The organism is Bacillus sp. JJ783 (genome assembly GCF_036963225.1).
In the GTDB taxonomy this organism is placed as follows: Bacteria; Bacillota; Bacilli; order Bacillales; family Bacillaceae_G; genus Bacillus_A; species Bacillus_A cereus_U.
The window spans coordinates 20,070-65,836 of record NZ_JBALMG010000067.1 but is presented as its reverse complement, the minus strand read 5'-3'; the positions used below and the strand labels follow the sequence as shown (position 1 = coordinate 65,836).

The following is a 45,767-nucleotide window of genomic DNA, read 5'->3' as shown; positions in this document are numbered from 1 at the left end:
CTACAGTATACAAAAAACGATAAAGTACAAACTAATTTTCCGCCTCATCGTTTACTTCCTTTCCATTGATATCCTTTTCCCCATACCGTAAGGAGAAACTGAGGATCAGAAGGACTAGGTTCGATCTTCTGACGAAGACGACTAATATTCACATCTATTACTTTTGTGTTACCTACACAACTTATACCCCATATTTTATTTAAGAGTTCATCACGTGAAATTGGTTTTATGGAATTTTTCATTAAATATTGTAAAATAATATGCTCTGTTGGAGTTAAATCAATTACTATCTCATCCCTATATAATTGTTCTTGCAGAAGATCTAACTGAAATGGTCCCGAATGAATCGATTTCATATCCCTTTTATTTTCTTTTACCCTTCTTAGCAATGCTTGTACACGTGCTACTAATTCAATTATACTAAATGGTTTTTTAATATAATCATCTGCTCCAATTGTCAAACCGTGTACCTGATCTTTCTCTTGAACACGTGCCGTTAATATAATAATACCAATCTCTTCATTGTTTTTTCGTATTCTTTTGCATACTTGAAAACCATCTATCCCTGGTAACATAACATCAAGTATTACAATATCAACATTATGATTTTCTAAAAGCTCAAGAGCTTTTTCACCTGTATCGGTTTCTAAAACATTGAAACCAGCACGCTTCATATTTAATGTAATAAAGCTACGAATTGTTATCTCATCTTCTAATACTAAAATTGTTGTCATACTCACCGCTCCTTCTCTCTTGTTGATAATCGGCTATGTGTTTGATATAAGATTTAAGCTTCTGGTAGTTTAATTTTTTTGAAATTGCATATACATGAGCTCTTGTTTTCCATATGTATCAACTCCTAGGAGGCACCATATATGTTGATTAACTTAAGAATCTAGTAAAAAACTTCATCCTCCCTATTTAGCTTTTTAGAAAGAATAACGTAGGGATAGTCAAGATTTTAAGTTGATGGACATGGAGCGGTATCCCTAGTTTATCAGTTTTATATTAAGTAAGTGATAGGACTTTTTCGTCTGTAATCTCATTTTCACGCCAATCGCACCACCAAACAATTTATTACGTGAAAACGAAATGTGTTCCATCGTTTTTTCTATAATTTTAGCGTTTTTATATACACTTCAAAACGCTTTGACTAGATAATCCAAGTACTCTTCTGGTCCACCTGAATGAAATTGAATTTTCTGACTTCTACTCTCTGCATCTTCCAGCTGATACATAAGTAACCGATACCAATCGCAACCCTTTCACAACTACTTTAGTGGATTTCTCTAGTTCTTTTTCAAACCAATTAGATGCCACAGTCTCACTTCCTTTGCATCAACTATGAAGTATTACTCGCTCCTTTTTAATTTTTTTTAGATGCTTTTCTAGTTCTGAAGGCTCTAATCCATAGAGTTGTCTTCTTCCATCCTTGTAAAATCCGCAATCGATCAGCTGACTAATGATACGCTGTTTTTTCTTTCCACATGATAAGTATGTTGTTCTAGCTTTTTTGGGTCTTTTGCATACTTTCAAGAAATAAATTCTTGTGTTGCCATTTCTACAAACTGAATATCAGACTCTACAAGGTAACGAATATATGCCGTTTTCGCTTTCATATATTCATCTTCATTTTTCCATCTATGATGGCTGCCGTCACAAAGTACAAAAAAGGAAACGTTTCTCAACTGACTTACCAATTTATTCGTTTGACCCTTCGGATTAAATATTTCTTTCGCTTTTTTATGTGCCTGTAACACTTTGTCTTTCGAACATCCGCATACAAGTAAATAATGTGGTATGATTAAACTCATTTTGCTATCTCACCTCTCTATTGCTCTCATACACAATCCAGAAAGGATAAGAACAAAGAGCACGCGTCGATTCTCTACACGCTAACATGATTTGAAAAGCATGATAAGAAGGATGATCCTTTTCCAAATGGCTAGTGCTATATTCTAAAAAGCCGTCATTCTTCTCACCTTGTACAACAAACGCCTTAAAATCGGATAAATGAGCCTGTTCTTTATGCTTATCCTTAATATAAAGGATTGCTCCACTTAAAAATGAATGTGTAGTTCTCACCCACGTTAATCCAGCGCCTTCATGAATCACTTGTTTTGTCATTTCCATTGCGAGTTCCTGTGCTTGCTTTTTCGTTTGAATATCAGCAATTCCATTCGAAACAATCATTTCTTTCACCCTTTCGTAGTTATGTAGTTTTCATATAGCTAAATACAATACAACTAACCAAAATGGCATTACCATTAGGAATCCATTTCTAATCCCTTTTGCAATAGCCAATGGATCATCATTACAGTATGGCATTTCCTTTTCTTCAACCCGCTGCAACATCTTTTTTGGGGGTGAAAGGCTCATATTGAATCTCCTTTCCTTTCAATCTGTTTTCATTTTCCATAACAAACTACCACCAAAACAGCCTATACAATAAATCATAATAAATTTTATGCAAATTTCTATAATTGCATCCATCACTTCCCAGTATCCTCTCCCAAAGCCTGTAATACACAAGCTATGATCAGCAAAGAAAGAATTAATAATAAACTCCCTATATCTCGGCATTTCCAAAACACCGACATCCTCTCCTCGCAATTAACATTTATTTCAGAAAAAAACCACGGTAAGAAAAGTCAGACAAGAAAAGAGCCAGATTTTACCCTGTTAAGAGTAAATCGGCTCTTTAATATTCAAAGGACGTAAGGAATGTAAACTTGTTGAATGTAATCCATCAAACTTTTATTCTCCTAAGAAATTGATATCTTCCCAACCCAAAGGCGAATATCGTACGCTAGGGAATTTTTCATTTAAGAAACTTGGTTTTTCCAAAACGCTGGCGGTACGCCTTTATCGATTATTCGCAAACTACAAAAGGAGCTTAATTCCTTAATTTCACCAATTACTTAATAATTAAAGATACAATTCCTAAAATTATACACAGTATCCCACCTAAAAATTGCCCTAGTCCAGACGCCTCCCCTAAAATTAAGAGATTGAAAATGTTTTTTCTTGTTTGCGTTTTTCCTACAAATGCATCATCTTTTTTCATTTTATATATACCCCATAATACTAAGACTACTCCAAAAAGTATAAATAATAGTTTTAACATCATAATATATTTACCTCTATTCATTAGTTGTATTTTGCTATATTGCTTGATTCTTTCTCTTCAATCGATAACTTAAAAACCCAGATATTCTAGAGGCTAATAAAACAGATGAATTATATTTTTGTTTTTCTAACGAAATAATCGTTCTTGAAGATACAAATACTTTATCAGCTAATTCTTGTTGTGTTATTCCATATTTTAAACGTAACTCTTTTATTATATTTTTCATAGAGATCTTCTAATTAAAGAAAACTATTATAATATTTTTTAGCTAATGTATTCGTAATTAGACAGCATATCATAATGAGAAATAGCCCAGTATTAATCGGAATTATAATCCATTTCGAAAGAAACATCATAAGAATAATCATAACCATAAGAATACTTATGGTTATATGTGCAGCTTTTCCATCTATTAAATCAATCCTTTCATCATATTCCTTTGATAGCTCTCTTTCTAACTGTTTACCATTAGTTTTATGTTTAGTTTGAGAAACTAAAGCAAAAATTAATAATAATACTCCCGTAAGTATCTTTAAATTCCCCAAATAAAACCCTTCAGTAAGCTCAGCTGCAGTATGATCATAAATTATTTCAAAAAAACCCATTGCAATAATTGCAAATGAACATAAATAAAGCTCTTTCAATCTATTTTTCAAACAAATCACTCCTAACACAGCCATATATTCAAAGTTTATTTAAAAGTATATTTTAATAAATATCTTCTTTTTTACAGATTTTCCGAACGAGAAAGCCCACTACGGTGCGATAGCACCCCCTTTAGGGGTGAGATGAGAGTGAGGTCAAATGCGATGTACAGATAAAATACCGAAGGTACGTTCTATACATCAAGCATTTGAAATGGTACAATTTTCATAATAGACAAGTAAAAGTCTCTAAAACAATCTTGTTCTCTGAAAACAGAATACATATGAGGTTGGAGTAGCAAATTCTTCTACTCCGTAAAATGTATTGAGTCGTCAAGCACAAGACGCTAAAACACATTTGAGAACTCACAATCTGATTCGTTTGGTAATAGAACGAGTGCCGTATCTGCTATATGCACTGGATACGGAGTGGTGATGGCACACCGCAATCTTGCACGTCAGCGATACTAGAAATAGACTTCGCCATTGGTAGCAAGAATCCCACTGACGTTAGTCAGCTTGCGGCTTTAGCCGTGGGAGTGTCAAATCCTTCATTAGTTAGTTAGTGAATAGTACATACTACCCTCGAAAGATATTAATATAATCTCAACCCAATATCAATTCTTTTTTTATAATTTTTATAAAAAAAGAATTGATATTGGGTTTTTAATGACATTTTCCGACAAAATATTTACTTTTAGTAGTTTTCATTTTATAATGATTATAATTTAATAAACATACTACATAACGTGTAATAATTACTTAGTTGAACATATAGTTATCAAAAGAGGGATTTTTAAATAATCCTACAGATGATGAACGAATGCTCATTACGGATTAACATCCGGAGATATAAGGAAATTAAAATTCCAGAAAAGATTTGTGATTAGTATGCTCAAATTTAGAAGATTACCAATTGGTTGGTGAAGTGTAGGGAATACACCAGATTTATGGATTTGATCAGATGTACAAGACTTGACGAGAGGTTTATATATAAAGTAGGTTATGACTCTTTTATTTATTGTCCAATTGGATTTATCATTTTAGCCAAGAAGACTCCTTCCTCAAGGAACGCGAAGTGAGTAGGTGGGAGATGAATTGGCTTCGGACAAGGGATGGCAGGAAGCCATCTTAATTGTTCGACATACATAAACTGTTACTTCACTACCTATCGAATATACGTTTGTTGTATAATAGACACATATCGAAATAGGGGTGAAACGAATGATGATCAATAAAGCATATAAATTTCGTATCTATCCAAATAAAGCACAAGCGACCTTAATCAATAAAACGATTGGCTGTTCTCGTTTTGTATTCAATCATTTCCTATCTCTATGGGATAATGCATACAAAGAAACAGGAAAAGGTTTGACATATGGTACATGCTCTGCCAAACTTCCTGCCATGAAGAAAGAGTTTGTTTGGCTAAAAGAAGTGGATAGTATTGCGATTCAGTCGTCTGTTCGCAACCTTGCGGATGCTTATACACGCCTTTTCAAAAAACAAAACAATGCCCCGCGTTTCAAATCTAAGAAGAACAACATACAATCTTATACCACAAAACAAACAAATGAAAACATTGCCGTTGTAGGAAACAAAATAAAATTGCCAAAACTAGGTCTTGTTCGATTTGCCAAAAGTCGTGAAGTAAAAGGACGTATTTTAAATGCTACAGTTAGACGGAATCCTTCTGGCAGATACTTTGTGTCATTGTTAGTTGAAACAGAAGTGCAAGAACTCCCGAAAACAAATTCTTACATTGGAATGGATGTGGGACTAAAAGATTTCGCCATTTTGTCAGATGGAACAACCTATAAAAATCCGAAGTTTTTTCGATCATTAGAAGAGAAGTTGGCAAAAGCACAGCGTGTTCTTTCTAGAAGAATGAAAGGATCTTCTCGTTGGAATAAACAACGAGTAAAAGTAGCTAGAATTCATGAATACATGACGAATGCTAGAAAAGATTACTTGGACAAAATCTCGACTGAAATCATCAAGAACCACGATGTTATCGGTATAGAGGATTTGCAAGTATCGAATATGTTAAAGAATCATAAGTTAGCAAAAGCAATTAGTGAGGTATCATGGTCTCAGTTTCGAACTATGTTGGAATATAAGGCAAAATGGTACGGCAAACAAATCATTGTCGTATCGAAAACATTTGCTTCAAGCCAATTATGTTCTTGTTGTGGATATCAAAACGAAGACGTTAAAAATCTAAACCTACGTAAATGGGACTGTCCTTCTTGTTGTACACACCATGATAGGGATATTAACGCAAGTATCAATCTAAAGAATGAAGCGATAAGGCTTCTAACCGCAAGGACTGTGGAGATAGCCTAATAAATTAGAGCTCGATAGAACTCTTTACTTAGGAATCCCCCTCTTCTAAACGAAGTGAAAGTGGGGGTAGTTCAATGCAGAGTATTTTAGACTGGCTATGCTAAATACACAAGATATATATAGGAGGTTCCCCTTTTTGAATCCGAATAATCGTTTAACAACAAATCAAGGTTCTCCTATAGGAGATAACCAAAATTCTCGTACAGCTTGATCTTGTAATCGTTTTTATTGCTGTTGTTTTGTTAATCGATGAACAATTACACGAGCTGGCACTTTATCAATCATTTCTACATAAGCATCAGCTATTTTACATGTTTGTCCTGGTTGAAGGGAGTTCATTAACGTCTCCATATCTATCTGTATATATTCTGTACCTTTCTTAATTCTTCCGTCTTGAAAATAATCAAGGTTAGGATTTTTTTGATAAATACGTGTATTCGACTTGATATGAGGGATATAGTAGGCCTCTTTATCTTGTATAATAGGTTTAATGAAAAGAGCCCTAAAGAGATAGGGGCTCTTTAGGGCACGCCTAATCGGGTAAATTGATTAGGAGGAATATGAATATTTTAACATATAGATGACTCATCTGAAGGTAACAAAAAGATAACAAATGAGAATGTATGGCTATGTTTCCATCTTGATTGAATACGAAAAAGAGATTGTACAAAAAGAAGTAGAAACGGTTGTTGGATTAGGCTTTGCAATGGATGGATTATACGTTAGTTCTGAGGATGAGAAAGCCAATTAGCAAAGGCTCAGAACGTTGGAACAAACAACGTATTCGTGTAGCGAACCAACGTAAGAATTTTCTTCATCATAAGTCTACAGAGTTAGCTCGGTTGTCTTAGGACTAATTCGTTAGCTATCAAAAGTAACGACTAACCGAGAAGCCCCCACTTCAAGTAAGCTCGTAAGAGCTACTAAGTGGCGGGTAGTTCACGCAGTTATTTGGCACAAATGGGAATGAAGATATTTTAGTTGCCTTTTTAAATGCCATATTAAAAGATTCTTTAGAATCACCTATTGTTTCCCTGCAATTAGAAGATCCACACTTGCATCGAGAATATGAAGAAGATAAATTATCGATTTTAGATATTTCGGCTACATTAAATACAGGAACAAAGGTAAATGTAGAAATACAATTGAATAACAATCACGATATGATCAAACGAAGCTTGTATTATTGGGGAAGGTTATACACCTCTCAATTGCAAAAAGGAATGCCTTATAGCTCACTTCATAAAACAATTACCATAAACTTGTTAAACTTTGTGATGTTTCCAGAATATGAAGCGTTTCATACAACAGGAATCCTTTGGAATCAGCAACAACAAAAGTTATTAAGTGACGATATAGAAGTTCATATTGTAGAGATTCCAAAGTTACTACAGCAATGGCGCGAAGAGAAAGTCAATCCGTGGGAAGATTCGTTTGTTCGTTGGTTATTATTATTACCAGCGAATGAAGATGAACATCTCACACAAACATTGGAGGACATTGCCATGAACCAAGATCCGATTTTACAAAAAGCAATGAATAAGTGGGAACGTATGAGTCAAGATTCTTCTTTCCGTCAAGCATATGAAGCAAGAGAAAAGGCCTTAATGGATGAGGCTGCAAGGTTTGCTCATGCTCGTAATGAGGGGAAAAAAGAAGGAATTCAAGAAGGGGTTCAGCAAGGGAAAATACAGATGATTAAAGGTATGCATGAACTTGGTGTACCACTTGAAACGATTGCTAAAGCCAGTAAATTAGGCATAGATGAGGTTGAACGTATTTTAGAGCAAAAATAATCAACATCAAAAAAAGAACCTATTAATTGGGTTCTTTTTTTGAGCTATTTGTCAACTAAGGGTAGCATCAAATAATTTTTTATAAGTAGTAATATAAACTTATATTATGACACTTAACTTTATTTTCTTATTATTGATGAGATCGCTCATTTAAAATTGCATTATATAAAAACTGTGCATACTGTTCCCGTGTAACTTTCATATCCGGAGCAAATTTCCCTTCACCAATACCTGCTGCAATATGGTTTGATTGTACGGCACTAATTGCATCTTTTGCCCATCCTCTCGAAAAGGGGGAATAAGGGGTTCAGCCGAGATATATACGTTATTTTAACCAAGAAAATTAAAATATGAATTTAAAAGGGCCCTTACGTTGAGTATATGTATTCAACGTAAGGGCGAAGTATTTTTGGTTTGAAATAAAGCTTGATTAAAAACAACTTAGGGATCTGTGTAGCCGATTTCCTTAACGTACAGAAAATTGGCTTGTTGGTTCGTTACTCGTTAAAAATGTTTGTAAAGCTTCTAGAGGTTATATCAACTTGCATTTTATTTGCTAGAATACCATTTAGCTAACCACTCATTCCATTTATCCTTTTGAATAGTAATGGCAAATATAGTGTTTTTATCAGGCTTGTCAGTCAGACATACGGATGTATCATTAACAGATAAATATTGTCCGTGGTTATTTTTTAAAGAGAAGCTTTCAAATCCACAATCAACAAGTGTCCATACTTGTCCATAAGCACGAAATCCTGTAACGCCCACCTCACCATTTGCAGATGTAAGATAGGTTGCATTTGCTTCTATGTACACCTTATTAGATCCTTTTTCAATTGGAATAATTGTAAATATGCTCCTATCTTCTGGGATCCAATTAGATGAAGCGGAAATATTCGTACTATCCTCCCATGTTTGCAAGACGTTATCCCTGTTTCTAATTTTCACAGAAATAGAAGAACATTCTTCATTTTTATGCTGTGTAACGACGCCGATCTTATGTCTCTTTATCTCGGCAAGCTCATCAGCGGTATAACTAAAAGTTTCAGATTCTTTTACTGGATTCGAAGTTATTGTTGCCAGTTTTTGCTTCTCTCCCGGTAGTGCATGAAAAAGTTTCTTTAGGTCAAAAGAAGCACTACCTGGTTTTATATTTGGAAACTCCTGTCTAATAAATTTAAAAGCTAAAGGACCATTCATTTGACCACTATTGTCACTTTTTAAGTAATATGTTTGCCAATTCGTAAGCGCAATACCAGTATTCCCTTCATCTAACTGTTTTTGTGTAATATAATACACATCACGTTCATATAGATCTGAGGCATCTGGATTTAAGTCCACTATGATACCAGCTTGCTTAATCAGAAGTTGTTGACCATGTTTTATCGTTTTATATTCAACTTTCCCATCTTTATAGAAAATTTTAATTCTCTTAGAAAAGTTTTGGTTTTTATAATAATCATACACACTAATACCAAATTCTCCTTTGTGAAAAGTAGGAGCTTTGTAAGCACGGTTTTCATTGTTAGCTAGATAATCATTTTTAGCACTTTGTTCTGATAAAAAAATAACAAAAGGCTCTTTTAGAAACGTATCATAGGTATCCCCAAATGTTGTAAGAATCGTTTCTCTTGTATCAACGTCTGCTTTCGCTTTATGTTTTGTAAATGGGTTCAAGCTGAATACAATCCCCATCGCTATTCCTACAGGGGGGATTTTTTTTATACATCTCTTTATCTTTTCCTTCATGGATGTGCTCCTTACTTTCTAATTTATACTGTTTCCAACATATTTAAATTAACATCGGTAAGTTTATCTTAATTTAAATAACTCTCAAAAGTCTTTCGTAAATGTTACAAAACCCTTTCATTGCTTCTCATACAAACACTTCAGGACTCTTGTAAGTAGTTTCTTAAACTTGGACATACCGATAGGAATAAAATGATTGAGACATAAGTAAACCACCGATATATCTTATGAAAATAAAAATTGAGACCCAAAAAACAAGAAAGGTTGGCATTTTGCCAGCCTTTCTTGTTTACTACTTCATTCATTTTACAAATAAAAATTTTGTTTTGGTGATACTTAAAAATCTTCGCTTAATGAGCATGGGACCAAGCTGAAAAATTATAGAACAACTTACAAAATTTAGATTTTTACAAATATCAATGAAAGACTTTTGTAACATTAATGAAAGAAATTTGAAAGGTTTTTAAACTAAGATGAATTTATAAATATTGATTTTATATTTTAAATCAATATACGACAGTATTTATATGTTTGTTTTTTACAGTGTTACATGTAAGCAATCTAGGCTAAATCTTACTAAGAGAGGACAACAAAAATGAAGAAAAAATTTAAAACAATTGGAATTGGAAAGAAAGTAATTCCTACTGCAGCGGCATTAGGTATTCTTTTTTCTGTCGCTCCTATTGCAGAAAACAAAGCTAGCGCAGGGATAGGTACGGTAATAGATATAAGTATTACTGTATTAGGTGCTGTAGCAAACACTTATGAAGCACTTGGAATAAGCCCAGGGGATCGAGACCCTGGCACTCACATTGATGTATATGCAGAAAACGAAACTTACCAGGCTCCTAGTTTTACATCTGGGGAATTTAATATTTCCATGTATCATACACAAGGTGATTCGAATTTTCTTAAACCAGTTAAAGTACGCTATCCAAATGGAAAAATCGAAATTCATCAACTAAGATCTGGGCAGCAGCTTAAAATTACTGAAGCAGGTGCAATTATAGATTTAAACCCTAATGGAGCAAATGTCTCAGAACACGATCTTCTTTACATTACACAAGCACAATTAGACGAAGGAAAGACCGGAGTTGTGATGAATCAAGGCGAACATGCATTTGTAGAAAAAGCATCTGGTAAAAACCCGAGATTTCTTGGTCCACTTTACAAAAAATATTCCGGCGACTCCTTTGGCGATTGGACGGTGATTGCTAGAAATTCAGATTACCTATTTGATCAGATAGCAAATAAATTATCAGATAAGCAAAAACAATTGATAACATTGACTTCAAAGCCCGTATCTAAAGATGTCCTTGACAACTATGTTAATAATGATCCTAAAGCTCGTGCAGATTATTATGATCGATTATCTGATGTATTGGCGGAGCGTACTAACGTCATAGAGACAGGTCTGCTACTGACATACATTAGACTAAATGATGGTAAACCTTATCAAATTATCCCTTATAAAAAAGGAACGAATAAAGTAATCGTAAAAACAGGTTCAAAATACCTTTCAGGAAAAGAAGGAAACGAACTTCAATATTCCGATTCGCTTGGCGATGATGAAGTGTTTGAACTTGTTCAGGTAGAAAATAATGTAAGTGGGTCAGTTCAGTTCCGTTTGAATAACAAGAATGGAGTAAGTTTAGTTGGTGATAGGAATACTTCAAAGTTCGGTACTGGTGAGGGTTTCGGCTCTGAAATTCGTTTCGATGATAAAAGCAACAATGCAATTCACAATTGGTTAATAGAGTGGTATCCGGGTAAAGAAAATGAGAGACAGAAGTATGACAGAGTACAGTTTGTAGCTGATGAAAAAGATTCTACTAAATTGATTGCAAAAGATTCTTCTGGAAATGTAATAAAGAACAGTTGGGTAAACCAAGGTTCTGCTTATCATTTTGCAGATGCTGAAGGAGCCCTTTTGACAGGCTGGCATGACATTAAGGGGAATACTTATTATTTTGAGCCGACTTATGGAAAATTGGTCACAGGAAATGGCAGTGACTCACAGATTGATGGGAAGTACTATCACTTCAATGATGATGGTTCCGTGAAAAAATCAGCATGGAAGGAAGATCGAGAAGGCCTACACTATTCCGATGCTTCTGGAGCGTTTATTGAAGAAGGCTTAAAAGAAATAGATGGTAAAATTTACTACTTCAAAAATTGCAATGTAAATAAAAAGGAAATACGTATAGAAGATCAAGAGGTCATCCTTCACTTTTCCGATAAAGGTGTGCTTGAGAGAGTTTCTAATCTAAATGGAGAAGTTATAAACAGCGTTGTTAATGTTAAGTTTGACAACAAAATATTAACATTTAATCATGACGGTTCGATTTTTAAAACAGGGATCAACAAAAGAGAGAAAATAGTGGAATATTATAGTTTAGAAGATGGATCTTTCTATACCGGTTGGAAAAGAATAGACGGTAAGAAATACTATTTCACAAATGGTCGCAATTATACGTTCAATGATTATGACAACATTGACGGAAAAAGATATTATTTCCATGAAGACGGCTCAGTTAACAAAGCAGGGTTTGAAAAAATCGATGGTAAGTTATACCATTTTGACAATAACGGCGTAGCACAAACGGGCTGGCAAACTATCGATAATAAATATTATTACTTCGATGAGAATGGGGCAGCTAAAACAGGCTGGTTCCAAGTTGGTGGTGGATATAGACCTTTTCCTCTTGCATACGGATACCTTTGGTATTGTGCTAGAGAAGATGGTTCACTTTATGCAGACGCTTGGTTTAACATCGACGGTAAAGATTATCACTTTGACAAGTGGGGACATAAAATGCCGTACTAAAATAATAACATGATGATAACAAGGGAATGCTTGTATGCTGATCTATACTGCATTCCCTTGTTGTATGTATGCTATATTTAGCTCGACACGACAAAAAAATATTGTACGTTAAGGGCGAATCTTACATACAAAAAAGACGATTCAAGTATAAATGAATAATAAGATTATAAGAAACGAAAATAAATTTTCAGAGATTATAGGAGCGTGTTAATAATGATCGTAACAACAACTAATACTATTCAGGGTAAAGAAATTATCGAGTATGTAGACATCGTAAACGGTGAAGCAATTATGGGTGCTAATATCGTACGTGATATCTTCGCTTCTGTTCGTGATGTTGTCGGTGGCCGTGCTGGTGCTTATGAAAGTAAATTAAAAGAAGCTCGTGACATTGCGATGGAAGAAATGAAACAACTTGCGACGCAAAAAGGAGCAAATGCAATCGTTGGTATCGATGTAGACTACGAAGTGGTACGCGACGGAATGTTAATGGTTGCGGTAAGCGGTACAGCTGTACGTGTGTAAATAGATAGAAAAGTAGCACCTCCAATTGTTAGACATAACTAACAATTAGAGGTGCAGTTTTTTATGGCCAAATATTTTTGAAAACAAAATTAGATGCATAGATAGCACTCGTTATTAATAATTTTCCTAATAACCATTTCGTTTTAGTGTACGATAAATAGTAGTTCGATCAACATTTAAAAAATCAGCAATTTCCTGTTTCGTTTTTCCTTGATCAAGTAACTCGAGTATCAAATCAGTTTTAGACTTATTGATTTTAGGAGTTCTCCCCAGTTTTCCGCCATTTTCTACATACCTAATACGTCCAGCCTGTGTTCGCTCCAGTATATAGTTTCGTTCAATATCAGCAAATAAAGATAAGATTGTAACCATGACTTTAGTCGTCATATCATCTTTCTTCCGCGTATCAATGTTATCATGAAAAACTAATCACACCAATATCGTCTTTGATTAGTTTTTCATGAGTCCGAATCATATCAGAAAGATTTCTACCTAAGCGATCTAATTTATAAACAATAAGTGTGTCTCCTGGATGTAGTTGCTGCATCAGAATTTGGAATTGCTCTCTCTCCATATTTTTCCCGCTTTGTTTTTCTTCAAAAATACATTCTTCCAATAATTCAATTTGGTTCGTTTCACAATATGTAAGGATTTCTTTTTTCTGGAATGTGTAATCTTGTTGTAAAGTAGACACCCGAATATATGCGTAATTCATTTTTCGAGCTCCTAACGTTGCATATATGTTGATTTTTGCAACACCTTCCTTGGGGCTATTTTATGTTGTAGCGTACAGAGAATAAGTTGAAATGTGTCCAAACGTACAATTTTCTTTTTTGGATATGGTGAGGATATCACGGAAAAGTGGGGCGCGTCTCGCACTACGATTTATCACCCAAAGTGACAGCTACACTACTATAAGTGTTTGGCACTTGTAAGCATAAATCAGTGACCATAGATATATGCCTTCAAGGATGGAATTTTTTTGATAATAATTGCTTAACAGGGGCACGGCAACGATTCTTTCTTTTTGGGGCCATTCAAAAAACAGATAGAATTCAAAGAACATATTGCATTCTATCTGTTTTTTCTTTTTTCACATAAAGAACATTGAGGCTGCTTATACTCTTATCAGTCAGATGGTTTACTAAAACATCATCATAACAGAAATAAAAACTTTTTTATATTTTACTAATATACAAATACTTTTGATGAGTTTTCCTCTAACAAACTAGAATTATAATTAGGTGCTAGTACGATGTTTGTATATGTTCCTGTACCCGAAAGGTATTTGTACCTATGTTTTAACCCCGATGGAATAAAAACAGATGCTGGACTTTCAATTATTTGCAATTCTCCTTCAATTTCAACTTCACATATGAGACCTGTACCATCTATTCTATTCCCCCAAAAAATAAAGGCACTATCACAATGATGTGCATGAGTATCTACATGTCCTTCTAAGTTCTCATCCATATGGGCGTCGTAAAATACACGCTGTATTACATAAAATGAAGCACGTTCATCAGTTCTATAATCCATCTGTACCCAACGCTCTCCTGGACCATCACGATGATATAAAAGCTCAGATGCTCCTTTTACAAATGGTTTACTAACTCGGAGAGACTTTGAAAGCCGAGGCCCTTTTCTTTCTATATGTTTTTGTTGTATGTTCCTTACTCTTCCTATCATTTCAGGTTGAATGCCCTCGTATGCTGAGTAATTCTGCTGAACAGCTTGTATATGATAGGATGCAGTATGAGTAAATATATTCTTTCCAATAATCGGTCTCCAATGATCTACTTGACAACCAGTAGCTAATTGGAGAGAGTGCGTTAATTCAGGAATCATCTGTAGTTTAAAGCATTGTAGATTACGCTTTTGAGATAAAAATACTGATAAATTTAGCAAATCAACAATCCCAGCACGTTCACCTATTCCGCACAATGTAGCATCAATGACAGATGCCCCTGAATCGATTGCAGCAAGAGCATTTGCCATGGCTAATCCTAAATCATTATGAAGATGAACTTCAATCTCACAAGGGAATGTCTCAACAGATTTCTTCACGATTGTCGCACACTGACCTGGCTCCCAAATTCCTACAGTGTCTGCTAAACTGATTCGATCTGCTCCAGCTATATGTGCAATCTGTCCAATGTAGGCGATATCTTCCCATTCCGTTCGTGAAGCATCTTCAATAGTAAAACGGATTTTCATTCCTAAAGATTTTGCTTCTTCAATAGCATGTTTCACCTGATTAATAACATAATCTTTTGATCGATTGGTATACTTTGTTTGTAAAGAAATAGGATTAATAGACGCCCAGATTCCTATCCAATCGGCACCAGCACGATAAGCCGCATGAACTTCTTCTTTTTTCGCCCGAGCATGCATAAGTATTTCGGCGTGCTTTGCAGATGCTGCAACTTCTCGGCAAATCTCTTCTTCTTCTTCAGAGATGCCAGGGTGTCCAACTTCGATAAGACTTACTCCAAAATCCTCTAACATGTGAAGTAATGTAATTTTGTCTTCCTTGGAGAAACGAATACCACATTGTTGTTCTCCTTCACGCAAGGTAGCATCTAATATTGTTAAACCCTTTTTCATTCCTGTTTGCCTTCTTTCGCTTCTATAAAGTTTAATGTTTGTTCGAATAGGGTATTACGATTCTTTTCATAAACAGCCCAGTGTGTAGCATCAGGGATTACTACTTCTTTTTTTTGTTTTGTACTTGTTAATTTTGACATCATATTTCGGTCTGCAAATATGTCATCTTCCCCGTAAATGACAAGTAATGGAGTGGTAATCTTAGATACATCATATAGGGGCTGATTTTTCCAAATATAAAATAAATCTTCAAGTGGACCGACTGGTCGACGAATCGTTTGATTATTTTTCTTACTCATAGGATCGGAATCAATAAAAACTTGTTTTACGGCATCCATTGCTTCGTTTGTAACAATTTTTTTATTTCCCATCATCATATGCCAATGATGCATTCCTTTATCAAAGTCCACCATTTGATAAGCTGGTGCTTCAGGATTAAACTGATTAGGTTGTAGTGGGTTTTCGAAAGGCTGTGTCATCATAGGAAGTGTGAACCCATGCATATATCCATATAAAATAAGTTTATTAATATCTTGAGAATGGGATATTGCATAATTTCCAGCCACAACACCTCCATATGACCATCCAACAATATGAATTTTTTTTACGTTTCTCTTCTTTTTAATCCAATTTACAATTGTTTCTAGATCCTTAGTTGCATCATTCAAATGAATAACCGGACGGTTTTGGGCAGGAGGATCTGACATTTCTTTAGGGCGAGAAGAACGACCAAACCCTCTGAAATCCATAGCCCAAGTATCATACCCTTTTCTGGCATACTCATCCATCCATGAAAATTTTGGTACATCAAATGCTTGAGCTGTAGGTACACTAAATGGTTCTAAAAATAAAATGATTTCATCAGATGTATACTGTTTTTTATTATTTAAGTTTTTATGAAGTAAAAATAAATTTTCTTCTCCTTGCTGAATTTCTAATTCTTGTTTTACCACTTTAGAAGTTTGATCATTTTGAGAGGTTTCTTTGATATTAGAACAACTAGACATAAGTATTATCAAAAAAATCCCTACTAAACTAATATGTGTCCATTTTATCTTCATTTAGAATATTCCTTTCATTTCATAGAAATGATAGCTATGATTCCAGCCGCAATAATTAATCCGGCTGGTAACCCTTTTGTAAATAATACGGCAATAAGAGTACCTATTAAGACACCTAACAATATCATAGGATTCATAGGTAGAACTCCTACACCTTTTCCTCCTATATATGACACAGTAAAACCTGCTAGAATGGATCCTAATCCGATAGGAGAGGTAATTAATTTTATTACGTGTTCACTTGTAATCTTTCCAGATGTAATTGGTACTAAAAGGAATAGCATCAGAAAGAAAATACCAATTGTAAAAGAATATTGTTGAATAAGATGTAATAAAGTTTTTTGTCCAACAGCAAGTAAAACTCCTAATAAACAAGCCGCACCAGCTAGCGCATAATCCTTAACAAGTAGAGCGAGTGTAACAATAATCCCCAGTAACAAAAAAGGAAGCATATTCTCTTACCTCATCTATAATGTTGTATAATCCCAACTATCATTTTCAGGTACAGACACATGTACCATATTTTGATTTGCAAGGTTAATTTGTATTAAATTTGGACTTATTACAGGTTTTAAGTCTTCTCGATTTATTATAAATTTAAATGCTTCAAAGCTTGCTAGAATGCCTACGATATTCGCAACGGGAGACAGCACAGCCCATGGACGATCTTCTTGTACATAATTATTTGCCCATTTCTCATCCGCACCATGCTTGACGGAATGAAGAGCACGTCCATCTTTTAATTTATGAATTTTATTTTGCATTTCTGGTGTTAGCTCTTGTTGATAAGACGGATATCCTAACGCGATTTCATAAGGCGTAGAGTCAGGAGTTAAAGACATGACGCCACCTCTAAAGGGAGGTGTAACTGCAATCCAAATAGAAGGAATCCCTAATTTTTGAGCTGTACGATGGATAATTACTCTCGCTACTAAATTATCAGTTGCATCTATAATGACATCTGTATTCGTTAGAAGTTCTAATGCATTGTCCTCGGTAACAAATTCTTTCGTTATCTCTATTTGTAATAATGGATTAATTTCTTGCAAAACTTCTAAAGCAACATCTGCCTTCGGCTGTCCTAATTTACTGTTGGAGCTTAGCATTTGTCGATTGATATTGCTTGCTTCAAATACATCTTGATCAATAACATGTAAAAAACCCACACCCATTCGCGCCAATTGGATGAGTGTAATTCCTCCTACGCCCCCTGCTCCAACTACAGTAACTCGAGAATTTTTTAATTTCTCCTGCTCTGCTACAGAGATAACACCAATATTTCGCGTAAAACTTTCTTCATATATATTTTGCATATCATTATTTTTTGTTAACAAGTTATATTCCTCCTTACAGTGTTTTATAATCCCATCCACCCTTTGGGACTTCTTTTACTTGAACCGGGATATGACTATCTAAATCCATTACAATGCCTTTAGGCGCTCTAGCTAGAGGTTCACGACCAGTTAAAACTTGTATTGCTTCATGAAAGCTAAATAGTGACAATAGATGAGCACGCATCGGTGTGATAATCCAGCCTGCTTTTCCATCACAAAAATCTTGCGCCCACTCTTTTGGTGCGCCTTTCTCCACAGAATACCAAGCTCGACTTTTCTTTATATCAGCAATTTGTTGTCTTAATTCTTGATTTGTTAATTTGCATCCGACACTTGAGATGTTTAATGCTTCTTCATAAGGAATTCCGGTTGGGAAAAATGTAGAAACAAATCCTCGTGTTGGGGGGCTACCTGACATCCCCACACTTGGTATGCCTAATTCTCTAGCTGTTCTATGTATAATAACTCTTGAAGGCATATCATCTACGGCTTCTACTACAATATCATGCCCTTTTATAAGCTCGATTACATTATCTTCATCTACTCTTGTTTGTATAAAGTTTGTTGATATATAGGGATGTATATCTTTTACAACCTGTTCTGCAACTTTTGCTTTTGGTTCACCTACAACACTAGAAAGCGCTAACATTTGTCTGTTAATATTAGAAACTTCAAATTCATCGGGATCAACACCGGTAATATGCCCTATTCCCATTCGCGAAAACAGAATTGCTTCATATCCACCTACTCCCCCTAGTCCAAAAATAATGACCTTCTTATTTCGAAGACATTCTTGTTCCTGTTCAGAATACACACCAATATTTTTCTTAACCATTTCCCAATAATATGAATCCATATCCATTTTGAAGTCTCCTTTATATGTAGTAACCATTTCAAAAAATAATTCCTCTATCTAAAAATAGTCTAGAAGTATGTCATTTTTGTGTGCTATTTGTAAAAAAATTAAAAAACTTTCAATTCTTAGTTTTTTAACAAATATTACTGATGAACAAGAGGTTAAACTATATTTGGATTGCGCTGATAGTGTTTTACGGAAATACAGATTTACTTTATCGAGCGTTTTATAACCTTGTTGAAAATGGTATTAAATACAATATCGACGGTGGTAAGGTAATGATTAAAGTTAAATCGGATAAAAAGCAGGTAATGGTTGAAATTAAAGACACGGGAATTGGTATCCCCGATGAGGAAAAAAAGAATATATTTGAGCCGTTTTACCGAGCGGATAAATCACGCTCTCGTGAATGGGGTGGCTCAGGCTTGGGACTTTCCATTGTGCAAAATATCATAACCAAGCACAATGGAAACATCGTAGTTACGGATAATGAGAACGGCGGTACTTGTTTCGAAATTACACTTGGTAAAATAAAATAATAAAATGAAAAAGGCTTTGAATGGTTGTTGAACCTGTTTATTTAAAGCCTTTTTTTGTGAATTTTTAAGAAGTGTTTCTCTTAACAAGGATTTAACATGGATTTTTATATACTGGTAACATCAAATAGAAAGGATGCAGGCAAGCAGGCTCAATTGTAATATTATAGAATCTATCTATCGTATGGTAGAGGTTAAAAACATTCTAGGAGGAATTTAATATGAAGAAAAAATTAATAATTGCTACACTTGTGCTAGGGGTATCTGTTGTTGGAGGATCTGCATATGCTGCGAGCAACAACGACATGTGGGAAAATACTAAGTCCAGTGAAACTGTCAACTTAGAAGAAATGGCTAAAGAAAAAGGGATCACGTTAGATGAACTAATTGCTCAGCTTGAAAAAGAAGGAAAGCTGACAAAAGCTGCTGAAACAACAGAGGCCAAGCAAGTAGAAACAAGCAATAAATAATATATAGAGTAACTGGAGCTGTCACAAAAGTAAACTTCTGCTAAGAGGGAGCTTTTGAAACAGCTCTGTTGTTCGTGAGAAGAGAAAAAAATATGGAGATCAAGAGTACAAACTAACCGTTATCGGTATTTATAATGCGGGGTATGATGATTTCTTTGAATAGCAAGAAAGTGGAATCCATCTTATATGAGGTGGTCTTTTTTATTCGTAAGGTGTCATATACAATTATACCATGTGCCAAGATCGAGCTGCATAGTATCAAAAATTCAGACCCTATAGGTTCTATTTGTCATGTACATTTTTATCATGTATGGGTTAGTCTAGTGAAAAAATAATTAATATTCATCTACAGTTGGCTGTAATGAGTTCTTAAGTTGATGGATATGTATGGTAACCCCTAACGTAGGAAAATCGGCTTTTTCTTTTCCAAAAAATGTCTTATCGTGGGTTTTATGTCATTTGGTTGGCGGGACCCCTTAAAGTCTTTACTTGTTCTTCTTCAAATTCATAATCTATAGCAAATCTATAAAATGGGAATTCATCTGACTGAATCATACTTTGCATAAGTCTAAATTGATATCTTAATAAAGTCACTTCTTTGATTAAATCCATGTTCCTCCTCCTTCATTTCCCTAAATTAACCAGGTTATCATACCAATATATAACTTGAAATACAAATACTTATGATATATCACCCATACAATTTTAATTAACATAACATAACCTATCATTATCAATAGTCAACGATGCATAAAATTTTCGTTATGGGGTTAATTAAAAATCTTAGCTTGATAGCGATGTGACGCTACCCCATGCCCATCAAGCTAAGATTATATAAGTTTAATTTCACTTGAGATTTTTTCTTTTTTCTAAAGATCTAGTATAAGCTCTTTAAAGTTTTACATACCAAATAAATGAGCTCTATTTTCAAGTTCACAACACTTATTCCTTCTTAATTAACTCTTTTTAGAGGTAATTTCGCAACTTGCTTCCGAGTTCTAAACCCTAATGCGATAGCAGCGCCAATACAGCTAGAAAAACACCCAGCAAACAAATACAATGATGGATCTGACTCACCGATTAAAACGGAAACTATTCCTCCAATTACCGGGAAAAGTGCAACCATATAGCCACTTTGAGCTCCTCCAATTTTTTCTACAAGCTTCAAATAGAATAACCATGCTACAAATGAAGCAAACAGAGTTAAATATAGCAACCCAAATAAATATGAAAACGATGTTGGAAATATAAATTCTTGTCCTTGAAATAATACAATTACTCCCATCAATATACTTCCCACTGTAAATCCAATGGCATTTGCATAGATAGGATTCACCTTGTGACTTGCATTTCGTGCCGAGCTGGCATCACCTACTGCTGTAATAAGCGTACCTAAGATCGCAACCATAATTCCTTTTATGTCATTGGACCCTTGAAAGTTGTTCAAATTCGGATAGATGAGAATACATACGCCTAATACACCAAAAATCCCCCCAACCAAAACGCGTGAATGTAACTTTTCTTTTAAAAAAATCCGAAGGGCAATCGGGGTCAAAATCACCTTTAATGAAAAAACCAATGTTACGATTGCTGCAGAACTCAAAATTGTGGCGTAATAAAGGCATAAATAGCTTAATGCAAAGTTACATACACCAAAAACTATTAAAAATGGGATATCTTTTCTTGTTGGCATCCCTATTGGTCGAAGGAACAAAACAAGAATCAAAAATAAAAAGGCTGTCATAACTAGACGATAAGTTGGGGTCGCGCCCCATGCCCATCAAGCTAAGATTAAGTAAAAGTCCGTTCAACTAGATTTTTTCTGTTTTCTAAAGAGTTGATATCAGCTATCTAAAAATCTGCATACCAAATAAACCCTAACGGGTTTCATTTTTAAATTAAGCTACATGATTATGAGTAACGAAACAATTGTACATGACACCCAATATATCAAAGACTGTTTTCTTCTCATATCGATGAGATTTCCTTCCGTTTTTCTGTAAAAAATTAAACAAACGAAGCAAGATTTTTGATAGTTCTTGAGTATCTTTTTGTAGAGCTTGATAAAGAAGTAGAAAGTAATCTTTAATAATATAAACCGCTTTATATTCACTCAGCTCTCGTTTCTTCTTGGTGAGGAGTAATTGACGCATTTGAAACATAGTGGAGGAACAAAGAAGGATACTAATTAATTGTCCATATAAATGACATTCTAGCCGTTCTAATTTTACAGAATTACAATGATGAATATGAAAAAATGATTTCCATGTTTTAAATATCAATTCAATTTGCCATCGTAAGGAGTAAAAATCGTATACTTGTTCCCTTGGTAGGTATTCAGAAGGGATATTCGTAATGTAAAAGTTGATTGCACTAAGTCGCTTACTGCGTTCTTTATAGGTGATTTGCTTCTTGTGTTCTTTAGAGGCTAAGTCCTTTTGTCTACGTTTCATTTGCGTTTCAGTTAATTTATACAGAATAAGTCTTGCAGGAAGTTTTTGATACATTCCAATATAAATCTCAGGAATCTCATATGTTTCACCAGACTGTAATTGGTCAATGAATTGCTCCATATCTAGTTGGACGTACTCAGAGTGCTTTTTTATTGTTCCATTTTGAAAGTATTCAGGCTCTCTATTCTTCTGATATATACGAGTATTGAGCTTTAATCGTGAAATAAAATAAGCACCACACTCGTCTATCGTATGCAGATCTTTCAAATCAAAATATCCTAAATCACGTATACATACATCGTGCGGTTGAAGAGACGTTAAGCAAGTAGAACCATAAGTTTTATCATTGTGCTTTCCAGACCCTACATGAACATGTAAAAACTGGCCACTAAGTAAATCGTACTCTAATTGAATTTTTACACCAGCACTATGACCACTACCGCCTGAACCTTGATAGCTAGAAGCAAATTTATCTGGAATCTGAAAATGTGTAGAATCCAATACACGAATACTGCGAAAATGGTTTGTATATAAAGTTGAAATCTTACTAGATGTACAGAGTTGTTGGTGGAGTAAATAGGTTAATATTTGTTGTAAAAACTGCACAGCCTGAGAATTAAATCGTTGATTGAGTCCTTCTGGACTCATAGAAATACCTGTATTCGTTTCTAAGCGACTACATAACTGTGTCAATGAAGTATGAGCTATATTTTGGCTTAACCAAACACATAGAGCCACTAAATCTTGTGCCCGATATTTACTTTTTCGTTGAACAAATCCTATCTCTCTAGCTAACTGTTCTAAAACATGTGGTGACATATATCGTTGTAATTCTTTAGAAAACAATTCTAGTTCATCTAAAATCGATAAATTCATACAAAAACGCCATCCTTCCTGTATATTTCTACAAAAAGAATAGCGTTTTTTTCATTTTATAGATACAAATTTATAAAGTTGATTCGTATAGGGATATCCCCGGAAATATAAGGTGTTAAAATTTCTAACTATTGACATATATACATGACGAATGTAATATATATATTACAAAAGAAACAAATATATTGGAGGCTTCTAATATGCTTACCAAAGTAAAGCGAATTCGACTTGAAAAGGGTATGACACAGGGGGAATTAGCAAAATTAACGAATGTAAGTAGACAGACAATCGGTCTAATAGAAAAAGGCGAATACAACCCATCTTTGAAATTATGTATTGAGATTTGCAAAAGTTTAGGTGTTACATTAAATGATTTATTTTGGGAGGAAGATTAATGTCTAAGTTACTAAAATTATATCTTTTTGGTAGAGGTACTTCTGTTGATGAACGAGAACAAAATACAGCCTTCGAAATAATGGCAAACGCTGGGATGTTAGCTCTTTTTATCTGTTTTGGAGCTATGCTATATGATTTGATTTTAAACAAAGAAATTACATCACTTGGCATTCTAGCCTTAGTTATTTTATTAACAACATCATTTTATATCGTTATGATGATGCGGATCAAAAAAATATATATACGTTATACATCAAATAATAAAATGTTAGTTCGTAATTCGATATTCTCAGGATTTATTTTCTTTGTTGTATTTACTTTATTAACATATTTACCTTCTGGAGAAGCGATTACCATGAGAGAACTTACTATAAATAGTATGGGCGGAGTATTCTTCGGCTTATGTATATATGGATATAGTAAGTATAACAGTACAAAAGTTGAAGAAGATGAACTATAATTCAAATGAAAAACACCTCCGTTGAATTTGCATACTTAGTATGCGAATTCAGGAGGTGTTTTTTTCATGTACCACTATTCGGGTTCACTTCAGTTCACTTCATATTAATGAAAGGTGTTTTTTTATTTGAATTATCTTTATTAATGTAGCGATTAATCCGATTGCATTTTTTCTTTAATAATTAGTACCTGCTATATAATCATTAGGTTAAACTTCTATAATGCTTTCAGAATGAAAACGTGATGTTTTTTATGGCAACCAAGTTTATTTTTATCGTTGTGGGGGGACACCAAAACCTTAGGTTGATGGGCATGGGGTGGGACGCCTAGAAGAACATAAAAAAATAGCGATGAGTTTTCCATAAATGTTGCATTCTAATCGCTCTCGTTTGATATTGTGCCAATCATGAATTTGAAATAAGGATTTCCAAGTTTTAAAGATAATTTCAATCTGCCAGCGGAGGGAATAAAAATCATGTATTTGTTCCATCGGAACCCATTCCAAAGGTGTATTGGTAACATAAATGTTCATACCAGCTAATCGTTTGCTTTTCTCTGAGTACGTAATACCCTTTTTACTTTCGGTATACACTTGTTTTTTTTTACGTTCTCGAAGTTGTTTTTCAGTTAATCGATATATAATAACGCGTGTAAATAGTTTTTTATCCTTTCCAATATAAGCATCTGTTATTTCATAGACCTGTCCTGGTTTTAAGGTATTATAATGTGTTCTAAATCAACTTTGATGTACTGAGACTGTTTTTTTACTGTCCCATTTCGAAAGTATTCAGGAAACTCATTTTTGATATACACCATATTATTTAATTTCAGCCGCAATATATAATATACCCCACGTTGGTCCATTTGATCTAAATCGTCCAGTGAATAATAACCCAAATCTCGAATACAAAGGTCGCCAGGCCGTAATGTCGCTAAACATTCTGTTCCAAAGGTTTTATCATTATTCTTCCCTGGTTCAACTTGAAAATTTAAAAACTGCCCACTATGTAAATCATATTCCAATTGAATCTTTATACCTACTGTTTGTGCACAACCACCCGAACCGGGATACACACTAGCTAAGTGTTTTGGCACTTGAAAAATCGTTGCATCTAAAATGTGAATTCGTTGAAAATGGGTTAGTGAAGAACTTGGAATCACTGAAGTTTCATAAACTTTATTTTTTAATAATGCAGAGAAAACATGTTTTAAAAAACAAACAGCTTTTTTATTGAACCGTTTATTTAGTCCTTCTGGACTAATAAGAGTTCCTGTAGCTGCATGTAGTTGACTACACAGTCTAACTAAAGAATCACTCGCTATCCGTTGACTCATCCAAACACAAATAGTGGCTAAGTCATGTCCTGAAAATTTGCGCTTTCGTTGAACAAAATCTAACTCTCTAGCAAGCTCTTCTAAAAATGAAGGAGTAAAATATTGATATAATTCCTCAGCAAATAATTGGAGTTCATCTTGAATCGAAAGATTCATAAAAAATGCCATCCTTTCTGCATATTTCTACAAAAAGAATAGCGATTTTTTCGCTATATGGATACAAATTTATCTTAACTTGATGGTGATGTATAGTGACCCCAAATATGCCCCAAAAACTTTACAGTAATAATTCTCATGTTACCTCGCTGGTTATTAGGATATTTTTTCTTACTATATGCATACTAAACGTACTATAAAAGGTACATAGAAAGTGAGGGAATCATGGCTAAATTTTTGAAGCGTTTAAAATATAGAGACAATCCTAAGTCATTTTCAATACGAGACAATACTCATTTTCAGAAAAAAAATATTGAAGACTCCCTCTTAGGCGCTGATTTATCGAAAAACATAGCTGATATTCAGAATATATTTCGTCAAGCACCTGATTTAGTGATTCGCCGGTTTCAAATAAAAGCAGATGGATTAGAAGCCGCTTTAGTATATTTGTCTGGATTAACAGATAAAGAATTGATTCAAAATCATGTTCTAAGTCCTTTGATGAATAGTGATTTTGATACCAATACGGAACTTCCAATTCCATTAGGACAAATCAAAATTATTAATACGTGGAGTCAGATTGAAAATGCTATTTTTGGAGGAGATAGTGTTTTATTAATCCACAGTCGAACAACAGCACATCAATTGGATACGAAAGGATGGCCACAAAGAAATGTTGAAGACGCTCATAACGAAATAGCTCTAAAAGGTGCGCATCAAGGATTTACAGAAATTAGAAATCAAAATATCGCAATGATTCGAAGGTATATTCCTCATCGTGAATTAACGGTAAAAGAAATAGTAATTGGTGTACGAAGCAAAACGAGGATTTCTATTTTATATTTGAAAGATGTAGCTTCTGAAGATGTGCTGAAGGAATTAGAAACACGGATTCATAATATTACAGTCGACGCTGTTGCTAGTAATGGGGAACTTATAGAATTCATTGAAGATAACCCGTACTCACCGTTTCCACAATTTATATTAACTGAAAGACCTGATTTGGCAGTATCTCACATTCTACAGGGCAGATTTGTAACTGTAATGGATCATTCGCCTAATGTGTTAATTGCTCCAACAAATTTTATTTCCTTTTTTCAAGGAGTGGATGATTACGGTACAAGGTGGCTAGTTGCTTCGTCTATTCGGATGCTTCGTTTTATCTCCTTTATAATTGCTTTATTTTTGCCTGCGAGTTATGTTGCTTTTATTTCCTTTAATTTTGAAGTTATTCCTGTAGAGCTGTATTTATCTATTGCAGAATCAAGAACGCGCGTACCCTTTTCTCCAGTTATGGAAGCATTACTTATGGAAATAACATTGGAAACGATGAGAGAAGGGGCTTTACGGATACCTACTCCGATCGGTCAGACAGTTGGAGTTGTAGGTGGTATTGTCATTGGACAGGCGGCTGTTCAGGCGGGAATTGTAAGCAACATTATGATTATTGTTGTTGCTATTACAGCCATCTCTTCTTTTGTTATCCCTAATTATGATATGGGAGCGGCAGTAAGACTTTTACGCTTTCCGATGATGCTAGCAGCTGCCTTATTTGGAATTGTTGGACTTGTTATCGGGTGGATGACTTTAATTGGACATCTAATCAGTCTTGAATCGCTAGGTACTCCTTACGGAACGCCATTAGCACCGTTTCGCTTTGCAGATATGAAAGATGCTTTTTTACGCTTTCCTTTATGGGCAATAAGAAGGAGTCCTAAGGGTAATGGAACCATTCAATCTATTCGACAAGGAAAGAATCCTAATAAAAGGTGAAATCATGAAAAAGTATGCCTATAATGACATCACTCTTATGCAGTATATTGTTTTAATCAATGGAATGCAGGTGGCCACTGGCGTTTTATCACTTCCGCGCGTGCTTGCAGAAAACGCTGGAACAGATGGATGGATAGCTATATTGATTGGTTGGATATTCTCCACAATATCAGGTGTTTTTATCGTGAAAACTGCTGCAAGATATCCCGAGGACACGATTTATGACATTCTTATACGATTGTTTGGAAAAATAGTAGGGAAAGCATTCGTTGTTATTTACATGATGTACTTCGCTTTTTATACTTGTATCGTTCTTGTAAACGCTATGCTTTTTCTTAAGGGATGGCTTCTTCCGAAAACGCCTGACTATATCGTTATCTTTTTGTTTTCGATTCCTACCTTTTTTGTTGCGCGTAACGGTCCTCGTATTATAGGGCGATACTCCGAACTTTTTTTTTATATGGCGCTTTGGATTCCGTTGTTTTTTTTGATACCGCTTAAAGAGAACGGAAGTTGGATGCCCTTCTTTCCGCTATTAAAAGAAGGATGGAAACCTGTATTAACGGCTGTACCGAACACTATTTTTGCTTATTTAGGGTTTGATATTGCTTTCTTTTTATATCCTTTTTTACAAAAAAAACAGTATGCAGTCCATGGAATGGTTATTGCAAACACATTAACGATGTTATTTTATTTATTTACTACTATTGTTTGTTTTGCTTATTTTAGCCCTGATAGCATTACGCAATATAATCAACCGGTACTAAATTTAGTGAAAGTAATTGAATTTCGTTTTTTAGAACGTTTTGACATGATTTTATTGGCTGTTTACTTAACCATTGTTTCCACATCATGGATTCCTGCCCTATACTGTTCTGTATTTTGTTCAAGCCAATTACTTGGAAAACAAGATCATAGCTCTCATGTAGTTGTTCTCTTATTGCTCATTATCGGCATCATATTTTGGACTCATCCTAGTTGGAATGAAGCCGAAATTTGGCAACAGGTATTTTCGAATGCTGGATTAGGATTAACCTATATATTACCTATCATTTTATGGCTGTACTGCTGTCTATATGAGAAGTTTCGCCAGGGGAGGATACATTGAAAAGAAAAGTACTATGTTGTATTTTATTATCGGTGTTCATGATGACTGGATGCTTTGATCAAACAAATGTTGAAGATGTTTCTCTTACTCTTGTTCTTGGTATTGATTTAGATCGTAATGATAATTTATTAGTGTATATATCTAGCCCTGTTTTCAATAAAGAAGCAAAGATAAAAGAAGAAACTACTGGTGTGAAATCTGCTACGGTTCGAAAATCTAGAGAGCAATTTGATGCTACGGTTATGGCGCTTACCGCGGGAAGTAAAACACAGGTTATTTTAGTTGGAAAAAGGCTACTGAAACGAAAAAACTGGGAAAATCACCTCGATCCATTTTACCGAGATCCCAAAAATACAGTTACCGCAAGGGTTGTCGCTGTAGATGGACCTGTTTCGGACGTCATCTTCTATAGCCCAAAAGATAAGCCGCGGCTTCCTATATATTTAACAAAACTAGTTGATACCGCTTCTTTAAGAAATATCACAGTAAAAACAACTCTTCAAGAACTATATGAACAAAGAGCAGACAAAGGGGTAACAGCAAATATTACTGAGGTGAAAAAAAAGAATAAAATATGGGTGACAGGTACAGCTTTATTGGATGAAAAAGGAAAGTATAAATTAACGCTAAAATCTGATGAAACCAAACTATTACGCATTTTGCAACAAAGAACTACAGGTGAGTTTCCATTCACAATTCCAATTAAGCTAAAGTCGGATAGCCAAGATAAAGATTGGATAAGTTTTACTGCCAATGGTATTAAAGTAAAGACAAAGGCAAGCTATGATAATCATTTTATATTTAATGTAGATGTAAAGATGAGAATCGGTATTACAGAACGGCTTTTTTCGTTTAATACAAAAAAGGACGCAGTAAAATTACAAAAAGCGATTGAAACTAAGCTGGAAGCTGATTTCAAGCAATTAATACAAAAAATGCAAACTGCCAAAATCGACCCTATTGGGCTTGGAGGATATGCAAGAACTTACACATATCCAGAATGGAAAAAAGTCCAAAATAAATGGAATAATGAATTAGCAAAGGGCGATGTAAACGTCAAGGTTAAGATTAAAATTGGCGGGATGGGAACGATTAAGTAACACGAATTCAACTGGAATTCGTACTGAAATTGCAAGTACCTTCTATTTTAGAAGTGGAAATGTCTTTAATAGGGGTTCCGCCCCATCACAATCAAGCTAAGAAAAGCAAATACCCCAAAACGAGAAAATTGGCATCTCCAGGTGAAAAGGTACAATTTTTTATTTTGGGGTGCTATAAAATTTTTAAGTTGATGGACATGGGGTCACCATATCAAAAAAAGAAAATTATACGTTTAGACATAAAAATGACACATTTCGATTAGTTCTCTGTACGTTAAGGAATTAGTTTGTATATTTGAGGAGATGTACGAGACAGATGTGAATTTAGGGGGATCCAATATTTTCTATTCAAATATGATAGAATAGAAGTATATGCAAAACGGAGGAAAAACAAATGAACTCAAACACAAAACAGTTTATTAATGATATCCAGCAAAGAAAGAACAATTATATAGAAAATGTATTAATAGCAATACAACACCCTAAAAAAGAGCAATCTGAACAGGTCATTCAAAATATAGTAGAGAAGATGGATATGATGATCAGTTTAGTTACTACTTACATGGCTATTGAATCAGAATCTATGAAAGAATTAAAAGAGCTTCAGAAAGAAATTATTCATGCTCAAGCATATATTCAAAAACGAAAACTTGAAGAAACACAGAGATAAAACCCTGTGTTTTTATTGGGTCGTCTATGACGCCGATCTGTTATAAATTAAATTAGATGTAATTTGATTATTGTTTTGGCATAATCCATACAATTTGTTGAATGCGTACAATATATGGCACCGTATCTTCAATGACCAAATGATCTGGTTTCACATCTTTTAACTTTCCTCTTACATTACCTCTTACAGTTTCAATAACCACATGTTTACCAATTACTGATTGTAATGTCTGATATACGTAGGGATTGGGTGTACTTACCATATGTTGTTCACTCAAGTCATTTCTTTCCGAATAACTCATTCTATAAGACTCCTTTCTAACTTGCATTCTTTCTCCTAATATATGATATAAATCTTATAAATATGCTAGAAGGATAATTCATTATAGGAACGGAAATAACATTTTAATAAGGTACGGTTTCTATTTCTAAATTGCTAAAAAATTATTTATATAAAGTTACTTTTACTAGTTAATAGGTGATGATATATGGATATTTTGAATGTACATTCAGGTTGTTCTTTTCAAGACATGTGTCATTTTAAATACGCCCTTTGTTAGCATACTGCTCATACTTTTTCTGAGATTCTTTCGTAATACGTGCGTTAAGTAAAATTGCTAACAATAAAAACACTCCATATTTTCCTCCTGTAGCTCCTATGATAATCACACTACTACAAACAAGTACAATTAATAGGATAAACGAAACTAAATAAATACGATCATAATTCTTTGACATCTTCTCGTATTTTATGCGTTCTTTCCTTGCATCCATCTAAATTCCTCCTTTAAATTATCCATTTCACTCTCAAATAAATCTTGCCCTTAAAAAGGAAACAATATATCGTTTTAAATAATTAGTTTGTTTTTTTATCAACTAATTTATATAACGTAAAAAGAAATCCTACCAATATTAAGCTTTCCACCATGATAATCCCGACCCTCTCCTTCCTTTTAACCCCAACACATCAGATAAAAGTTATGTATATCCCATATTAGCTGTAGCAAACAAAAAGGATCTTCCCTTCTCGTAAAGGCTGATCCTTTTCTTCGTTCATTCAACTATTTTTAGCTATTCTTGATTAATTAGAATAACAGCTGGTCCATCTACACGAATTCCACCAACTTCGATTTTTTCATAAGGCTCAACCGTAATAGAAATGATCCCTTCCCGCTTCTTTAATTCATTACTTAATTCTTTTGTTAACATTTTTTTCATGTGTGCACTCCTTCTTACTGCTTAATTTACTATTGTTATGTAAATGAAATTTAAAATGGTTTCCTGGTCTGGAAACCATTTTTTGTAGTTGACCATATGGTGTTACCAGTTCGTTTATCAATTTTACGTAAAGAAGATAAACAATTACTATTCACTGTCTCAATAGATGTAAGAAACTCTTAAAGATAGCGGTGAGATTGATTGTTTTTTCTTCTAGAAATAATGACTTAGATAGTATATTACCTAAAACAATGAAAGCCCTACCTCTCTTTCATCCTTACGGCTCCTTGTCCGTGCCAGTGTGAATCAGGATTGCAAAAATCAAGTGACTATTTAATCGAGTTATTTGATGAAACTTCGAACGTTCGTAAAAGAAATGTAAAAATAAAAATGGATTAGATTGAAGTAATAACAAAAGAGGTTCCTACTCTAAAAGTGAGTTGAAGAAGTTGAATGTCTTTGAAATGATTTATTTTTAATAATAATCATATTCCCGAAAAATTCAGGATATTTTCAGGGGATGTAATACATTATCTATAATGAACCTTAACCGAAACTTTTTATTTGATTTTCAGTGATCCCTTTAATTAATCCTAGTTCACTAATCAAAAATTCATGTGCGTTATCCAACATTTTTTTTTCGCTTGTATTAAGTGCTTTTTCTTTCTTCATACGCATTAAATCACGTACAACTTCAGCACCTTCTTGTATTTCACCCGTTTTTATTTTGTCCGTGTTCACTTTATACCTTTGTTTCCACGGCAGTAATCTATCTGATTCTCCATGCTGAAAAATGTGTATAATGTGTTTTAATGCAAGTATATCAGTAACTGGGCGTATACTCGAACTTAATATTTTACCCATAGGAATCATGACTTGCATATTACTGATTGACATTTTTATGACATAATACTGTTGTTTTTTCCCTGAGAATTCTTTTTCTTCTATGGCTTCAATTATACCTGCTCCGTGCATTGGATAAACAATGTTATCGCCAATTTGAAACATATAATCCACCTCCATATATGGTAACCTTCTTAACCTTAACATATATGTGATTTTTTATCAAATATTTTATAATATCATAAAATTATTTTTGGTGTCAACTACTTTTTCTTTAAAAATCAAATTAAATAAAAACAGCACCAAAACAATTGGGAGCGTGTCAGATTTCCAATAAAGGGAAGGGGAATTTCCCCGCGTATATTCTGAAACCTCTACTCATTAACGTAGATCAGTTTCCCCTTGAAAACGACCAAATCGATCCCGTATTTTTTTCAATCTTGTGTGGTACTCCAAAATCTCAATTCTTGCTTTTTCAGCTAGAGGTGCAATTGGTCGTAAGTCTTTTAACCCCCAATAATCAACCACTACATCAAGTACTTGATCAAAATATTGTAGTGGCCCATAGTTAGCTTCTTTTGCAATCACAGCCATTCGATTTTCAAAATCAGGCATGACAGCACCTGGCATTTTAAAATTCATAATCACATTGGCAATATGATAGCAATAATTAGGTTCCAATTCCAAATGTGTTCGAATGACGTCTCGATAAAATGCATAATGAAGAGTTTCATCTTTTGCAAGACGGCGTAATAATGTAGCAAGATCTGGATCATGCTTACTTGCAACCTTAGCTACATTATTGTAAAACACCATCGTTGCAAGTTCTTGTAGCGTCGTATACGTCATTGCTTCGATTGGTGTGTGAAAATCGGGCTCAAATCCCCCCTCAACGACTGACTTTCTTAATTCATGTAATCGTTTGGGATTCACACTTCGAGTGAGTAGTAAATATGTCTCCAATAAATTCGAATGTTGATCCTCTTCTGAAGTCCAAGTATGAATAAAGTCTGTAATAACAGAAAGGGACCCTTTAAAAGTCGCAGATAAATACGTTGTAAACCATGGTAAATTCACTTCTGTTAATAAAGCTGTTTCAATGGCCGTAATTACACCAGAAGGAAGAGTAACTTGACTTTCATCCCAAGGAACTCTTTTAAAGTCCATTCCCTTATCCCATGGTAAAAACTCATGATAACCCCAGTCTATCTTCTGCGCTCTTATTTTATGTTGTTCATACAGTTCTTTTAAACGTGGTTCTAATCGGAAATCTAAATCATTTGTTAGCATATATAAGTGCCCCCTTTTCTTATCATAGATAGTCATTCTATTTTTACATTCATTTTTATCCTTAAAAATTTTCTACAAATAAATATTACTTTCCTTTTTTTAAGTCAAACATAACAAATTTGTAACAAAACTCTTTAAGAGCACTATATTTTTATATGATTTTTTCAAATCAAAAGGGGAACCGTTACATATATTGTCCTTTTTTATAAAAGGGGTTCTGAGGCATACGGTATGTTGCTTAGCCTAGATAAAAAAACGATCATCAGTAAATAGAGAATAACATTCATGGATGAAGATACTCGTCATGTTGTAAATCTTGGTGATTGTAAAAAGGTGCATGCCCATAAAGAATCGTTTTATAATAAAGATTGATAAACAATTAATCTTTCCTGCGTTTTCACTACTTTCTAATTTTGTTATTGGTAGCAAAAACTGAAAAGAGTAATGGTATGTTATACAGACTAACAACTTATTTAGATGTAAGATCCAAGATGCTAGATTAAGCGCTTGAAAAATATATACAGTTGATGAGATAGCCTTAAACGACAATTCCCAACAAGATCACTGTACATTGGCTATGATGGGGTTATTTACACGGTTAGACCGTGCACAAAGGGAAGAGGCGATAAACATGCAGTCAACGGAAGCGCATATGAAGGAAAAGCAACGTAGAGAAAAAATAGAAATAATATTTAGTCACAGGGTAAAAGGAGAAAGTTATTTTCACGGTTCCTCCTATCAATGGAAAAATATTGTATACCAAAATTATAATAGGATACAACAAAAAGAGTTGAAAATTGAACAACTCATTTCCAAAATGGAAAAAGAAGGAATTTGTTTTACGCAGCACCGTTCACTCATACACTATCCCGTCATTGATTTTGTAAAATATATAGCTAAGGTTTATAAGGAAACCCTCGAAATACAATAATCATATTCAAAGGAAACCTTTATAAAAAGTTTATTTTCGAAACTTTGTTAACAAAAAGCTCAAAGCTCATTATAACATTCTTTTTATTCTCAATACTCTTCATCTTTGTTATAATAATAACCATAACGTATTCTAGTCGTTTGTATATCTTCAGATTTTGTGAATTTTATTACACAAAAAGACAACTATTAATTTAAAATGTACCCTATAGAATAGACACTTAAGAAAAGTCTATTCTATAGGGTATTTCTTGTATAATAAGAGGAAAATTGGGATCGGAGAATGTTCAAAATGACAAAAAAGCTATTTACAGAAAGAGAAATTCAAATTTTATCGAGTAACCCATACGTAAAATCTGTAAGTCAGAAAGGTATCACTTATACAGAGGAATTTAAGCGTATTTTTATTGAGGAAAATGAAAAAGGAAAGCTACCTCGAAATATTTTTGAAGAATGTGGCTTTGATATAGATGTGATTGGAATGAAAAGAGTTATGTCATCAGGAAGTAGATGGCGTGCTGCTTATAGAAAAAATGGTGTATTTGGTTTGCGGGATACACGCACCGAAAACGCTGGAAGAACTCTTGAGAGAGAGCTTACGTTAGAAGAGAAGTATGCCCGTTTAGAAGCCGAACGAAACTTACTAAAGGCGGAAAATGAATTGTTAAAAAAAATCAAACTTATGGAAGGGAGGATGAGAAGGAAATAACGTTACCATCTAGTCAGAAATTCATCTTGATTCGTTCTGTCATCATAAAATACAACTTAAGAAATATGGTCAGTCATTTGTGTAAAGTAGCTGGTGTATCCCGTTCGGGATACTATAATTATTTTTCGATTTCATCTCAAGAACAACGGAAACAAAAGAGCGATCGAGATGAAATCGTGAAAGAAACCATATTAAAAGCACTTCGATTTAGAAATAGAAAGAAAGGGGCTCGTCAAATAAAGATGACATTGGCGGGTCAGTTTCAAGTTGTCTACAATTTAAAGCGTATCCGTAGAATCATGAAGAAATATGAGATTGTCTGTCCGGTTCGTAAAGCGAATCCTTATAAAAGAATGCTGAAAGCGACAAAAGAACATCGAGTAGTACCGAATCGATTAAATCGAGAATTTAAACAAAACACCCCAGGAAAAACACTTCTTACAGATATCACCTATTTAGTTTACGGTAAGAATAAAAGAGTCTATTTGTCTACAATTTTAGATGGCTCAACCAATGAAATTTTAGCTTACCATGTTTCAGAACAGATGACATTAGACCTCGTAACGACAACCCTTCATAAACTAAAAAAGAATCAGAGGATTCGATTGACTGAAGGTGCATATATTCATTCAGATCAAGGAGCCCACTACACAAGTCCTACCTATCAAAAGCTAGTTAAATAGCTAAATCTTGGACAATCCATGTCAAGAAGAGGAAACTGTTGGGATAACGCCCCACAAGAATCGTTTTTTGGTCATCTGAAAGATGAAGCACATATAAAACCTTGCGAGTCTTTTATTGAATTAAAACAAGAGATTAAGAAATATATGACGTACTATAATCATTTGGTCTTACCCCTGTCAAGTAGACAGTAATAGATTAGGTGCCTTTTCATTAAGCAGCCTTAGTTCCAAATTCAATAGGACTAAGGTTGTTTAATCTTTTTTGAAATCTTTTGTTATTGTAATAGCTTATATATCTTTTAGTAGCCTTAAAAACTTCTGTCTTTTCATAAAAGTTATGTCTATAAAAGCATTCTGCCTTAAAATGACTAAAAAAGCTCTCTATACATGCATTATCGTAACAATTTCCCTTTCTAGACATACTCACAGTTATTTTGTGCTTTTTAAGTAATTGGTTATATTTTTTTGACGTATACTGATAACCTCGGTCGCTATGTAATACTGTTTCGTGGGCTTTTCTTTTTCTTAAGGCTTTATTGACTGTATCTGTAACTAATTTCAAATTGTTGTATTCGCTCATTTGGTAGGCCACAACTTCGTTATTGTAAAGGTCTAGTATCACTGAAAGATATATGCGCTTATTATTAAAGGTAAGATAGGTTATATCTGTAACCCATTTTTCATTTGGCCTTGTAGCTGAAAACTCTCTGTTTAACAGATTTTCCGACACGATGTATTGTTCTTTCAAACCAAAATGCCGCCACTTTTTCTTTCGAATCTTAGCTTGTAGCCCCATTCTCCTCATTAAACGATATACTCTTTTGTGATTTACCTGTAAACCATAATACTTTTTGAGCCATATACAAATTCTTCGGTAACCATAGCTACCATTTATATCTGGATCTCGTTCGCATTCTCCTATTTTAGACATGATAAATTGGTCCTCTTTCATCTTTTCAGAGGGATTGTTGATTCTTTTTTCCCACTTATAATATCCACTTCTTGAAACACCTGCAATTTCACAAAGCAATACAATTGAAAAATTTTGTTTTAAGGTATGAATGACCTCATATTCTACTGATTTACTTTTTTTGATCTCATCCCCCTTTTCGTATCTAATAGCTTTTTTAAGTATGCATTTTCCGCTTCTAATCGTTGTATTCTAGCATCTTGACTTATTTCATTTGTTTGTTTAGATCTTCCACGTTTTTCTTGTAGGCCCAGAATACCCTCATTTTTATATTTCTTAATCCATCTATCTACAACTGAATATGTAACTCCTAATTCCTTTCCAATTAGCTTGCTTCCAATTCCTCTATGTAAGTACAATTCAATAGCTTTCATTTTAAAATCAATTGAAAAAGTTCTTCTAATTTTCTCCATAAAAAATCCCCTCCATAATAAACAGTAAAGTAACTTTCTTTCACCTGTCTACTATAAGGGGATCATATCAGGATACAGAAATCATCTTCTTGATGTTGCCTAACTTTTTTAAAAAATGTCCTTTACAAAGGGTACAGATTAATTTGAAGATGTCTTTTTATTCACTGCACTGAGTCACAATTATTTTAGTACCTTTTAAATTTGCGACCAAAAATAATTACCATACCTGCAAGAACCATCAATATGCCCAATGCTGCACTGTTATTTGTACTTGCACCCGTTTTTGGAAGCTCTTTATATGTATCTTCTTTTTTATCAGAAGTACTATTGATTGAGATATTACTGTTACCAGTATCAGAGCCATTGCTGTTTTTAGTACCAGTACTGCCATTATCAGCACCATTACCGTTGTTGGTATTGTTATTACCATTGTCTTTATCTTTCACAACCACTTTTTGTATTGTAGTTACCTCATTACCACCGGAGTCACGAACAAGGAATTTTACTTCGTAAGTACCAGTTTTAGATGTATCTACTTCACCAAATTGTATTGCTTTATCAGTAATATCGCCATCTTCTTTATCAATAGCTTTAACCCCAGACATTGGATCGAATTTATCTCCAACTGTTACTGTAGTTTCTGAAGGTACAGTTAACTCAGGCCCTTGAATTTCAACCGGTTTTTCTTTTTCTTTAACTGTTACAGTTTGTGTTTGAGTTGCCAAATGACCTGCAGAATCTTTAACTGTGTAAGTTAAAACATACGTTCCCGGTTTAGTAGTATCTACTTTACCGTCAACTGTTACTTTAGAAGTAAGATCTCCCTCTTCTTTATCAGTAGCAGACACTCCTGACATTGGGTCGAATTGATCACCTACATTCATTGTTGCTCCAACAGGTACTGTTAATTTCGGTTCCATATCTGGAGTTTCTCCGCTTTCTTCTACAATTACAGTCTGTGTAGCTGTTGCATTAACCCCTTTAGAATCGACAACCGAATACTCTACAATGTATTTACCCGGTTTAGTAGTATCTACTTTACCTTTATATTTGACTTTGCTTGTTAAATTGCCATCTTCTTTATCGGTAGCAGACACTCCTGACATTGGGTCAAACGTATCTCCTACATGTAACGTAGTTGTAAATAGTACTTTTAACACCGGAGCTTGGTCTTCCGAAGGTTTTTCTGCCGCTTTAACAATTACAGTACGTAATTTAATTACTCGATGACCTTTAGAATCCTCCACAACATACTTGATTTTGTAAGTACCCTCTTTATCAGTACCTTGGTCTCCGCTATATGTTACTTTAGAAGTAAGATCACCATCTTCTTTATCGATAGCTTTAACCCCACTCATTGGGTCGAATTGATCACCAACTGTTAATACTGTTTCCTCCGGTACTGTTAACTCTGGCTCTTTGTCTTCAGCAGGTTTTTCTTTAACTGTTATAGTTTGTGTTTGAGTTGCCAAATGACCTGCAGAATCTTTAACTGTGTATGTAATCGTGTAAGTGCCAGGTGTATTTGTATCTACATTACCTTCATATTTTACTTCCGACGTAATATCACCATCTTCTTTATCCGTAGCACTTACATCTTTCATTGGATCGAATTTATCTCCTTCAGTAATTGTCGTTTCTGAAGGTACTTTTAGTACTGGCGCTTCATCTTTTGTTTCTTCTTTCTCTTTAACCGTTACTGTTTGTTTTGCAGTTACTTTATGACCTTTAGAGTCTTTAACTGTGTAAGTTAAAACATACGTTCCCGGTTTAGTAGTATCTACTTTACCGTCAACTGTTACTTTAGAAGTAAGGTCTCCCTCTTCTTTATCAGTAGCAGACACTCCTGACATTGGGTCGAATGAATCACCTACATTAATTGTTGCTCCAACAGGTACTGTTAATTTCGGTTCCATATTTGGAGTTTCTTCGTTTTCTTCTACAATAACAGGTTTAGAATCAGTGGCTTCCCAAATAGGCGCGGTTAATATCGGATAGTTCAAAGCTTCTATTTTTTGCCGCGTTTCTTGCGATGCTTTCAGTCCCCATTGATCAAAAAATGGTAGTAAATTTTGTTTCGCTACTTTCGATGTATTGTAAATAAATGCTTGTATTTTATCTTCATCCGTTTTTGGAAGTAGATCCTCTGGTGACTCTCGATATAGTTTATGAAGATTTGGATAAAAATCTTCACCATATGCTAATTGAAGTTGCCAAATCATTACAAGTTTCACAAATAAGTCATCAATATTTTTATATTCTTTATCTGTTTGTTTTAAGTATGTAAAGGCTTTTTCGTAATCCTTATTTTTTTCTAAACGTGTTGGCTGATTTGGGAATAATCGCTTTTGTGCAGCTAAAGAATATAGATTAACAGTTACTTCCCCCATACCTCTAAAATCGCTCCACGTCCATGGGGATTGTTGCCTTGCATGTCCCGCCTCATGCATTTGTCCCCATCCAAATTTATTTACATCTAAAGCACTTTCAATTGCGTTACCAGCAGTAGTAAATACGGCTCCATCAAGAGAGGCATACATGCCCCAATCTGGTTTGTTAGGATTTTCTACAAAAGCCCAAATGCGTCGAGTCGAACGATGTAAAGGATTCGGTTCTGTTTCAGATAATCCTGATATCTTATCTTGTGCTCGAATCATTTCATCATATTTTTCTAATAGAGGAACAGGATCTTGATCCACAATATATTTCTGGGCACTATCACGAGTGACAGTAAGTACTGCTTTTTCCGATTTCAATTGTACCGCATGTGCATCTGGATACTTGTTCATCATCGCAATCCAGTCTTCTTTCGTATGCTTCCCTAGTTCAAAGAATGGAACAGGGCTTCCGCCTTGTGTTACTTTCACCTTAACTGTTCCTGTATCTTGTGGGTTATCAAATCCTAATAAACCACCGTTTGGAGAGGAGATGGTATTAGAACCAGGAGATAGATTAACTTCTTTTCCCCATTCTTTATCATATTGATGCGTCCCAATAATCGCTCTAATCTTTTGCGTTCCCGATACTTCAATTGTAACTTGTTCATTCGGTTTTACATAGATTCCTGTTGGCATATAGCTTTTTTGCTCACTTCTTCTTTCTCTTTTTGCTTCACTACTAAAACTTCCTGTACCTGGAAGTTCAAAATCCCTCTGTTCATATTGGTTTGTAGTCTGTGCAGCAACCGTTTCAGCTTGAACTGTTAAGCTATTTGTTATAGTAGGTGTAAATAGTGTAGTTGCCAAAATAGCAGATGTCGCAAGTACTTTCATCGGTTTTTGGAACATAAAATTATTCCTTTTCTTCATATAAATCATCCTTTCCTTTTCAATTAGTTCCATTAAAGTCCTTTCGATGAATGAATGTAATTGATTTCGATTTCCTGTCGGTTTTATTTTTTGAAAATTAAGAAATAAGTACTCGTAAGCCTTCTAGAGTTTGATAAATATAAAACATACCCGAAGAAAGAAATCTCCATCCGTGTTCATACTAAATAATTACGAAAGATAGGATATGGGAATGGAACGAACCCATTTCCTTTTTTCTTATTACATCGAATTTAACATCGAACAGGTCGTATAGCAATCAAAATTAGACAATTTTAGCTATTTTTCGACTTTTTTTGTCAAATTACTAAAATAGTAGTCTCACATCTATCAACTAAAAAAGTTTGAAATTAGTAAAGCGAAAAATGAGATTGTGCTGCAAAGTTTTGTAACACATAAAGATATGAGAAAATTGAGGTCCAATTTTATGAAACCGTTAATATATTCTGTAATTCGTTATACGCCGAAAAGATGGAGTCTATTTTCACAAAAAATAAGGTGTAATTTTTGTTGAAGAGCAATCTGTAAGTCCCAGTAAAATATGTGGTAATTTTACATGGGATATGCAATACATATTCGAAAAGAGATACTGCACTAATAATAGTGTTCTTATCTCTTTTTTACTTATATTATGTAGGAATTAGTTGAAGGGAAATTCAGCCTCTAAAAGGATGTTCCGTCTAACTTTTTCGATTTCATGTTTACTATATAGTTTTTATATAACAAGAAAAAAGTAGGGGAAAGAAGCGCAAAGAACAATTTCCTAATGAAGAATTGGTAGAAAGATTCCTTGTTTCACAATTTGAAACATACAATCAGCGTTTCACAACTCGTTGTCACTTAGGTTTAGATCAAGCTCGATCAGAACTAACAGCTATGTTTGAAGATAAAAAATATTGACGGTACCTGAAGTAGTACATCTCTATAAAAGAAAAATACAACCTTACCAACAAATACAAGGTTGTATGTTTTTAATATTATTTACATGTATTCAGGTGCAATCCGGTCCTAATTGTGGTTGTCTTATTTGTGGTTGTCCTATTTGGACAATCTCTCCATTTTGTACAATCTTAGCACCTTCATATAATTTATCTGCATAATTTTTAAGGTCCTGCCAGCTATCCTTCGCTATCTTCAAATCTGTTTTTAATAAAGCAAGACGGTCTGGATTAATTTTGTCAAGATTTTTTAGTAAAGAATCATATTTTGCTCCGATTGTATGCCACTGATTCGATATATTTTGAAGAGCAGTAATAGCTGTATCAATTGTTTCAGTCATATGTTCCGTTTTATTTTTGGCATCTGTCAAAATAACTAATTCTGCCTCTGCTCCAGAAATTCTGGACTTTAATTGTTCTATTTCTTGTTGTGCAGATGCGATATTCTTGTCAGCAGTGACAATCAATGGTATACCAACTGGAGGCATAAATACAGATAAAGCTATATAGCCACCACGATTATCATAATTTTGTTTAATTATATTATTAAAATTATCGATTTGTTGTTGTAAAAGTGGAATACCGGCGTTCGTACTTTCTAAAATAGACTTCAATTGATTGGAATCTGCTTTAAAACTTCTTGTATCTTCAGCCATTTCATTTCGGAATGTTATCAACTTTTCTAGTAGTCCATCCACTTCTTGACTATTGTCCAAAATACTACGATATAACCTCACCAGTCTAAATTTAAATGTCACTATATCTTTTTTATCTATAGCAGCTAGTAATTGATCATAACTCGCTTGAAAGGTATCATTATAACTTACACTATTCTGAATCGTTTTCATAATATCAGGCTTTAGATTATCTAACCAATATGTTGCATTCGTTTGCGCATCCTTTTGATGCTTAATCATGTTTGCTTTGAAATCACCATTTATAGAACTTATTTTACTTAAATCTGTCTGTTGTTGATTACGGATTGTTTGAGCATATGAATCCATTGTAAGGATATTTGCCCCCATTTTCTCCATTACTTCTTTATATTTATCAGGACCCAAATCATAGCTCTTACTATCTTCTTGCTGTTGGGACACACTATTTTGTACAGCTTGTTCTGCTGCAAAAGTATGAAGTGGGATTACATTACTCGCTGCCATTCCAGTAATGATCGTTGATAAAATAACCTTCTTATACAATTTTTTATTCACCTTTTTCACCTATTCTCTCAAATGTATCACGTATTTTATTAAATTTATAAGCTTCTATTCTTTACTTCAAATGAATTACAATCATTGCAAATAAAACAACATTTTAAAATAGGGGTTTTCATACTTTCTTATTCTATAATCTTTATCAAGTTTCATAACTATATAGGAAATCTCCTGTTCAAACTTGAACAGGAGACTCACATTATGTGTTCTTCAAAAGGGAAAGTCAGTATATTATATTTTTCATTACTTCGGAAACTTCTTGAAGTAATATTATTTTTTCTCTTCTACGAATGAAATCTCACTCTTTTGAATATTTTCAGCATACTTGTTAACCTGTTCCCAGCTACCTTTAGCTATCTTCAGATCTGCTTTTATAATAGCAGCAAGCTTGTCTGGGTTAATTCTGTCAACATTGTCATTCAATGATTTATATTTTGCCCCCATTGTCTGCCACTGATTCTTTACATTTTCAAGGGCAGTAATAGCTGCATCAATTGTTTCTGTTAAATTATTAGTATTATTTTTCAAGACCGTTAACTTAACTACCTGTTGTTTCGCGGTTGAAATATTTTCTGTTAGCTTTTTAATCTCTTCTTGTGCTGTCTTTATCTGCTGCTGCGATGTAGTAACTCCGTATATCCCGCCTCCTAATGCACCTGCACCAATAGGGGCAAAGACAATTGTAGCAGTTAAGTATGCACCGAGAGCAGTTGCAACCGACGATCCAATATAAACTTTGTTATTCTCATCAATTACTGTTTGATTTGTTTCGATTTGTTTCTGCATCAATGGAATTCCAGCATCTTGACCAGATAAAATATCTGTGATTTTGTTAGCATCAGTTTTTAAATTTTGTGTATCCAGTTCTAATTTGCCGCGAAAGGCTTTCAAATCTTGCACTAACTTGTCAACTGCACCTTTATTCTCTGAAATACTATCATCTAAACTTGTAAGAACAGCTTTTAGTGTTTCTTTGTCTTTATTATTTGCAGCTTCTACCAAAACATCATAATAATTTTGAAATTGTGTATTATAATTGATAATATTTTGATTCGTCTGGATTATTTGCGGTTTCAAACCATCTAACCATTGCTTTGCATTTTTTCTAGAAGCATCGTGGTTGTCCTTAATGCTTGTTTGTAAATCATTGTTAATTACAGTTACACCATCAAAATTAACATTTGCTTGTTTAACAATAGTTAAAGCATACAGGTCCATTACCAACATATTGGATCCAGTTTTCTCTATCGCATCTTTAAGCCCTTCTGGTCCAAGTAAATACTCAGGGTAGTTATTTTCTGCATCTGCATAAATAGGTGCTGGTTTTGTTGTATTTTCCGCCGCCGAGGCATATGATGGCGTAATACTACCTGCTGCGATTGTTGCAATTAATGTAGATAAAGCCATTACTTTATAAGGTTTTTTCATAATATTCATATCTCCTTATATTATATTATTAAGAATTTTTTTCTTCATTCTACTATTTTGCCTCTGTTACTTTTATGTTTGTAACACTATTTTCATATTCCGTTGTTTGTTTATTCAATTCATCCGTAAACGTTTTGAGTTCTTTTAATTGTGCTTGTAATGCATTAGAATCTATTTTCGCATCAGTACTAAGACTTCTCTTCATTTGAATCATTGTGTCATTAAAGATGTCCCAACTACTTACTAGCTTGTCAAAACTCTCAATTTGCTTTTTAACTACTCTTGTAAAGTTATTTAACTGTTGGTCAATAAGTGTCATTTGAGTTGCTTGCACTTCAATTTTCGATAATTTTTGTAGCAATAGAATTTTTTGTTGTTGCTTCTTACGAACATCATTATTCAGTTTTGTTACTTCATCATTTTGGACTTGTCCAAATTGGTTATAAATCACTTCCAAATTAGACGTGTCTAAAGTTTGCTCCTTACCTGCGTCTATCGAAATATCAATAACCGTCTTTCCAATATTTATAGAACCTTTTACATTTTCTTTTGGTAGAGCTAGAAGTTTTGTATAATCATCTTGAATGCTTTCATCAAGTTGTCTAATTTCCGTTCTTGCTTTTTCAATTTCTCCGCTTGAACTCTTATAAAGTTCAAGCGCTCTGCTAACTTTACTAGAAAAGCTCTTACTATCTTCAACCAAGTCATTTTTATAATTGTTTAAGTCTACTGAAGTTCCTTTCATATCATACTGAATTGCTTGCATTTGATCTTGAAGTGCATTAAAAGTACTTACAAAGTCTTCTTTTGCTTGCGAATCGTCATTCATTTTTTCAGCTAGTTCAACCAATATATCATAATAATTTGTAAATCTTGTCCCAAAATCCTGCATGTCTTGATTTACATTGAATAGTTTTGGATTATATGTATCCAGCCAGTCTTGAACATGGTTTCTTGCAGTACCTTGATCAGTTGTTATTCCAGGTATAGCAGTTACTGCAAGGTTTGGTTGCTTTAATATGATTAGCCCATATCCTTGAATTAATGGCGTCTGTGATCCTAATGTCTTAATCGAATCTGATAACCTATTCATAGCAACTTGATTTTGACTACTTGTTAGTTGTGAATAAGTTGTTTTACTTTCTGCAAAAGTATTTACAGGTAAGAAGCAACTTGTAGATACTGCTGTAACTAATAACCCTGCGACTAACGTTTTTTTCATGGTAACTCCTCCTATTAATTGGTGTTTTTTGATAAAATAGTTGGACTAAATTTTAAAGGTTTAATTTTTATTTATATGAAATCCAGCCTTACAACTATTAATCGTTATATATCGTTCCTAAGATGTTCATTATGGGAATCTAAATATAGATTAGAAATATTTGTACATATTGCCCTACTATAAACGTATTCCCTAAGCAGTTACATAAAAGACATATACGAAGGTAATCTTGATTTTATATGTCCTAAAATGTAACTAACATCTTGTGCCCTTATTAAAACATTATGTTTTCGCAAAGTAAATCACAACATTTCGATAATTATATAATTATTACCTTATATTAAAATAATTAGATTGATATATAATTATTTTAATAT

General features: G+C 34.0%; 39 protein-coding genes and 10 pseudogenes. 16 read left to right on the top strand and 33 right to left on the bottom strand.

What is annotated here, in order from left to right; translation table 11 throughout:
* Window positions 1–44: 44 nt before the first annotated feature.
* The 8 genes and pseudogenes from V7038_RS15280 to V7038_RS15245 all read right to left on the bottom strand — a co-directional run bounded on the left by V7038_RS15280 (window position 45) and on the right by V7038_RS15245 (window position 3,786).
* The gene (locus V7038_RS15280; protein WP_002107121.1) at window positions 45–734 is read right to left on the bottom strand and encodes a response regulator transcription factor; all 690 of its coding nucleotides are present in this window, start codon (window positions 732–734) and stop codon (window positions 45–47) included.
* A 604-nt stretch (window positions 735–1,338) separates the two neighbouring features.
* Window positions 1,339–1,536 carry a Fur-regulated basic protein FbpA gene (locus V7038_RS15275; RefSeq protein ID WP_078181894.1) on the bottom strand — a complete coding sequence of 66 codons (198 nt, stop codon included), beginning with the start codon at window positions 1,534–1,536 and terminating at the stop codon, window positions 1,339–1,341.
* The gene (locus tag V7038_RS15270; protein WP_002107123.1) at window positions 1,533–1,814 is read right to left on the bottom strand and encodes a hypothetical protein; all 282 of its coding nucleotides are present in this window, start codon (window positions 1,812–1,814) and stop codon (window positions 1,533–1,535) included. The genes V7038_RS15275 and V7038_RS15270 overlap by 4 nt, the downstream gene beginning before the upstream one ends.
* Window positions 1,815–1,818: 4 nt before the next feature.
* On the bottom strand, window positions 1,819–2,193 hold the full coding sequence (locus V7038_RS15265) for a hypothetical protein (protein WP_002107124.1): 375 nt from the start codon (window positions 2,191–2,193) through the stop codon (window positions 1,819–1,821).
* Between the two features lie 30 nt (window positions 2,194–2,223).
* Window positions 2,224–2,379, bottom strand: a complete 156-nt coding sequence (locus V7038_RS15260; protein ID WP_002107125.1) for a hypothetical protein — start codon at window positions 2,377–2,379, stop codon at window positions 2,224–2,226.
* Between the two features lie 538 nt (window positions 2,380–2,917).
* On the bottom strand, window positions 2,918–3,130 hold the full coding sequence (locus tag V7038_RS15255; protein WP_002107126.1) for a hypothetical protein: 213 nt from the start codon (window positions 3,128–3,130) through the stop codon (window positions 2,918–2,920).
* Between the two features lie 20 nt (window positions 3,131–3,150).
* Window positions 3,151–3,356: pseudogene (locus tag V7038_RS15250) on the bottom strand (helix-turn-helix transcriptional regulator).
* A 13-nt stretch (window positions 3,357–3,369) separates the two neighbouring features.
* Window positions 3,370–3,786 carry a hypothetical protein gene (locus V7038_RS15245; RefSeq protein WP_002107128.1) on the bottom strand — a complete coding sequence of 139 codons (417 nt, stop codon included), beginning with the start codon at window positions 3,784–3,786 and terminating at the stop codon, window positions 3,370–3,372.
* A gap of 1,212 nt (window positions 3,787–4,998) precedes the next feature.
* On the opposite strand from V7038_RS15245, the gene tnpB reads away from it, so the two are divergent.
* Window positions 4,999–6,120 (top strand): IS200/IS605 family element RNA-guided endonuclease TnpB, encoded by a 1,122-nt coding sequence (tnpB, locus tag V7038_RS15240; protein WP_335470758.1) that lies wholly within the window; start codon window positions 4,999–5,001, stop codon window positions 6,118–6,120.
* Between the two features lie 228 nt (window positions 6,121–6,348).
* Here the strand turns inward: tnpB and V7038_RS15235 are convergent.
* A pseudogene (locus V7038_RS15235) lies at window positions 6,349–6,600 on the bottom strand (IS4 family transposase); the annotation flags it as partial.
* Window positions 6,601–6,748: 148 nt separating this feature from the next.
* Between V7038_RS15235 and V7038_RS15230 the strand changes: the two are divergent.
* Both V7038_RS15230 and V7038_RS15225 read left to right on the top strand, forming a co-directional pair.
* Window positions 6,749–6,959, top strand: a pseudogene (locus tag V7038_RS15230) (RNA-guided endonuclease TnpB family protein); the annotation flags it as partial.
* A gap of 99 nt (window positions 6,960–7,058) precedes the next feature.
* A pseudogene (locus tag V7038_RS15225) lies at window positions 7,059–7,916 on the top strand (Rpn family recombination-promoting nuclease/putative transposase); the annotation flags it as partial.
* 130 nt (window positions 7,917–8,046) lie between these two features.
* Here the strand turns inward: V7038_RS15225 and V7038_RS15220 are convergent.
* A pseudogene (locus tag V7038_RS15220) lies at window positions 8,047–8,205 on the bottom strand (S-layer homology domain-containing protein); the annotation flags it as partial.
* Between the two features lie 260 nt (window positions 8,206–8,465).
* Window positions 8,466–9,665: a hypothetical protein gene (locus tag V7038_RS15215; RefSeq protein ID WP_335470755.1), complete on the bottom strand. Its 1,200-nt coding sequence runs from the start codon at window positions 9,663–9,665 to the stop codon at window positions 8,466–8,468.
* Window positions 9,666–10,260: 595 nt separating this feature from the next.
* Here V7038_RS15215 and V7038_RS15210 point away from each other — a divergent pair.
* Together V7038_RS15210 and V7038_RS15205 are read left to right on the top strand one after the other, a co-directional pair.
* Entirely contained in the window at window positions 10,261–12,492 is a 2,232-nt protein-coding gene (locus tag V7038_RS15210) for an N-acetylmuramoyl-L-alanine amidase family protein (RefSeq protein ID WP_335470752.1), read from the top strand.
* Window positions 12,493–12,705: 213 nt separating this feature from the next.
* On the top strand, window positions 12,706–13,017 hold the full coding sequence (locus V7038_RS15205; RefSeq protein WP_002107134.1) for a heavy metal-binding domain-containing protein: 312 nt from the start codon (window positions 12,706–12,708) through the stop codon (window positions 13,015–13,017).
* A 126-nt stretch (window positions 13,018–13,143) separates the two neighbouring features.
* On the opposite strand, the gene V7038_RS15200 is transcribed toward V7038_RS15205, so the two are convergent.
* The 7 genes from V7038_RS15200 to V7038_RS15170 form a co-directional block, all read right to left on the bottom strand.
* Window positions 13,144–13,404 carry a helix-turn-helix domain-containing protein gene (locus V7038_RS15200; RefSeq protein WP_098988882.1) on the bottom strand — a complete coding sequence of 87 codons (261 nt, stop codon included), beginning with the start codon at window positions 13,402–13,404 and terminating at the stop codon, window positions 13,144–13,146.
* 28 nt (window positions 13,405–13,432) lie between these two features.
* On the bottom strand, window positions 13,433–13,732 hold the full coding sequence (locus V7038_RS15195; protein ID WP_335470748.1) for a recombinase family protein: 300 nt from the start codon (window positions 13,730–13,732) through the stop codon (window positions 13,433–13,435).
* Window positions 13,733–14,205: 473 nt separating this feature from the next.
* Complete coding sequence (locus tag V7038_RS15190; RefSeq protein ID WP_002107136.1) at window positions 14,206–15,624, bottom strand: homocitrate synthase/isopropylmalate synthase family protein; 1,419 nt, start codon at window positions 15,622–15,624, stop codon at window positions 14,206–14,208.
* Window positions 15,621–16,685: an alpha/beta hydrolase gene (locus tag V7038_RS15185; protein WP_002107137.1), complete on the bottom strand. Its 1,065-nt coding sequence runs from the start codon at window positions 16,683–16,685 to the stop codon at window positions 15,621–15,623. Before V7038_RS15185 ends, V7038_RS15190 begins: the two co-directional genes overlap by 4 nt.
* Before the next feature lie 14 nt (window positions 16,686–16,699).
* Window positions 16,700–17,137, bottom strand: coding sequence for a DUF441 family protein (locus V7038_RS15180; RefSeq protein WP_002107138.1), 438 nt, complete (start codon window positions 17,135–17,137; stop codon window positions 16,700–16,702).
* A gap of 15 nt (window positions 17,138–17,152) precedes the next feature.
* Window positions 17,153–18,019, bottom strand: a complete 867-nt coding sequence (locus V7038_RS15175) for a HesA/MoeB/ThiF family protein (protein WP_335470744.1) — start codon at window positions 18,017–18,019, stop codon at window positions 17,153–17,155.
* A 13-nt stretch (window positions 18,020–18,032) separates the two neighbouring features.
* The gene (locus V7038_RS15170) at window positions 18,033–18,881 is read right to left on the bottom strand and encodes a HesA/MoeB/ThiF family protein (protein ID WP_002107140.1); all 849 of its coding nucleotides are present in this window, start codon (window positions 18,879–18,881) and stop codon (window positions 18,033–18,035) included.
* A gap of 143 nt (window positions 18,882–19,024) precedes the next feature.
* Between V7038_RS15170 and V7038_RS15165 the strand changes: the two genes are divergently transcribed.
* Both V7038_RS15165 and V7038_RS15160 read left to right on the top strand, forming a co-directional pair.
* Window positions 19,025–19,414 (top strand): sensor histidine kinase, encoded by a 390-nt coding sequence (locus V7038_RS15165; protein WP_335470741.1) that lies wholly within the window; start codon window positions 19,025–19,027, stop codon window positions 19,412–19,414.
* 218 nt (window positions 19,415–19,632) lie between these two features.
* Complete coding sequence (locus V7038_RS15160) at window positions 19,633–19,881, top strand: hypothetical protein (protein WP_335470739.1); 249 nt, start codon at window positions 19,633–19,635, stop codon at window positions 19,879–19,881.
* A gap of 474 nt (window positions 19,882–20,355) precedes the next feature.
* Here the strand turns inward: V7038_RS15160 and V7038_RS15155 are convergent.
* The 3 genes and pseudogenes from V7038_RS15155 to V7038_RS15145 form a co-directional block, all read right to left on the bottom strand.
* Window positions 20,356–20,493 (bottom strand): annotated as a pseudogene (locus V7038_RS15155) (DUF1878 family protein); the annotation flags it as partial.
* Window positions 20,494–20,833: 340 nt separating this feature from the next.
* A pseudogene (locus V7038_RS15150) lies at window positions 20,834–21,640 on the bottom strand (DMT family transporter); the annotation flags it as partial.
* 139 nt (window positions 21,641–21,779) lie between these two features.
* On the bottom strand, window positions 21,780–23,210 hold the full coding sequence (locus tag V7038_RS15145) for an IS4 family transposase (protein WP_335470737.1): 1,431 nt from the start codon (window positions 23,208–23,210) through the stop codon (window positions 21,780–21,782).
* Window positions 23,211–23,410: 200 nt separating this feature from the next.
* Between V7038_RS15145 and V7038_RS15140 the strand changes: the two genes are divergently transcribed.
* On the top strand, window positions 23,411–23,605 hold the full coding sequence (locus tag V7038_RS15140; protein WP_000956453.1) for a helix-turn-helix transcriptional regulator: 195 nt from the start codon (window positions 23,411–23,413) through the stop codon (window positions 23,603–23,605).
* A complete protein-coding gene (locus tag V7038_RS15135) occupies window positions 23,605–24,066 on the top strand; it encodes a hypothetical protein (RefSeq protein WP_002090658.1) in 462 nt (153 codons plus the stop codon). The genes V7038_RS15140 and V7038_RS15135 overlap by 1 nt, the downstream gene beginning before the upstream one ends.
* A 327-nt stretch (window positions 24,067–24,393) precedes the next feature.
* Here the strand turns inward: V7038_RS15135 and V7038_RS15130 are convergent.
* Window positions 24,394–25,556, bottom strand: a pseudogene (locus tag V7038_RS15130) (IS4 family transposase); the annotation flags it as partial.
* Window positions 25,557–25,781: 225 nt separating this feature from the next.
* Between V7038_RS15130 and V7038_RS15125 the strand changes: the two are divergent.
* The 4 genes from V7038_RS15125 (at window position 25,782) to V7038_RS15110 (ending at window position 30,207) form a co-directional block, all read left to right on the top strand.
* Entirely contained in the window at window positions 25,782–27,329 is a 1,548-nt protein-coding gene (locus V7038_RS15125; RefSeq protein WP_335470733.1) for a spore germination protein, read from the top strand.
* A gap of 4 nt (window positions 27,330–27,333) precedes the next feature.
* Window positions 27,334–28,437, top strand: coding sequence for a GerAB/ArcD/ProY family transporter (locus V7038_RS15120; RefSeq protein WP_335470730.1), 1,104 nt, complete (start codon window positions 27,334–27,336; stop codon window positions 28,435–28,437).
* Window positions 28,434–29,537, top strand: coding sequence for a Ger(x)C family spore germination protein (locus tag V7038_RS15115; RefSeq protein ID WP_335470728.1), 1,104 nt, complete (start codon window positions 28,434–28,436; stop codon window positions 29,535–29,537). Before V7038_RS15120 ends, V7038_RS15115 begins: the two co-directional genes overlap by 4 nt.
* Before the next feature lie 394 nt (window positions 29,538–29,931).
* On the top strand, window positions 29,932–30,207 hold the full coding sequence (locus V7038_RS15110; protein WP_002107154.1) for a hypothetical protein: 276 nt from the start codon (window positions 29,932–29,934) through the stop codon (window positions 30,205–30,207).
* A 67-nt stretch (window positions 30,208–30,274) separates the two neighbouring features.
* Here V7038_RS15110 and V7038_RS15105 read toward each other — a convergent pair whose 3' ends face one another.
* The 5 genes from V7038_RS15105 to V7038_RS15085 form a co-directional block, all read right to left on the bottom strand.
* Window positions 30,275–30,508, bottom strand: a complete 234-nt coding sequence (locus V7038_RS15105; RefSeq protein WP_335470725.1) for a YuzF family protein — start codon at window positions 30,506–30,508, stop codon at window positions 30,275–30,277.
* A gap of 238 nt (window positions 30,509–30,746) precedes the next feature.
* A complete protein-coding gene (locus V7038_RS15100) occupies window positions 30,747–30,980 on the bottom strand; it encodes a hypothetical protein (protein ID WP_000340033.1) in 234 nt (77 codons plus the stop codon).
* A 297-nt stretch (window positions 30,981–31,277) separates the two neighbouring features.
* Window positions 31,278–31,424 carry a BC1881 family protein gene (locus tag V7038_RS15095; RefSeq protein ID WP_000738547.1) on the bottom strand — a complete coding sequence of 49 codons (147 nt, stop codon included), beginning with the start codon at window positions 31,422–31,424 and terminating at the stop codon, window positions 31,278–31,280.
* A gap of 546 nt (window positions 31,425–31,970) precedes the next feature.
* Window positions 31,971–32,432, bottom strand: a complete 462-nt coding sequence (locus V7038_RS15090) for a CarD family transcriptional regulator (protein WP_002149222.1) — start codon at window positions 32,430–32,432, stop codon at window positions 31,971–31,973.
* Between the two features lie 216 nt (window positions 32,433–32,648).
* Entirely contained in the window at window positions 32,649–33,557 is a 909-nt protein-coding gene (locus tag V7038_RS15085) for an acyl-ACP desaturase (protein WP_070141143.1), read from the bottom strand.
* 631 nt (window positions 33,558–34,188) lie between these two features.
* Between V7038_RS15085 and V7038_RS15080 the strand changes: the two genes are divergently transcribed.
* Entirely contained in the window at window positions 34,189–34,488 is a 300-nt protein-coding gene (locus V7038_RS15080; protein ID WP_002107158.1) for a hypothetical protein, read from the top strand.
* 282 nt (window positions 34,489–34,770) lie between these two features.
* Window positions 34,771–36,041, top strand: a pseudogene (locus V7038_RS15075) (IS3 family transposase); the annotation flags it as partial.
* A 49-nt stretch (window positions 36,042–36,090) separates the two neighbouring features.
* On the opposite strand, the gene V7038_RS15070 reads toward V7038_RS15075, so the two are convergent.
* The 3 genes from V7038_RS15070 to V7038_RS15060 all read right to left on the bottom strand — a co-directional run bounded on the left by V7038_RS15070 (window position 36,091) and on the right by V7038_RS15060 (window position 40,603).
* Window positions 36,091–36,975 (bottom strand): IS3 family transposase, encoded by an 885-nt coding sequence (locus V7038_RS15070; RefSeq protein ID WP_335470769.1) that lies wholly within the window; start codon window positions 36,973–36,975, stop codon window positions 36,091–36,093.
* Window positions 36,954–37,262: a helix-turn-helix domain-containing protein gene (locus V7038_RS15065; protein WP_002107162.1), complete on the bottom strand. Its 309-nt coding sequence runs from the start codon at window positions 37,260–37,262 to the stop codon at window positions 36,954–36,956. Before V7038_RS15065 ends, V7038_RS15070 begins: the two co-directional genes overlap by 22 nt.
* Window positions 37,263–37,447: 185 nt before the next feature.
* Window positions 37,448–40,603 (bottom strand): immunoglobulin-like domain-containing protein, encoded by a 3,156-nt coding sequence (locus V7038_RS15060; RefSeq protein ID WP_335470721.1) that lies wholly within the window; start codon window positions 40,601–40,603, stop codon window positions 37,448–37,450.
* A gap of 729 nt (window positions 40,604–41,332) precedes the next feature.
* Here V7038_RS15060 and V7038_RS15055 point away from each other — a divergent pair.
* Window positions 41,333–41,488, top strand: a pseudogene (locus V7038_RS15055) (IS256 family transposase); the annotation flags it as partial.
* A gap of 91 nt (window positions 41,489–41,579) precedes the next feature.
* On the opposite strand, the gene nheC reads toward V7038_RS15055, so the two are convergent.
* The 3 genes from nheC to nheA form a co-directional block, all read right to left on the bottom strand.
* A complete protein-coding gene (gene nheC, locus V7038_RS15050; RefSeq protein WP_335470766.1) occupies window positions 41,580–42,737 on the bottom strand; it encodes a non-hemolytic enterotoxin subunit C in 1,158 nt (385 codons plus the stop codon).
* Window positions 42,738–43,010: 273 nt separating this feature from the next.
* Window positions 43,011–44,168 carry a non-hemolytic enterotoxin subunit B gene (gene nheB / locus V7038_RS15045; protein WP_335470719.1) on the bottom strand — a complete coding sequence of 386 codons (1,158 nt, stop codon included), beginning with the start codon at window positions 44,166–44,168 and terminating at the stop codon, window positions 43,011–43,013.
* 52 nt (window positions 44,169–44,220) lie between these two features.
* Window positions 44,221–45,390: a non-hemolytic enterotoxin subunit A gene (gene nheA / locus V7038_RS15040; RefSeq protein WP_335470717.1), complete on the bottom strand. Its 1,170-nt coding sequence runs from the start codon at window positions 45,388–45,390 to the stop codon at window positions 44,221–44,223.
* Window positions 45,391–45,767 lie beyond the last annotated feature (377 nt).

Excerpts from the sequence above, each read along its gene's own strand:
- V7038_RS15205 (WP_002107134.1), top strand. The coding sequence starts at position 12,706 with ATGATCGTAACAACAACTAATACTATTCAGGGTAAAGAAATTATCGAG.
- V7038_RS15200 (WP_098988882.1), bottom strand. The coding sequence starts at position 13,404 with ATGACGACTAAAGTCATGGTTACAATCTTATCTTTATTTGCTGATATT.
- V7038_RS15165 (WP_335470741.1), top strand. The coding sequence starts at position 19,025 with ATGAACAAGAGGTTAAACTATATTTGGATTGCGCTGATAGTGTTTTAC.
- V7038_RS15180 (WP_002107138.1), bottom strand. The coding sequence starts at position 17,137 with ATGCTTCCTTTTTTGTTACTGGGGATTATTGTTACACTCGCTCTACTT.
- V7038_RS15135 (WP_002090658.1), top strand. The coding sequence starts at position 23,605 with ATGTCTAAGTTACTAAAATTATATCTTTTTGGTAGAGGTACTTCTGTT.
- V7038_RS15270 (WP_002107123.1), bottom strand. The coding sequence starts at position 1,814 with ATGAGTTTAATCATACCACATTATTTACTTGTATGCGGATGTTCGAAA.
- V7038_RS15185 (WP_002107137.1), bottom strand. The coding sequence starts at position 16,685 with ATGAAGATAAAATGGACACATATTAGTTTAGTAGGGATTTTTTTGATA.
- V7038_RS15100 (WP_000340033.1), bottom strand. The coding sequence starts at position 30,980 with ATGGATGCAAGGAAAGAACGCATAAAATACGAGAAGATGTCAAAGAAT.
- V7038_RS15080 (WP_002107158.1), top strand. The coding sequence starts at position 34,189 with ATGCAGTCAACGGAAGCGCATATGAAGGAAAAGCAACGTAGAGAAAAA.
- V7038_RS15140 (WP_000956453.1), top strand. The coding sequence starts at position 23,411 with ATGCTTACCAAAGTAAAGCGAATTCGACTTGAAAAGGGTATGACACAG.
- V7038_RS15170 (WP_002107140.1), bottom strand. The coding sequence starts at position 18,881 with ATGGATATGGATTCATATTATTGGGAAATGGTTAAGAAAAATATTGGT.
- V7038_RS15190 (WP_002107136.1), bottom strand. The coding sequence starts at position 15,624 with ATGAAAAAGGGTTTAACAATATTAGATGCTACCTTGCGTGAAGGAGAA.
- V7038_RS15210 (WP_335470752.1), top strand. The coding sequence starts at position 10,261 with ATGAAGAAAAAATTTAAAACAATTGGAATTGGAAAGAAAGTAATTCCT.
- V7038_RS15065 (WP_002107162.1), bottom strand. The coding sequence starts at position 37,262 with ATGGAGAAAATTAGAAGAACTTTTTCAATTGATTTTAAAATGAAAGCT.
- V7038_RS15105 (WP_335470725.1), bottom strand. The coding sequence starts at position 30,508 with ATGAGTTATTCGGAAAGAAATGACTTGAGTGAACAACATATGGTAAGT.
- V7038_RS15110 (WP_002107154.1), top strand. The coding sequence starts at position 29,932 with ATGAACTCAAACACAAAACAGTTTATTAATGATATCCAGCAAAGAAAG.
- V7038_RS15260 (WP_002107125.1), bottom strand. The coding sequence starts at position 2,379 with ATGAGCCTTTCACCCCCAAAAAAGATGTTGCAGCGGGTTGAAGAAAAG.
- V7038_RS15255 (WP_002107126.1), bottom strand. The coding sequence starts at position 3,130 with ATGATGTTAAAACTATTATTTATACTTTTTGGAGTAGTCTTAGTATTA.
- V7038_RS15060 (WP_335470721.1), bottom strand. The coding sequence starts at position 40,603 with ATGGAACTAATTGAAAAGGAAAGGATGATTTATATGAAGAAAAGGAAT.
- V7038_RS15125 (WP_335470733.1), top strand. The coding sequence starts at position 25,782 with ATGGCTAAATTTTTGAAGCGTTTAAAATATAGAGACAATCCTAAGTCA.
- V7038_RS15145 (WP_335470737.1), bottom strand. The coding sequence starts at position 23,210 with ATGAATTTATCGATTTTAGATGAACTAGAATTGTTTTCTAAAGAATTA.
- V7038_RS15090 (WP_002149222.1), bottom strand. The coding sequence starts at position 32,432 with ATGTTTCAAATTGGCGATAACATTGTTTATCCAATGCACGGAGCAGGT.
- V7038_RS15195 (WP_335470748.1), bottom strand. The coding sequence starts at position 13,732 with ATGAATTACGCATATATTCGGGTGTCTACTTTACAACAAGATTACACA.
- tnpB (WP_335470758.1), top strand. The coding sequence starts at position 4,999 with ATGATGATCAATAAAGCATATAAATTTCGTATCTATCCAAATAAAGCA.
- V7038_RS15215 (WP_335470755.1), bottom strand. The coding sequence starts at position 9,665 with ATGAAGGAAAAGATAAAGAGATGTATAAAAAAAATCCCCCCTGTAGGA.
- nheA (WP_335470717.1), bottom strand. The coding sequence starts at position 45,390 with ATGAAAAAAACGTTAGTCGCAGGGTTATTAGTTACAGCAGTATCTACA.
- V7038_RS15280 (WP_002107121.1), bottom strand. The coding sequence starts at position 734 with ATGACAACAATTTTAGTATTAGAAGATGAGATAACAATTCGTAGCTTT.
- V7038_RS15160 (WP_335470739.1), top strand. The coding sequence starts at position 19,633 with ATGAAGAAAAAATTAATAATTGCTACACTTGTGCTAGGGGTATCTGTT.
- V7038_RS15120 (WP_335470730.1), top strand. The coding sequence starts at position 27,334 with ATGAAAAAGTATGCCTATAATGACATCACTCTTATGCAGTATATTGTT.
- nheB (WP_335470719.1), bottom strand. The coding sequence starts at position 44,168 with ATGAAAAAACCTTATAAAGTAATGGCTTTATCTACATTAATTGCAACA.
- V7038_RS15085 (WP_070141143.1), bottom strand. The coding sequence starts at position 33,557 with ATGCTAACAAATGATTTAGATTTCCGATTAGAACCACGTTTAAAAGAA.
- V7038_RS15095 (WP_000738547.1), bottom strand. The coding sequence starts at position 31,424 with ATGAAAAAAATGTTAACAAAAGAATTAAGTAATGAATTAAAGAAGCGG.
- V7038_RS15265 (WP_002107124.1), bottom strand. The coding sequence starts at position 2,193 with ATGATTGTTTCGAATGGAATTGCTGATATTCAAACGAAAAAGCAAGCA.